Source organism: Idiomarina rhizosphaerae, assembly GCF_024159085.1.
In the GTDB taxonomy this organism is placed as follows: domain Bacteria; phylum Pseudomonadota; class Gammaproteobacteria; order Enterobacterales; family Alteromonadaceae; genus Idiomarina; species Idiomarina rhizosphaerae.
Genome location: NZ_JAMZDE010000001.1, coordinates 1 through 57,671, shown reverse-complemented (window position 1 = coordinate 57,671; position 57,671 = coordinate 1). Strand labels below are relative to the sequence as shown.

The following is a 57,671-nucleotide window of genomic DNA, read 5'->3' as shown; positions in this document are numbered from 1 at the left end:
AGCTACCAATAATTGGTAGCTTTTTGTTTTAGCTGGCTTATTCGGTAATCTAAATTAGAACGAGTAACGGACGCCCAATGCAAATGTACGTGAGTAAATAGCGTTACTAAAGTTGAACAGATTATCGTTACCTTCGCCGTAATAGCTCTGGTAAACGTCATCAAGAATGTTAGTTGCGTCAAATGTAACTACAAAATCATCGGTAACGTCGTAGCTAAATTGGAAATCTAAACTTTGTTCTGGACGATTCCAAAATTGTAATGGGTTAGCAAATATAGCTGCTTCATTACCCGTGTAGAATTCTGAACGCCATACATAGGATAAACGCATGTCGAACGAGTCACGCTCGTAAATACCGACAATACTGTAGGATTCATCTGATACACCAGCCATGTTTGAGTCAATATAATTAGAGATATTACCTTCTTCATCATAATCTGGAGTATCTTGTGACGAATCAAGCAAAGTGAAGCTGGCCTGTACACCTAATCCGTCGAGCATAGATGGTAAGTTCTCAGGGAAGTAAACCGCCCCTAATTCGAAGCCAGATAGCTCACCGTTAGACGCGTTCACAGGTGCACTTAAGACATAAGGGCGGGTTACGCCATCATTACCTTCACGAACAACAGTTTTACGGCCAGGCACTACTAGCCCTTCAATTTCCCGCTTAAAGTAAGCACCATAAATTGAACTGGAATCTGCAAAATACCACTCCAACGATAAATCGTAGTTTTTCGATTCAGTTGGTTCAAGATCAGGGTTGCCGCCGGTACCTTCACCATAAGTAGCACCTTCGGTGAGCGGGTCAGTCCAGTACTGCAGTGCGTTTAAGTCTGCAAAGGCCGGCATACGTAGAGTTTCGGTATAAGCAATACGGCCAACAACATCGTCAGTAATATTCCAGTTTAACATTAAACTAGGCAGTACTTTGCTTGCGTCAGCTTTAGCTGAACTTGACTCAAACACATTAGTATTTGTGCCCGTTTCAGCTGTAAACGCCATATCTTGTTTATATTTAACGTAACGGACGCCAACTTCACCACTGATATTCTCTGTTAAGAAGAAATTTGTCGTAGCGTATAACGCATAAGATTCCTCTTGAATATCAAAGGTTTTATAGACATCTTCGGCTTCGAGCCCATAAATATCGCGTATTACACTGGCATTCTCAAGTAAGTAGCCGCCATCCGAAGTAATAAAGCTGTCGAATACATCGGCGCGACCATCGAGGTAGTCATCAACTTGATACACGACGCCCGAACCATCACCCGACGCGCCCCCCGCTTCCAGCTGTTCAATTAAACTGGCAACCGATGTATTTGCAATTCCACTTTCTTGAGTACGAGTAAACGCTTCAGCTGTGCGGTCTTCATAACGTCCACCAAACGTCACTTTATTGATGTAGGCATTACCAACTAAATACTCGGCATCGAAGGTAAAGGCTAGAGAGTCACCCCGGTTACCGTCGCCGTTATCATAAAGGGTGCCCGCGTTCCAGTTTTCAATCGCCGCCATATCGGCTTCGTTTACAGCAGTATTTGGGTCATCCCAAAATGAGATGCCAGGTATGCCATCATTATCATTGAAATCAACGTCTAGGCCCGGCGCTACACGGTCAAAACGCATAGCAAAAAAGTCACTTTCATATTCACTTTCTTGGTACACAACTTCAGTATTGATAGTCAAATAATCGTTGGGGAGCCACTCGGCACCTAACGCATATAAGTAGCTATCAGTTTTTTCTGCGTTAGAATCACCACTTTGAAAACCTCCCGTGCCAATTGCTTGTTTTTCTTTTACGACGTTAGTGCCATCGAAAATGGTTGGCGCATCAATGGTGCCGTTACCGTTTTCAAAAGTGTTTGAAAACCATAAAGCATTTTGAGAGTTATTTTCATATCCGGTATAAAAACCTTCGGCAGTAATTTCTAGTGTTTCGTCGAGTGCCCATTGCAATGAAACCGAAGCTGCCGGACGTTTTCGTAGACCTGTAAAAGATGTGCCAAATATGGCATCACGTGCGAGTAGATACTCTGTCGGAACGCCATCTACATTGAGTGTTGAACCTGGTGCTGTAGGCAGTCCATCCTCTCGTCCCCCTTGCCAAATGAGATTACCTTGCGAATCTCTATTTGGAATACGTGAGTATGGTGAATAACCTGTTGCGGGTTGATCTGTAAAAAATGGAAAGGCTGCTCCTGCAGTAATCGTGTCATCGCGGTAGTGGGTTTCTGCGTAAGAAACATTAAGCAGTGCCCCGAACTCGCCTACACCATCAATCTCCCAGCGATCACTTACCAGTGCACTGATATTGGGATCGATTTCATCCGGCTGATCTGAATAAATACCTCGAGCCGCTATCACAACTTTTTCGCCATCAAAATCGAATGGGCGGTGAGTTTCTATGTTGATTGAGCCCGCAATACCACGCTCAACGTGAGCGGCTGAACGCGTTTTATAAACGGTAACACCCGATAGTAAGCTGGCAGGAATATCTTGTAGTGATACATCACGCCCCGCACCAGTAAAAATATTACGTCCGTTCACAGTCGTATGCACATCAGTTAAACCGCGGATTGACACAGTGCTAACTTCGCCTGCACCGCGGCCCGTAGTCTGCACACCGGTTACGCGCTGCAATGCTTCAACTACGTTGTTGTCAGGGAATTTACCAATATCTTCAGCAATAATTGCATCGACAATTTGCACACTGCCTCGCTTTTCAGCTAATGCCTTGTTTAAACTGCCGCGGATACCGGATACCTGAATCACTTCCATCGCCTCAGAGGATTCCTCTTGCTGCGCCGTATTTTCGTCTTCAGCTTGTTGCTGAGCTAAAGCCATTCCTGGCATTAATGCCAGCATAATTGACGTTGCTAGTAATTTTTTCTTAAACATGAAAATTTCCCTTCCTATCTTGCCGCTAACTTTTTTTGTTTTAGTCATAGCGGTGTCTGTAATATAAATAAAACCCGAAGGTAACCTTACTGCTATAAGTTATTGTTCTACTGCACTTGTCTTATAAAAAAATGCTGACATAAGGTGTCATTAGCGGGAGCCTGGTTAATGGACATCCCTTCCTTAAGTCCGCAGCTTGCTAAATCGAGCGTTAAGCCTGAATGACGTGAAATAACTTCCATAGCGCCGCTGCTGTGAAGCTGTAATCGCCACTGACCTGCGTCGCTCGCACATTCGCCCGTGGTTACAGTTGCACCGGCGGCCAGTGAGTTATTCTCGATAGCCAGACACTTTTCGTTTGCTGCATTAACGAAGTTCACAAACCCTTGCTCTGCGCCGCGAATATACCAGTGCTGTGAAGCCTCATTTACCCAGTTCTGCTGTACTAATGTGTTGTTTTTCAGGCTGGCTACTTTGCCGCTTTGACGACTCTGCATTACCACTGGCTCATTCGTGCTTAACTGCCACTGGCCCTGCAATGTCTCGTCCGATTCAAGGTTGGTGAAGGACAAGTATCCATTTTCGCCGGTGCTGACTTGCCATTTCTGGCAACTTTTATTTTCCCAGGCACTATTATCAGTGCCGCAGTCAGCAGCCGTCAGAAACTCACCTTCAGCATTAGCCAAGCGAAACTCGCCTTGGCCAATTGGATCTATAACCCATTGGTTATCGTCGGTGCATTCAGCTGTCGAATCGGCATCAGCCAAACATTGGTTATCTGCAGCGTTACGAATAACAAAAGAGGTGCCTTGAGGAGTAACCTTGAATGGACCGTCTTCGCCTGAAGGTACGTTTACGGGTTCTCCTTCCGGTACAGGCTCACCAAAGTTCGGGGTACCATCGTCGTTCCAGGTAAATGGTTGGGCTCGCAATGAACGAGTCGCGCTGCACCCATCCGTTTCTTTGCTATTGCCGTGATAAATGATCCAGTCTTCGGTACCGTCAGGAGAAGAAAAGAAGCCGTTATGTCCGGGACCATACACACCATTGCCGCGTTCAAAAACGGGTTCTGGGTTTTTCTCCCAATGGTTTGGATTAAGAGGGTCGTTCCCGGTTAGCTCGATAAGTCCCAATTTATAGTCAGGTGTGTCGCAGTAACTGGCGGAATAAATAACAAAAGTTCTACCGTCTCTCTGTAAAGTTTCGGCTCCCTCAGTTACGGGGCGACCAGAACGCTCCCAATCGTATTCGGGGCGGGTTAACACTTTACGCTCGCCGGTTATTGTCCATGGGTTTTCCATTTCGGCAATCCAGTTCAACTGAGCTTCGTCTTCCTGACCGGCGTTCACCCATTCAGACCATAGTAAATACAGTTTGTCGTCGTACTGTAGATAGTTTCCGTCAATGTTCCAGCTGTCCGGCATTGGAGAGCCTTTAAGCGTATAAGGGCCCATAGGATCGTCACCGGCACTTTCAAGTACGGTTAGATGCTGCCCGCCAAGGTCTTCCTGACGGCCAGACGTAAACATCATGTACCAACGGTAACCATTGGGGCCTTTTAACCGATGAAACTCGTACGCCCAAAAGTTACAGCAACGCTCAGCACTTGTTTCTGACCAAAGGTAAACTGGCTCGGCGTCGGCCAGACCAGCTAGAGTAGGGGACTTACGCATAACCAGCTGCGAGGTCCATGTGGTCGTTGTCAGGTAATAATTACCATCAAAGTACTCCAGCCAGGGGTCTGCGCCGTTTTCGTAAATTGGGTTTGTAAAAGTGTCTGGTGCACTTTCTTCGGCGTAAGTGCCAAAAGCTGGTAGCAGGAAGCCTGCGATGACCAATGCTTTTAACTTCAATGATGAAAACTTACCTAATACCATATTCTCGTCTGCCTTATTCTTATTCATTAATTAACATTTGGTCAACGAGGTTAACGTTCACGTTAACTGTATTTGTATTACTATAATACGGTTGAGTGTATGACCAGTATTTGACCGTTGCAACCCTAAATGCAAAAAAATGTTGGTTAACGTTTACGTTAACTGATTTTTTGTGGGCAAAAATAAGGGAAGCTTTTTAGGAGTCGATAAACTCTTCAAAACGCTTCCCTCTATAGGATCCTGGGCAGGTTTTAATCCTTTTTAATGAGCTTGCTTTGATATTCTTTCAGTATGGATTCATCGATTTCTGGCCACCCATCCGACCAGTTAACGGGGGCAATTTTTAACTTTTGCAATCCATTATCAGCGGCTTCATAAGCATGAAAAACCAGATAATCAGTGTCGCCAAAGTTGTAAATACTGTTATGGCCAACACCGTACCATTCGTCATTACCCTTGAGCACGATAGAGCCGCCGCCTTTTGCCATGTCGACACCGTCTTTATCGAGGTAAGGGCCTTTTACCTCTTTTGAGCGACCAACCGCCATATGATAGGTGCTGTCTGCTCCCCGGCAGCATTTTCCATAGGAAACGAATAAGTAGTAGTAATCGTTATGCTTGAAAATAAAGGGCGCTTCAATTTCAGCAGGTCCGGCTTCAGCATCTGGTGTAAACGCCGGGCGGTCGAGCTTGGCCAGGGTATACCACTCTTCGGGCTGGGCAATCTCCGTCAGGTTATCTTTCATCTTCACCAGTTTCATACCAGCCCAGAAAGAACCAAAACTCATCCAGGGTGTACCGTCGTCATCAATAATGATGTTCGGATCAATAGCATTCCAGAGATCACGGTTAGGTACTGACTGAACGACAATGCCTTTGTCCTCCCATTCGTACTCAGAAGAGTCCTGGTCTAAGGTTTTATTCACTGTTACGCCAATAGCAGAAGTATTTTCGCCAAATTGTGAAACAGAATAATACAGGTAGTACTGATCATTATGGTGAAAAACATCCGGAGCCCACAAGTGACCACCAAATTCTGGTGCAACCTCTTTAGCCCACTCGGGTTCGCCGGCAAAAACGCGTCCTTCATGTTGCCAGTTTTCCATATCGTCTGAGCTATAAAAGGTAATACCAGGGCCGGTTGAAAAGAGGTAATAGGTATCCCCTTCTTTAGCCATGACCGGATCGTGAATACTCACTTGTTCTGCATTGGCGACGGAACTCAGACTGACAGAAGCTGAGATAGCCAGTGCACTAAGCCACTTAACTGAATTGTTTTTAGGCATAGGTGGAACCCCTTATTTATCTATGTACGTTTTAATTATAAAAAAATTATTTACGTTAACGTAAACTGAATTACCTACTGTCAGGTATCTTGACACCCACTTATAAGTAATACAATATGACCAATCAAAAAATTCGATAACAAATTTATAATGATGTGCCGGACGGGGGATGTGTGAAAACACAAAAATTAACAACGCTGGAGAAGGTTGGTTTTGGCTCTGGGGATATGGCTGTAAACGTCGTCATATCCTCCATGATGCTCATTATAACTTTCTTCTACACCGATATTTTCGGTCTAAGACCTGAAGATGTCGGGCTACTTTTACTTCTAGTCCGGTTTGTAGACGCTTTCACCGACCCGTTGATGGGCGTCATTACGGACAAAGTTGATACTCGCTGGGGACGTTATCGTCCTTATTTTTTATTCTTCTCCGTTCCCTTTGGCATCTCCGTTTTTCTGACATTTACAACTCCGGACTTAGAGTACGCAAGCAAGCTGGTCTGGGCATATTCCACTTATATCTTCATGACTATCATGACGACCGCGGTCACTATCCCTTACATTTCGCTTATTGGAGTGCTGACCAACGACCCTAAAGATCGCTTGTCAGCCAACGGTTACCGTCTGTTTTTTGCGAAAATAGCGGCGTTTCTGGTCACTATTATTGTACCTATTCTGGCGGCGCGCTGGGGCGAAGGACAGGAAGCTCAGGGGTATCAGTTTGCTATGGGGCTAATGGCTTTAATGGCAACAATACTGTTCCTGTTCTGTTTCTTCACGACAACTGAGCGGGTGCGTCATGAAATAAACCCGAAATCTTTGTGGCAGCAGTTCAAAGTCCTGTTAAAAAATGATCAATGGCAAGTTCTGGTCGGAGTTTGCGTAATTGGCACCATTGGCTACGTTATACGGGGTTCGGTAGCTGCCTATTATGCCAAATACTATCTTGGTGGTGACAGCACTCTGTTATCGATGTTCCTTGCAACCGGCGTTATCGGTGCATTGCTTGCAATGATTGCTTCTACCTGGATAACCAAGCGCTTTTGTAAAGTTAAATTGTTCCGCTATAGCCAGGTGGCAGTCGGTGTATTGAGTGTGATGCTGTTCTTCTTTGTCGGACCAAATGACGTTGTCGCAGCCTTTATCTTGTATTTTCTGGTTTCTTTTGTTGTCGACTTACACGCACCGGTATTCTGGTCAGCGATATCTGAATCGGTCGACTACGGTCACCACAAAACCGGCGAGCGAGTTTCTGGCTTAGCTTTCGGTGGTATTTCCTTTGCACAAAAAGCCGGTATGGGTCTGGCGGGCTTTATTGTCGGTTCGCTTTTAACCTTTTTCGGTTATGTTCCCGATCAGGAGCAAACTGAGTTTGCCCTGTTCGGCATAGCGCTTATGCTCAGTGTTATTCCAGGTGTGTTCCACACCTTAATGGGCTTATTGATGTTCAAATACAAAATTACGGATAAATACTTTAAAGCCATGAAAGCTGATGGTTTAGAAGGCGAAGAAGTGGTGATTCCCACGTTAAAGTCTGAGAAGAATTAAAGATTAATAATACCGATAGAGGGCATATGTCAATTTTAAAACCTTTAATAGAACAACGAGCTGATCCGTTTATTTATAAGCATAGCGATGGATTCTATTACTTTACTGCGTCGGTGCCCGCCTACGACAGAATAGAGTTAAGAAGAGCGCGCACTATTGACGGCCTGGCGTCAGCTGAAACGGTTTCGGTTTGGCACAAACCGGATACCGGCCCTTATTCTGAGCTTATCTGGGCGCCTGAAATTCATTTCAATGAAGGCGCCTGGTATGTGTATTTTGCCGCGGCCCCCAGTCGGGAAATCAAAGACGATTTGTTCCAGCATCGTATGTACGCCATTCGCTGCAAAGATGACAACCCGTTAACCGGAGAGTGGGAGTTTATGGGGCAGATAGACACGGGTATTGATACCTTTTGTCTTGATGCAACGACTTTTACTCACAAGGGCCAGCTCTATTACATGTGGGCTCAGAAAGAGGAAGACATTCCCGGCAATTCAAACCTCTTAATTGCGACTATGGAGAACCCATGGACTCTGTCGTCAGAGCCTGTTCGCCTGACCATCCCTGAATTTGAGTGGGAGTGCCGTGGCTTTATGGTGAATGAGGGACCAGCAGTGCTGCAGCGTAACGGTAAAGTATTCGTGACTTACTCTGCCAGTGCTACCGACGAAAACTATGCCATGGGACTACTTTGGGCGGATCAAGACGCCGATTTAATGGATCCGGCCAGCTGGCATAAGTCGGCTAAGCCTGTGTTAGTAAGCGAACCCAAAGACGAAGTTTTCGGGCCAGGGCATAACAGTTTTACTGTCGCCGAAGACGATGAGTCTGTATTGCTGGTTTACCATGCCCGTACTTACACTGAAATTGAAGGTGACCCATTGTGGGATCCAAACCGCCATACTTATGTGAAACATTTGCGGTGGGATGAAGATGGTATGCCCGTTTTTGGTAAAGCCTCCAGAGACGAGTAACAACGAAAACGAGTAGTGTCCCTTGACCCCGCCAAAGCGGGGTCTTTTTTGGAGTTGACTATGAAATACCTTATTCCATTATTGCTTGCCCTTTCTTTCCTTTCCCATGCCCAAAGTCAGTCGGTAGAGACTGTGCCTTTACAGAAGGTTAGTTTGTTACCCAGCCCTTTTAAACACGCTCAGGATACCAACCTAAACTACTTACTGGAGCTGGACGCTGATCGTTTGCTCGCACCTTATCGCCAGCAGGCAGGTATTGAGAGCCCAGAGCCAAGCTACGGTAACTGGGAAGGCGACGGTTTGGGTGGACACATAGGCGGACACTACCTAAGTGGGTTAGCACTTACTTATGCTGCAACCGGCAATGAAGAAATACACCAGCGTTTGCAGTATATGCTGAACTCACTGGCAGAAGTGCAGAAAGCGAATGGTAATGGGTATTTAGGTGGTATTCCAGGCGGTGAAGCCATGTGGGAAGAAATTCAGGCTGGTAATATTGATGCCGATCTTTTTGTGCTGAACGATAAATGGGTTCCCTGGTATAACCTGGATAAAGTGTACGCCGGGCTGCGTGACGTTTATCGCTATACGGATAATGAGAAAGCGCTGGATATGTTGCTGGCTCTGACAGACTGGACAATTGAATTAGTTAGCGAGTTATCTGATGAACAAATTCAGCAAATGCTGGTGAGTGAGCATGGTGGACTGAATATCGTATTTGCTGATTTATATGAAATTACCGGCGAAGAGAAGTATCTACATCTGGCACGGCAGTTTTCCCATCAGCAAATTTTACAGCCTTTAAGTCAGCATAAGGACCAACTGGACGGTTTGCATGCCAATACCCAAATCCCAAAAGTGGTGGGCTTTGAGCGTGTACATGGCGTCGCGGGTGATGAGGCTTATGGTGAGGCCGCCGAGTATTTCTGGCGAAATGTTGTGAAAAAACGCACCGTTGCTATTGGTGGCAACAGTGTGCGTGAGCACTTTCATGACAGCGACGATTTCAGTGACATGATTGAAGACGTGGAAGGGCCGGAAACCTGCAACAGTTACAACATGTTGAAGCTGTCCAGGTTGCTTTACCAGCGCGGTGCTGAAACCCGTTATATTGATTACTATGAGCGCACTCTGTACAACCATATTTTATCTTCGCAGCATCCGCAAAGTGGCGGTTTGGTTTACTTCACGCCTATGCGGCCGAACCACTACCGGGTTTATTCCGCAGTGCATGATGCCATGTGGTGCTGTGTTGGTTCGGGTATTGAGAGTCATGCCAAGTACGGGCGCATGATTTACGCTAGTGACGAGCAGTCGTTATATGTGAATTTGTTTATTCCTTCGCGTCTGCAATGGCAGGAGCGGGGGCTGGATTTAACTATGAACACCCGCTTTCCGGACGACGACTCAGTGACTATCACGTTTAATCAGAAAACCGATGTTGCTCTGAAGCTGCGTTATCCCCGGTGGGTAGAAGGTGGCCAGATTAGCCTTAGTATTAATGGTGAAGCACAGGAAGTAACGGCTTCTCCGGGAGAATACATTGAGCTTCAGCGAGACTGGCAGACGGACGATAAGGTTCAATTACAGCTGCCTATGCAACTTTCTTTAGAGCAAATGCCCGATAAAAGTGACTACTATGCGGTGCTATTCGGGCCTATTGTTCTGGCCGCGAAAACCGACCCAATGCCGGGCGAGCAGCTTAATTTTGTCGCCGACGACAGCCGCATGGGACACATTGCTCAGGGTGAACAATGTCCGCTGGAGTCGGTGCCTATGTTTGTTGCAGATAGCCCGGATTTCCTGGATAAAATAAAGCCGGTACCCGGTGAACCACTGACCTTTGAAGTTAATGACCTGCTGCAACCAGCACAGAATGGCAGTACGCGTTTAATTCCATTCTTTAGACTGCACGATTCGCGCTACATGCTCTACTGGCCTTATAGTCCGGAAGAGAAAGTGGAGCAATTTCGCGCCGCTCAGTCGTCGTTGAGTGAAGAACGCCAACAGTTAGAAGAGTTGACGGTGGACAGCTTAATACCGGGCGAGCAGCAACCTGAGGCGGATCATTACTTCAAAGGTGAAGAGACCCGGGCCGGGGTTAACAATGGCGACCACTGGCGTGACGCCTCTGGCTGGTTCAGTTATGAAATGAAGAACCCGGAAGGGCAGGCCAGAGTATTAAGACTGACCTACTTTGGTGGCGACAGCGATCGCCGATTCGATGTTCTGGTTAACGGTGAGCAATTGACCAGCGTTCATTTAAAGGGAGAGCAGGGGGCTAAGCTGTTTAGCCGCGAGTACGAGTTACCTGAAGAGTTGCACGATGAAAGTACGTTAACAGTACGTTTTGAAGCGCATGAAGGCAGCATTGCTGGCGGTATCTACGGCGTTCGTTTATTACGCCACGCCGTAGAATAACCCGCATAGTTTACTCGAGCTTCAGGTCGGGTTCCTGTTGAGCAAAATCAGGGAACCCGTCGTCGCTCCAGCGCAGTAACCGAACCCGGGTGTTGCGATTTGGATCATGTAAGGAGTTACCCTTAATTTCCCGGTAATTTCGTGCATGATAAATCAACAAATCGCGACCCTTTTCATCAACGGTGAAACTGCTATGGCCGGGTCCGTAACGTTTTCGTTCTGGGTTAGTATAAAATACTGGCTCCTCTGACTTTTGCCAGTTACCGGCATCCAGTAAATCAGCATCGGCGTCAGCCCATAATAACCCGATAGCGTAGTTTTCGTCGGTTGCGCTGGCGGAAAAGCTCAGGAAGATACGGCCATTTCGAATCAACGCCGAAGCCCCTTCATTCACCGAGTATCCTTTCGTTTCCCATTCAAATTCAGGCTCCGAAATTTTGATCTGTGGGCCCACTTTTGTCGGACTGAGCAATTCAGCTATGAAAAGGGCAGAGTTATAATCATACTTAGGATGATGCTGAGCCCAGACAAGATAATTGGTGCCTTTATGACGAAAATGTGTCGCATCCAGATTGAATGTGTCCCAAGCTGTCTGTAACTGTCCAAGTTCCTTCCATTCACCAGTTAGTGGGTCTTCACTTTTGTTTTCTAAAACGTAGGTTCTTATATTGAAAGGAGCGTCAGCTCGGCCTGCAGCAAAATAAATGTACCAGGCACCATCAATGCGGTGTATTTCCGGAGCCCAGATATTGGCGCTCATATCCCCTTGTTCGTGTTGCTGCCATATGGTTTTAACGTCAGCTTCGGCTAAACCTGCTACCGACTCGGCACGTCGCAATTCAATGCGGTTAAACTCTGGCACTGAAGCGGTAAAATAGTAGTTATTGTCAACTTTGAGCACCCAGGGGTCGGCACGCTGTGGAATTAAGGCGTCGGCTGCAGCGAATAAAGGGAAGCAAAGCAAACTGAGTAAAGCCAGATAGTTAGTCATAATAATTTACTTTAGGTTCTGGCAGGCCGCGGGAACCTGTCTGGTAGATAAGAACAGAGCCGGCTAAAGGCTCTCTGGTTTTTTGCTCTGGCGTAAGTCCTTCGGTGGCAGAGGTCACAAAGAGTATGTCCATATTGGGACCGCCGAGAGCAACACAAGTCGGCTGGGACACGGGCAGTTCGAGAATGCCATCGAGTTTCCCGTTTGAACTGAAGCGCGCTACGCCATTACCACCCCAAAGAGCAACCCACAGACAGCCTTGCGCATCGACAATTGCCCCATCGGGCTCGCCCTGTGGAACCGAAGCAAATACTTGAGAGTTTGAAGGAACCCCGTTTAATGGATCAAAGTCATACTGACGAATAGTTCCGGTCGGCGTATCCGCATGATACATACGTGTACCCTCCGGGTTCCAACACAGTGCGTTAGGAATTTGGAAACCTCCAAGCACCGCATGGCAGCCGGTTGCATCTACTCGGTAGAGGCTGCCTTTTCTGCCTTCGTCCTGTTCCACCATGGTGGCTGACCAGAAGCGGCCCTGGCGATCCGCACGACCGTCGTTAAAACGGTGCCCGTTAAGCTCTTGTTCTGGTCGGGCTATCCATTCAACCCGCTGCGTTTCGGGTTCGTAAATGGCAAAACCAGAAGCGAAGCTCACCATCATTTTTACTGGCTCTGTGCCAATGATAGAAAACGCAGTCAGGCGTTCCGGTGTGCTCCAGGTTTCCAGCTTTTCGCTGTGCCAGTGATAACAATGCAGCTGGCAACCGTGAATGTCTGTCCACCACAGGGTATTGGTTAATGAATGCCAGACAATGCCTTCACCAAGTCGGTTAGCCACATCAATGCTGGTTATAAAATCACAATTATCCACGTTGAGAACTCCGGTTCAGAACTTTCTGCAAGGCAATGAAAACGAACAATAGTAAGCCTATAGCAATGCGCGCCCACCAGCTATTTAACGAGCCTTCAAAGATAATATAGGTATGGATAATGCCCATAAGCATCACCCCTAATAATGTCCCTAAAATGTACCCACTACCGCCAGTTAACAGCGTACCACCAATAACCACCGCGGCGATGGCGTCGAGCTCCATGCCAATACCGGTTAAGGCATAACCGGAGAAGGTATAAAAGGTATAAAGAATACCGGCAAAAGCAGCCAGGAAACTGGACATGGCGTAAATACCAATAGTACTGCGCGCTATAGGAACGCCCATTAGTGCCGCCGACTGACTGTTTCCGCCTATGGCATAAACGTAGCCGCCAAAGCGACTGTAATGGGTGAGCAAAAAGAGTCCGGCTAATACCGCAAGAACAATAATGGCGTAACTCGGCAGCCAGGCATTGCCGGGAAGTGCAATGCCGGAGTCAGCAACGGCGTAATACAAAGGGTGCTCAATGCCAACGGACTCTTCGCTAATGGTGGTTGCCAGACCACGCGCAAAAAACATACCTGCAAGAGTCACAATAAAAGGCTGTAGCTTGTAAAAGTAAATGAGGCTACCCATCAGGGTTCCAAACAGAGTACCGATTACCAGCACCAGAGGAAACACCAGCAGCGGAGGCCATTGGTATTCGCTGATAAGCACGGCACAGAGCACGCCACTTAATGCGACCACCGCACCAACAGATAAATCAATGCCGCCGGAGAGAATAACCAGCGTCATGCCTAAGGCTACGACTAATAAAAACGCATTATCAGTCAGTAAGTTAGTAACGACCTGAAAACTGGCGAAACCTTCAAACTGAAAGCCGCCAATAATAAACATGACCACCAATAAAGAGAATGTGGCGAGCAGGGGAACAAATCGACGTGCAATCATGAGTGTCTCCATTTGCCGGCCAGTCCGCTAATTTGCTTGCGGAAAATATCGGACTGCAGTAGCAATACCAGTACCACTGCCAGTGCTTTTATCAATAAATTAAGTTTAGAGGGCATACCGCTGACCATAATGGTTGTGTTCAGGGTTTGAATAATGAGTACGCCAAGCAGCGACAAGGGAATAGAAAAGCGCCCGCCACTTAATGCGGCACCACCGAGCACCACCGCCAGGATGGCATCGAGTTCAAGCCATAAACCGACATTGTTAGCGTCTGAGCCGTTGATATCGGCGGCACTGATAATTCCAGCTAAAGCTGCGCAAAAGCCAGTTAACAGGTAGGCCATCAGCTTCACGGTGCGGTCATTAATTCCTAGATAGCGGCTGGCGCTTGAATTGCAGCCAACGGCTTCGACGAAAAGCCCTAGTGCGGTGCGCCGCAGCATTAACTGGCTGATGATAAAAACCAGCAGCACCAGCCATATAGTGACGGGAATGCCAAGCAGAGTGCCGCTTCCCAACCAGCTGAAGCCGGCATGCTGAAAGGTAACTATCTGACCGTCGTTCAGGAGCTGAGCAATGCCACGCCCAGTCACCATTAACAGCAGAGTCGCTATAATAGGCTGAATGCCCATATAACTGACCAGAGCGCCGTTGATCAAACCGCATAACAGACCGCTGGCGATACCGGCTACGAGTACCGTGAACAGACTGACATCGGTAGCTACCAGTAAATTGGCACAAACTGCACCGGCAATAGCCATGACGGCACCTACCGACAGGTCAATTCCGCCGGTGGCAATTACAACTGTCATGCCAATGGCTAATAGTGCGACCGGGGCACTGCGGTGGAGAATATCAATGGGGTTACCGTAGAAACGACCGTTATCAAAATGAATGTCTAAGAATGAGGCGTCCAGCAGCAAATTAAATATTAACATTAACAGCAGGGCGGCCAGGGGCCAGATATAGCGTGATTTAAGCAGCCGCTCTGCAAAAGAATGTGATGTTTCTGTGTTCATTGATTTACACCTCGGCTATCGAATGCATGATGGATTGAGAGCTTAATTCCGCGCCTTGTAGTTCCGCGACTTTGCGGTGGTCACGCATAACGACAACACGGTTAGCAAAGGCGACCAGCTCTTCCAGTTCGGATGACGCCACTAATAACGACATGCCTTCATCGCACAGAGATTTAATTAACTTAATGATCTCGGCGTGTGCACCAATATCGATACCGCGAGTGGGTTCGTCTAAAATCAATAGCTGCGGGCTAATAGCCAGCCAGCGGGCAAGAATGACTTTTTGCTGGTTTCCGCCGCTGAGTTCTTCAATCGGCTTTTCTGAGTCGGGCGTGGCGATGTGAAAAGATTCAATGTACTGATTGGCCAGAGTTCTTTGTTTTTCCGGCGATATATAGCGCCACCAGCCAGCCTGCACCTGAAGGGCCAGAGCGATATTCTCGCGGATGGAAAGCGGGCCAATAATACCGTCAGTTTTACGATCTTCAGGGCAGAGTGCAATGCCTTGCTGCATAGCGTCTGCCGGCTGGTTCAGGGTAACGGGCTGTTGGCGTATTTTGATTTCTCCACTTTTCAGTGTGTCGATGCCAAATAACGCGCGGCATACTTCAGTACGTCCCGAGCCCAGTAAGCCTGCCATACCCACAGCCTCTCCTTTATTGACTGTCAGTGATACATCATCGACCGAGTGCGGCACAGTGGCGTTTGACACCGTCAGTAAAGGTTCACGTTTTGCCGGCTCGGTGGCCTCTGTTTGTTCTCCGGTAACCTGCTGTAGTTCCTGACCCAGCATGGCTTCAATTAATTTGCCGCGAGGCAGGTCGGTAATAGGGTATTCACCTATTAACTTGCCGGAACGTAAAACGGTGATGCGATCAGAAATTTGATAGACCTGTTCCAGAAAGTGAGTAATAAACAAAATGGCGATGCCTTCACTTTTCAGCTGACGCAGAATATCAAAAAGAGTGTCTACTTCGCTGCTATCGAGGCTGGCGGTGGGCTCGTCCAGTACCAGAACTTTAGCGTTCATGGCAACGCCACGGGCAATAGCAACTAATTGTTGTATGGCCACGGAGTAGTGAGATAAAGACTCTGTGACATCAATATTCAGTTTGAAACGCTTTAATAACTGGCGGGCGTCTTCCGCCATTTGTTGCCAGCGAATGCAACCAAAACGCGTAGGCTCGCGGCCAAGGAACAAGTTATGGGCAACGCTTAAGTTCGGCAGTAAATTCACTTCCTGATACACAGGCGCTATTCCCAGCTTCTGGGCTTCTGCGGTATTGGACGGGCTTATTTCTTGTTGCTGCAGCTGAATGCTTCCGCTGTCTTTTGGTAATACGCCGGTCATTATTTTTACCAACGTTGATTTACCTGCGCCATTTTCCCCCAGCAGCGCGTGAACTTCGCCCGGGAATAATCGGAAATTAACGGCATCCAGAGCTTTTACTCCAGGAAATTGCTTACTGATATTACTGAGTTCAAACAGTGCTTTTTCTGATTGTTCTTGTTGCATAATTTTCTCCCAACGACAAAGGCGGCCTATTGGCTTCGTTTTTGATATTCCTCAGCCGCAGTGGCCTGAGTGTAAACATCGCCGGTGGTGCGGATCAGTTTTGGTATGTCCGTATCGCCCTTCAAATAGCGTTGAATAACATCGTAAGTGGGGGCTCCCAGGTGAGGGTCTAACTCAACGGTGACATTCGCCAGGCCATTCGCCATAGCCAGGAAGTAGTCGGGAATGCCGTCTACGGAAATCACTTTGATATCTTCTCCGGGAGCAAGGCCGGACTCTTTAATTGCCTGAATCGCGCCTAACGCCATCTCATCGTTATGTGCCCAAAGGGCACAGATGCTGTTTGGGTCTTCTGCTCTGAGAAAGCTTTCCATTACTTCTTTACCACGGTTGCGGGTGAATTCCGCGGTCTGACTCCGTACTATGGTAATGTTGTCGTGTTTATCGATAACGCGGTTGAAGCCCGTTCCCCGGTCAATAGCCGCTGTGGAACCAACGGTCCCCTGCAACTCAACCACACGGCATTCGTCCTGCTCGTTTTCAACTAGCCATTGAGCCGCTTTCACTCCCTCCTCAACAAAGTCCGAGGCAATGCGGGTAAGGTATAGGTCTTCGTCCGCCCGAATGTTGCGATCGAGAATAATTACAGGAATGTCTGAGCGTTGCGCCTGACGAAGAATGGGTGTCCAGCCAGTTTCCACTACCGGGGCGATGACAATGGCGTCTACTCGCATGGCAATAAAGGTACGTACCGCCCGAATTTGATTCGCTTGTTGCTGTTGAGAGTCTGCAAATTTCAGCGTGATGCCGCGTCGTTTGGCTTCTTCTCGCATGTCGTTACTAAAGTTGGTTCGCCAGCCGCTTTCTGAGCCAACCTGAGCAAAACCTACCACAATTTCAGCCATTGCGTTCTGACTGAGCAGGAGTAACGACATCATTGCTAATGTCTTTATGTTCATGTTTTTCGCCTTTATCTTATTGTTTACTTATTATTTTTGGGCAAATTCATGTTGCTGTGTTTTCAGCAGCCGGTTAGCTGCTGGAAAACTTATAGAGACTGCTTTGTTGATACCTCTGCCCCGGGGACAGAATGACCGAAGGGAATGAGGATTGATTTACCGCATCGGGGTGAATATGAGGTTCGAGGCAAAGTCCTCCATATTGTGGTAACGGTTTACCAGAAGCTCCGGGTATTGAAGAGTCCAGAAAGTTGCCACTGTAAAATTGAACGCCTGGCTCTGTGCTGAACAGCTCCAGTGTACGTCCGGAAACCGGATCTCGTAATTTAGCCAGTTTTTGCAAGGTACGGCTTTTCTCGTCTCGCGCTACCCAAAAATGGTCATAGCCCTGTTCGGTTTTCGCAATATCCTGCCTTATGGTTTTGGCCCGTTGGAAATCCATAGGCGAATCTGCTGTATCAATTAAGCGACCGGTAGGAATGAGTTCTTCGTCAACTTCTACGTAGCGGTCGGAGTGAAGAGTCAGTTCATGATCGAGAATGGACCCCGTGCCTGCCAGATTAAAATACATATGACTGGTCATATTGACCGGACATGCTTTATCTGTGGTGGCCTGGTAGTCGATAAGTAGCTCGTTTTCATCATTCAGTGAATAAGTTACCGAGGCTTTGAAATTACCAGGGTAGCCCTGATCACCATCTGCGCTAAAAATATGGAATGTGACACTCACTGTGTCAGCTGTTTCCTTGCTCTCTGTGTCCCAGAAGCGAAAAGACAAGCCTTCCGGGCCGCCGTGCAGTTGATTTTTGCCTTCATTATTGACCAGACGAATGTTCTGATCATCGACTGAAAACTGACTCTGGCCTATACGGTTAGCGCAACGGCCAACAATAACGCCAAAGTAGTAAGGGTTTTTCAACCACAGAGTCGGATCCTGGTAATTAAGGGTAACTTCCTGAACGCCTTGGTTACAGGGGACTTTTAATGAACGGACGCTGGCGCCAAAGTTAGCCAGAGTAACTTGCATACCCTGGCTGTTATGTAACGTAAAAAAGCGCAGAGGCTGGCTAAAGCCAGCGTGCACTTCTTTACTTTCTGTAATGAACAAAGCCATGGCTTAGTTCTCAACAGCCTTGTTAGTGCGCTCGCCATTTATCCAACGGCTGATGCCCCATGGGTTTTCGTTCTTCAGAGCGTCCGGCAGTAAGTCATGCGGATAGTTCTGGAAGCAAATAGGGCGTACAAAACGGTCAATTGCTTTGGTACCAACAGAGGTAAAGCGGCTGTCTGTTGATGCCGGAGAAGGACCACCGTGCATCATCGCGTCACAAACTTCTACGCCAGTAGGGAAGTTATTAACAACCATACGACCCACTTTATCCTGTAACAGGCTTAGTAATTCAGAGTAGTTTTTCAGTTCGCCTTCTGTTGCCTGCAGCGTGCCGGTTAACTGGCCGCCTAAATGGCTGACAACAGTATTCAGTTCTTCAGCATTTTTACATTTAATGACTAAAGAGCTGGGGCCGAAGTTTTCTGCCTGAAGCTCCGGGTTTTTGACGAAGTCAGATGCAGAAACCGTAAATAATTCAGCTTGCCCACAGAAGCCTTTTTCACCTTCTTTCACTGGCTGGCCTGTTGCAACCGATTTAACACCTGGCTGGCCTGACAGTTTTTGACGGCCTGACTGGTAAGTTTCGGCAATGCCCTGATTCAGCATAACGCCAGCGTTTACATCAGCTAATGCTTTGGCAGTAGAATCAATAAAGGTATCCAGCTCGTCGCCTTCAATACCTAATACCAAGCCTGGGTTTACACAGAACTGACCCACACCCAGTGTCAAAGAGCCGACAAAGCCTTCAGCAATGCTTTGTGCTGAGTTTTTTAATGCTTCTGGTAAGACAACAATGGGGTTAATGCTGCCCATTTCGGCAAATACCGGAATTGGGTTTTTACGTTCGCTGGCCAGTTTGTATAGTGCCATACCGCCAGAGTGAGAGCCGGTAAAGCCAACCGCTTTAACTTGTTCCGCTTTGACTAATGCCGCGCCGACATCTTTGCCAGGGCCGGTTACGTAAGAGAACGTACCTTTAGGCATTTGGCATTTGTCTGCCGCTTTTTGTAATGCCTGAGCAACTAACTCAGCCGAGCCAGCGTGAGAGTTGTGACCTTTAACAATAACCGGGCAACCTGCTGCTAAAGCGGAAGCTGTGTCACCGCCTGCGGTAGAGAACGCCATTGGAAAGTTAGAAGCGCCAAATACAACAACCGGACCAAGCGCTTGTTTGTAAAAGCGAATGTCTGCGCGTGGCATAGGCTGACGATCTGGCATTGCTTTATCAATACGTGCATCCAGGAACTCACCACTTTGAATGGTATTAGCGAAGAGTTTTAACTGGTTGCACGTACGACCGCGCTCGCCTTCAACACGAGCCTGCGGGTAGCCGGTTTCAGCTTTTAAGCGGTCGAGTAATTCGTCGCCTAAGGCCATAATTTCATCGGCACAGGCTTGTAAAAACTCGCCGCGTTGCTTCAGTGTCGTTGCTGCATAAACAGGAGCTGCTTTAGCTGCGCCTTCAACCGCTGCGTCAACCTGGCTGCCGTCAGCATGGTTTATTGTTGGCTCCAGCGTTTCACCTGTAGCTGGGTTAACCGCCTGGTAAGAGGCACCTTTGCCTGCTTGCCATTCGCCTTGAATAAGTTGTTTACCTGTAATAGTCATAATAAATCCTGTTACTTAGAGGTACTCTGCCGCGCGTCGCGCGACCCGAAATATCCTGTTACACCCACCCGGCATCGACAATAAAGTCTTGAGCAGTACACATGCTGCTATCATCTGACGCTAAAAATAACGCCATTGCGGCGATGCTTTCGGGCATTAGTGGTGCGTTAATGCATTGGTTCTTAGCAATGTCTTTTTTGGTTTCTTCCGTAACCCACAAGGACAGTTGACGCTCCGTCATAACCCACCCCGGGGTTAGCGTATTGACCCGGATATTATCCTCGCCCATATCACGAGCCAGGCCACGAGTCAGGCCTAGTACGGCCGACTTTGCGCTGGTATACCCAGGCATATTGCCCTGGCTTTCGTGCCAGCTCATTGAGCCAAAGTTAATGATGGAACCACCACCCAGCTCTTTCATTTGCGAATACACTGCCTGCGCTGCAAAGAACTGAGGACGCAGATTAATATGCATGCGCTCATCCCAATATTCCGGGGTCACATCACGGAAGTCGTGACGAGTATCACTGGCAGCGTTGTTTATCAGTACGCTAATGGCACCAAGTTCACTTTTTACTTGCTCAACAACTTTGCGTAAGTGCTCAATATCAACCAGGTTACAAGGGTAAAAATGTGCCTGACCTGAGCCAGAATGTTCATTAACTTTCTCGACCAGCGCTTTTGATTCATCTTCCAGAATGTCGACGAAAGCCACCTGGCTTCCCTGCGCGACAAAGGCTTCTACTAATGCCGCGCCAATACCAGAGCCGCCGCCGGTAATAAATACCGTACGGCCTTTGAGGCTAGGATATTGGTTCGTTAATGTCTTTTGCTCTGCCATTGAACACCTGCTTAATGTGAATGTTTTGGTACGGCGGCACCGCGGCAACCCACCAGAAAGTCCAGATCACAGCCTTCATCGGCTTGTAAAACCCGTTCCCGGTAAATTTCTAAATAACCACCAGATTTTACGATTACCTGGGTTGCTTTGAGTTTCTCCAGACGCGCTTTCAACTCTTCGTCGCTGACCTCTAATTGAAGCACTCCAGCGTCGGCATCCAATTGAATGTAATCGCCTTCCTCGACCGCAGCCAGAGGACCAAGTTCCATCGCCTCGGGAGCAACGTGCAGGACAACGGTACCAAATGCTGTGCCGCTCATGCGGGCATCAGAGATGCGAACCATGTCTTTTACCCCTTTCTTCAGAACTTTAGGAGGTAAGCCCATATTGCCGACTTCTGCCATTCCCGGGTAACCTTTCGGACCACAGTTTTTGAGCACCATGACGCTGTTTTCATCAATATCCAGATCTGGATCGGCAATACGTGCTTTATAGTCTTCGAAGCTCTCAAAGACCACTGCTCGACCCCGGTGTTTCATTAAATGAGGGCTGGCCGCTGACGGCTTAAGTACCGCGCCGCGTGGCGCCAGGTTGCCGCGCAATACGCATATTCCGCCATGTTTTAACAATGGCTCATCAAAGGTGCGGATGACATCATCGTTGTAGCAAGGCGCATCTTCCACGTTTTTCCCGATAGTCTGCCCATTCACTGTTAAAGCGTCTTTAGCGAGGATGCCTTGCTCGCCTAAACGGCGCAGCACAACCGGCAATCCTCCAGAATAGTAGAAATCCTCCATCAGGTAGCGACCCGAGGGCTGCAAGTTAACAATGGTCGGAACTTCTTTGCCTTCCAGCCAGTCATCCAGATCCAGATCGACGCCCATACGGCCGGCAATGGCCTTAAGGTGAATCACCGCATTGGTTGAACCGCCGATTGCGGCATTGGTTTTAATCGCATTTAAGAATGCGTCACGGGTGAGTACTTTAGACAGTTTCAGATCTTCATGAACCATTTCCACAGCGCGCATGCCCGACATATGAGCCAAGACATATCGACGCGAATCCACCGCTGGAATAGCGGCGTTATGTGGCAGGCTCACGCCCAGTGATTCTGCCATAGAAGCCATGGTAGAAGCCGTGCCCATAGTGTTACAGGTACCGGCCGAACGAGACATGCTGGCTTCTGCATCCATAAATTCCTGTAGAGAAATATTGCCAGCTTTATATTCTTCGTGCATTTTCCATACAAGGGTGCCGGAGCCGACATCTTTACCGTGATGCTTACCGTTAAGCATTGGGCCGCCGCTGACAACGATCGTTGGGAGGTCGCAACTCGCTGCACCCATTAACAAGGCTGGTGTTGTTTTGTCGCAGCCTACCATTAGAACCACTCCGTCAATGGGGTTGCCGCGAATCGCTTCCTCTGTGTCCATGGCCGCCAGGTTACGGGTTAACATAGCCGTTGGTCGTAGGTTTGACTCACCGTTAGAAAACACGGGGAATTCCACCGGAATACCACCAGCTTCGCGAATGCCGTTTTTAACACGATCGGCTAAGTCGCGAAAATGAGCGTTACAAGGGGTCAGTTCCGACCATGTGTTACAAATTCCAATAACCGGTTTGTTGTCAAAGTGATGATCAGGAATTCCCTGGTTTTTCATCCAGCTACGATACATAAAACCGTTTTTGTCTGCGGTCCCAAACCACTGGGCGGAGCGCAGTTTAGATTTATTTTTGTCGTCGTTGTTCAAGGCTACACCTGCTAATTAGTAATACAATACTACGTTATGGTCGCGATTCTTCCCGCGAATGTCAATCGCTGACTCAATTCTGTACAGGATTAACAAAAATTTATAGCGGGCTCGATCATTGCCCAAGCTTAAAAGGTAATATAGTATTACTTTTTAAATTTTATAGTATAAATTCATAGCAGGAGCCTATCTAATGCGTCTGATTCAATACGTCACAGAGGCTGGCAAGCAACAGGCCGGTGTCGTTAACGGTGAGCATATTCACCCTTTAAAGGAAGTTGTCAGTGTTTATGAGCTTGCGGAAAAAGCTCTGCAGGAGAAAACCGGTTTAGAGTCGTTAATAGAAAAGCTGCAAAGCGATGAGCAAATTTCTTACGCTGAATTAATTAATGAGAACCGCTTACTCAGCCCGTTTAGTCATGAGGACCCGGCGCATCTGTTCGTAACTGGCACAGGTCTGACGCATCTTGGTAGTGCTGACACGCGCGCAAATATGCATGCACAAGGCTCGGACAGTTCAAACGCCGAACTGACAGACTCTATGAAAATGTTTAAAGCCGGAGTACAAAACGGCAAGCCGAAATCTGGTGAGCAGGGCGCTCAGCCAGAATGGTTCTATAAAGGCGATGGCAGTATCGTTGTTGCACCCGGAAAAGCTCTGAGCTCTCCGCATTTTGCTCTGGACGCCGGCGAAGAACCAGAAATTGCAGGTTTATATATCAATGATAAAGACGGTCAGCCGCATCGCATTGGTTTTGCATTAGGTAACGAATTTTCTGACCATATTACGGAAAAAGAAAACTACCTGTTATTAGCCCACTCTAAATTGCGACAGTGTTCAATTGGCCCTGAAATTCTAGTCGGTGATTTACCGGCGAATATCAAAGGCTATTCGCGCATTATCCGCGACAACGAAGTATTGTGGGAAAAAGAGTTTTTAAGTGGTGAAGAGAATATGTCTCACACTATTGAGAACCTGGAGAACCACCACTTTAAGTATCCTATTTTCCGCCAGCCAGGTGACGCGCATATACATTTTTATGGCACGGCGACCTTAAGTTTTGGTGACGGCATTCGCACTCAGGCGGGTGATATTTTCGAAATTGCGGCGGATACCTTTGGTAAACCGTTGCGCAATAAATTGCAGATAGAAAAAGAAAGCCCGGTTCAAAAGGTTACTAAGCTGTAACTTTAAACCTGTGTTTTGTGTAGCTCCGCCAGCGTATGCTCCAGAGCATGCCTGGCGTTGACTAAAAGCGTCTGCATTTCTTCCCGGGCGGCTACCGGATTCTGTTCTTTAATGGCCATGAACACTGCTTTATGGCCGGGTAGTGAATCGACATATTCTTCCGCTATAGCACTGCTTAAACGAAATGAATTTTCCAGAGCAGTTTCAATGGTTACACCTAACGACGCCATAAATTCGTTATTGGTCGCTTCCAGCAAAGCTAAGTGAAACTCCAAGTCGCTTTTGTAGACAGCGTCAGTACCAATTTGAGCTTCTTCCATTGCCTGATAAGCTTCAGTTAATGCGGCTAACTGCTCGTCAGTACGGTGCATAGCTGCCAGACTGGCTGCATTAGGCTCAATAATTTCCCGCATTTCATACAGCGACATGTAAAACTTCGTGTCCGGGTTGCTGCTAAAACACCAGCGCAAAACTTCCGCGTCAAACATATTCCAGTTTTTACGCGGACGGACTCTTGTGCCCAGTTTCGGGCGGGATTCGATTAACCCTTTAGCGGTTAACAGCTTAAAAGCTTCACGCAGCGCCGTGCGCGATACGCCCAGCTCTGCACCAATGTCATTTTCATTAGGGATATACTGACCAGGCAAATAGACGCCACCCACGATTCGAGAACCCAGTTCCTGAGCAACCCAGGAGTGGATACTTTGTGGTCTGTTTCGGGTTGCGCTTTTCATGTGTCTTCCCTTGCATGTAGTGATGGTGCGATTTTGTTCATATTAGCGTTTTTTCTCTGTAAGCGTAACCCGCGTGAAATCAATAATGTCTTTGTTTCCTGTTCGGGAGCCAGAGTATAAAGTATCTTTATTGTCATATTTGTAGCATGTTTTCTGTTTTTTTGACTTATGCTGAGCCCTGTTTGGAACATATGCTTGTTCACCTTACGATGTTTATTGGAGAAACTTCATGAGTCCAAGGACTGTAGGGCTGGTTGATGGAATAGCCTTTTTCGTTATTTGGTCTTTGATTGGTTTAGCCCAGCCGTCATTACGGGGGGAAGCTGTAACAGTAGTTTTGGTTTTATTGCTCATGGCTTCTGCCTTGGTGTTGTGGCGGGGGGCGGTGTTAGCGAGTTTATTTGTTGAAGACAGAACCTCGCTACTGGGGCATGTTTTAGATGGTGCAAAATGGGGCGCGATTGCTGGCTTGGGAATTTTGATTTGGGGTGTTTCATCGCAAGTTCTTGCGGCAGGAGGGCTTTTGGATAACGCCAGTTTCTTTAGTGCTGAGACCGCTATCTACTTATTGTTTATGGGAGCTTATTTGAGTGCAACCGGTGCCGTTGTAGGCGGGGTTCATGGTGCTGTACTTTTCTATTTTAACCGCTGGTTTTTAAGACGCGGGTAAGCCAAACCATATACCGATTAAGAGGACTGAGTACGCCAACGCGCGGTACTCGCATTAAGCAGAGGTATTATGATTGCATCGACAGATAATGAGAGCTGGCTGATTGATTGCGGAGATGAAATCGTTCAGAAAAAGGCGGAATGTGGACTCAGTGGGCTCTCTGACTGGGAGCGGTTGGTTTATTGTTTATGGGTAGCCGACTATAGCATCCGTAATGCCGGTGATCTTGGCGCTGCAGAAGACCTATACGAAGACTACCGCAAAGACCTTTTATTTTTCTCCCGCGAGTTAGAGCTCACTAAAACGTCAGAATTTTTTGCTTTGGCTACAGAATTCCTGCCCGAGAAATACGAACAAAGGTTCGAAGACATTTGCAGAGAAGTTCGAAAAGCTAAACCCAATGTTTAGTAAAGTGCTCGTTGCCTGATCGGGCCGAGCTTCCTGGGCAATATTTTGCCAGAAATGTAAATAAGTGTAATTTTTGTGTCTAAAGCTGGTGTGATGCATGCAAGTTAGTCTAAATATTCTAAGCTTTATCTAAAAAATGACTAACGGGCGTGTGCGCCCACTTAAAGGAGAAAATTATGTCACGGCTTTTATTATCAGGCATGCTGCTTTTAGCCTGCTCTTCCTCGGTTTTGGCTAATGATCTGAAACCGGGTTTATGGGAGGTCACTTCTTCCATGGAAGGAGAGGGAATTCCTAAGCAGCTTACGCAAGAAAAAAATTCGCGGGAGTGCCTTACTGCCGAGGAGGGCAATGACATGGTCGCTACAATGCGCAAACGCTGGAATGAAATAGGATGTCAGGATATGGATATCTCCCGGGATGGCGATAAAATTGAAGTTGCGGCGTCGTGCGAAGCGGGTGGACGAACAACGGACGTCGATGCGCTGATTACGGTGCACAGCAACGAACATTATTCCAGTGAGGTTACAACCACTAACGATAGCTCGGTAACGACCTATCGCGAGGCTTCCTGGGTATCGTCGGAGTGCGAGGAATAAGAGGATGCAATGACTCCCGCAATTGATGTAGCCAGAAAGAATAAGGTTTCTTTTAAAGTACACGAGTATTCCCATGACCCGGCCAGTGAATCTTATGGTGGCGAAGCTGCCGAGAAGTTGGGCGTTCCGCAGGAACAAGTATTCAAAACCTTAGTTGTCAGTCTTGATGGTAAAGAATTGGCTGTAGGCATTATTCCGGTTTCGTCACGGTTAAGCCTAAAGTTGATAGCAAAAGCTTTGGGCGCAAAGAAGGCTGCAATGGCGACTCAGAGCGAAGTCGAACGTGCTACGGGTTATGTTCTGGGAGGCGTTAGTCCGCTTGGCCAGAAAAAGCGGCTCAGAACCATAATTGATGCCTCTGCAATTTGTAACTCCACCGTATTTATAAGCGCCGGGCGCAGGGGGGTAGATATGGAATTAGACCCTGAAGATCTAAAAACACTGGTGAGCGGTGAGTTTGTTAATATTACTTAGTGGAAAGCATGTTTAATAGGCTCCAGCAGCAAAGTCATCAGGTGGGCGATACGCAAATATTGGTATCTTATGATCGCCTGACCAGCCAGTTTCAAATCTCTAATGGAAACGATGTGATATACAGCCGCTCTCTGCTGCTGTTGCCAGTTATCCGTTCAAATATAGTTATTTCCAACAGCACATATTCTTTAAAGGTGATTTCTTGTATTTTTTGGCACGCAAAGTTAGAGCAAAGCGGAAACGTCGTTATTTCTGAGTTACTCCGGCCCCGACGCGCCAAATCCATAGCTTCTATTGCGTACAGCGCGTTAATGAGTGTATTACGGTTTTTTGCAGGTTAAGTCACTTGCTTGGCAGCGTTAAAATTCAGTAAAAATGGATGAGGCTTCATATATTTCGGTACACTTGAAAAAACGTTGGTGGTTAGGGAGCAATAAGCGGATGAAAAGCATAGGCATGAAGGGAGTCGGTGTCGCCGTAGTGTTAGCAACATTGCTGTGGCACATGGATGCGAAACCAAAGGAAAAGGTATCTATGCAGCAACAGATAGAGCAGCGAAAACAACTCAATATCGCACGCTACAAGCAACTCCGTACTCTTGATGACAAAGCATTGGCTAAGTTCTTATGGATGGAAGAAGAGTCTAATTATTATGGAGTGATGGAATCACTCTCATTAGATATGAAGCCTTACGAAATTGAATATTCGACTTCTGTGCTGGCGCGTCTGAACGACTACGACGATAGTCAGACAATGAGTGATGCCTTCCTGAGCAGTCTCCTGGCAGTGAAACGTACGGATTTAATGGAGTGTAGGAGATACTCCAATGGGCACGGCTTTGCTTTGCGTAAAGGCTTTTCCTTTCCTTTTGCTCACGAACTGACGTTTGATGCGCTGGTACTGGATAATGGCGAAAAGCTCCGTATTCCGGACTTTACTAAAGGGGAAATGGAAACTAGAGACATTGTCCGCCGGGGTGACGCCTATTGTGTGCCGGCTCTGGATAATAAGAGTGCATCGCAGCCAACAGCGATTAAGGGAGAGTTCTCTACTGAGTTACCGGAGAAGCTGATTCAGTTTGAGTTAACCGCAGATGATGTTGGAAAAACTCAAGATAAAGACGGTTACAGAATCACCCTAGTTGAAATGAATGACTATTCTTATGTCATTGAAGTCGACGTTAAAACGCCCCCTCAAACGACTTTGCGTAAACAGGATATTATCGGCGAAGCGAAAGCTAAGAACGGACGATATATCCGAAACCGCATTACCGACAGAATTCCGGTGAAAAATTATGAGCGCGTGGAGTCTCTGTTAGGCAAGCTTATTAATAAGGCTGCAAACGGTAATCTCAATAAATCCGAGGCACAGAAAGCTCTTAATGATTTAAATAAGCGTATGGCCGAAGATGAAAGCTCGACGCTTTATAGTGCGTTTGCATTTCATGGTCCGTTTGAGACTGCCGAAGTAACGATATTAGCCGGTGGTGAGTCAGGAAAAGACGTTAAGCAGGCACTTGAATTACCCGTATATTCGTTTGCACAAAAAGCTCCAGCGAAGCAGATTGATTTCGATGCATTACCGACGGTTAAGGCAACATTGCCGATATACAACGGTGGTTCTGAGGTGAATGCCAGCTATGTGGATTTGAGCGCAGAAGCAATGCATAACGAGATTGAAATTCGTCAGCGCAATATTACACATGACCCGGGAATAAAGCATCCGAAACAAGTGTTTTTGCATTATCCGACAGTGCAAAGCGACTTATTTATCCATATCTTTGATCGCTACGATATAGCGGACAGTAGCGACGTTCAGTTTTTTGATGCCGACGGTAAACCGGTAACGGTAATTGATGACAAGAACAGCGCCTTTCGCTTCACCGTTAGTCGGCTGGAATATGATCCTGAGCTTTTCACTGCGCCGCCAACGCGCGTGAGAGCAAACATATCGGTGTTAACCGCGCCCAATATCATTAAAGACAACTACGCAAAAAATGACCTGCCAGCAGGCGTCAGTCTTGAAGAGAATAAGCTGACCATTGATTACGCGGAGTTTACACCGAGAGAAATTGAAGACGCTGACTCGCGGCGGGTACAGCGTCGTAATCATGTTTTTGTAAAAGATTCCCAAGGTTACCTAGCTGAAATAAGTACATTAAGTTTACCGCGACAAGATGGCAAGCCAGTAGATGTCTATTACTTTTACGGGCAGCCCGAAAGCTTTGAAATCTGGTATAAGGGTGAAACTGAAACAGTAGATTTTGAATTGGATGTTGAGCTTTAATTTAATGCTTTTCAGATTCTAGTTCAGGTACTATAGCTAATTGGCTTGAGCGACTAGGTAGCCATTCTTCCAGACCTTTAGTGGCGCTAATATGGTTTTCAGATCCTTATAAGGCGATTCTTGAAGCAGTAAAAAGTCAGCTTTCATTCCTTCTCGAATGCGACCACGATCCGCTAGCGAAAAAGCATCCGCGGGTATCGATGTAGCCGACTTTAAAATGGCTTCAGTTGGCATGCCTGTCTCCTGGAAAAGAAGCAGTTCAACTAATAATGACCAGCCATGGGCAGTATTAGGATTGGGAGCATCGCTACCAGCCAAAATAGGAATACCAGCTTCGTGCATGTGTTTTGTGTTGGTCAGTAGGTTGGTATAGAAATGCGCGGGAAATCGTCCGCTGTTAGGGAAATTCCGGATGAGCGTCGATTTTGCGCTGGCGCCTATTTCCAGTGACTCGTTATTCAGTAGAATTTCATCATTGATGGAGCCACGCAGCATCCCCTCATAAACTGTCATTGTTGGAATTACAAACACACCGTTGATTTTTAGAAGGGTGAGCAGTTCGTCAGAAACAGGCTTGTCAAAAAAGCTGTGTACCAAACCGTCGGCTCCGGCCTTAACGGCGTCGAGCGCGGAACCATGATCAGCAATATGAACAACGGCTAAATAGTCCTGTTCATGTGCAGCCTTAATCGTTGCCTGCAGACCCTGCTCTGAGATAGATGGCGCATGTGCGTATTCTGCGCCGCTGCGGGTATACACTATCTTGATGAAATCTGAACCTGCATTAATACGCTGCTCTATCAGCTTTTCGGCCTCTTGTGGTTCAGAAAGCGTTGATACCTCAATACCATACTGTGTCCCGTGCCCATCCGGTGCCGTTATTAATAATCCGGCTCCAAAAATATCAGCCTTACGGCTAAACTCTGTCGTTGCTCTCCGGGCTCGATGTTGTTGAAGAAAATCTGGATGACCAAACATATCGACAACGGTGGTTACGCCTCGTTCCAGGCTTTGTTCTAACGCATCGCCCCAGGCATGCACGTGTGCATCGATGAGTCCGGGAACCAGCCAACGGTTTTGTCCATCTATTTTCCGTAATTGATTGTCCGGTCGCTCCATGTGCAAGCCTTTGATATACCCATCGATTACTTCAACATAAGCAGCTTTTGATATGGTTTCTCCGTCAAAAATCTTAACCGGACCGAGAAGAAAACTGTTACTGGTTTTGGTGCTTTCTTCCCGGGGTGTTGGCAGCGAAAGAATGGTCAAAGCAATAACGGCTATAGAGAGTACTACGATAATTTTAACCTTCATTTGTCTAAACCTTTTAACGAGAGAGTCGCTGATAACGCCAATAAATTACGGCGATTAATACGCCACAAAAAGCGACAAGATAAAGCCCGTGTAGCCATAAGTTATGGCCCTGATTTGTACCGATAACGGCATGTGCCAGTTGAGAGTAGTGATACGATGGAAGTCCATAAGCGATGTAGCGAACGGTGTCTGGTAAGAACTGAATCGGCACCCACAGACCGGACAAAAACGCCATGGGTAAATAAACTAAGTTGACGACGGCTGGGGCCGCTTTGTCAGACAGGCACAGACCCATGAGTAGCCCAATTAAGGCAAATGGCAGGGTTCCTAATAACAGAACGATGAACAGTATACTCCACTGCCATAGCCATAATTGCACGTCGGCAAAAAGTGCTGCTGTAACAAACAAAAGCAAGGCAATGCAGGCGGCAAAAACGAAACTACTAAAGAACTTAGCGACCAAATACGCTGAAAGAGGCATGGGGGAAATGCGTTTCAGCGTAAGCCAGCCTTGTGTTCTGTCACTAGCAACAGCGGTTGCGTAGTTAAATAGCGCTGGTCCCATCATGCCAAAACAGGCGTATGAAACCAGCATGTACTCGCCTTGTGCCGCACTAAAGTTAAAGACAATACCGAAGAACACGTAAAACACGAGTGGAAATAGCATGGCAGGTAAAAAGAATGCGGGTGTGCGCCATAAGCTGAGTAAGTCGTAGTGGCTTTCTTTTAAATACGGCGTTGAATTAAGCATGAGTGGGTTTCCGAATAAGTTTTAAATAGGCTGACTCCAGAGAATCGTGGTCAGCAATAACCTCGTTGACTGTTCCCTGTGCAATAATGTGCCCGTCCCGCAAGACAGCAATACGATCGGCAAGTCGCTCTGCCTCTTCAATGTAATGAGTGGTTAGTACTAAAGCGCAGCCCTGCTGCCGACGTTTCTTAATTTGCTGCCAGAGCAAGTGGCGCGCTTCAACATCCATACCCACAGTAGGCTCATCAAGAAAAAGTAGGTCGGGATCTCCGGCCACTGCGATTGCAAACAGAACTTGCTGGCGCTGGCCGCCTGATAACTTTCCGAAGCGTTGCTTAGCAATGCCGGTTAAATCAAACTCCTCCAGTAAAAATTCCGGAGTGGCGCCGGATGGATAATAGCTACAAAATAAATCCAGTTGTTCGGCGACGGTCAAGTTGGCGTTTAAGGTACCAAGCTGCATCATAACCCCAACACGCTGACGGATGGTTAACGGCCTATGCTGACTATTGAGCTGAGTCCCCAGAACCTCTAAATGCTGAGCCTCATAATTATGCATGCCAAGTATGCTGTTAATTAAGGTTGTTTTGCCGGCTCCGTTTTTTCCAAGTACGGCAATGACTTCTCCGGCATAAGCAGTAAGGCTGACATCAGTAAGCGCCGCTTTTGCGTCATAGTGTTTACTAAGCGATTGTACTTTAAGGTTTATCTGATTCATTGGCGACCTTTGTGAGTTATCTGTTGTTGATCAGTCTATCCAGTCAGCCTTTGAGCCGGTAGTTGCGTATGTCACCAATTAGGAATGACATTTGTCACTGGTGTGCTTGCTTTGTAGCGGCCATAATAAAAGTGAGGAACAGCAAAGAGCGGCGGTATGTCAGATAAGCAGCGGACACGCGAACAAAAGCAGGCGTGGATTTACCTTTTTAACCTCGGTTTTTACATTTTACCGATGGTGCTTTTTCCGTATCAGATATGGGAAATTGCTGTCATGGTGGCGGCGATGCTGGTTTTTATTGGCCTTTATTACTGTTGTTATTCGGTGCCGCGGGAGCAAATGCTGTGGCCAATTCTTGGCATGTACATTATTGCTTGCGCAGTGACACCGCTAAATCCGGGGTCTATTGCTCTTTTTAGTTACGCGGGCTTTTTTGTCGGCTTTGCCTATAGCTGGCGAGTTGCGCTTGCAGCTGTTATCGGCATTATTCTTACCTTAGCCGCATTCCATTTTGGCCCTGGAACCAGTTGGGATCTCTTTTTGCCCTATGGCATCGTCATTGTCGTTACTGTCTCTATTTTTGGCCGGGTTGAACGACTGAGGCAGCAATATGCTGAAGAGCAACAACGCGATGCCGAAGAGATTGAGCGTTTAGCAACCAGTGTCGAACGGGAGAGAATCGCGCGGGATTTGCATGATATTTTGGGACACACACTTTCCAGTATTATTTTGAAGTCTGATCTTGCTAAAGCACAACTTTCTAAGCGGCGTTATGATGAAGCTTCTGAGCAGTTAGCCGAGCTTAGTGAGATTGCCCGCGAAACACTTTCGCAGGTGCGGCAAAGTGTTTCGGGTTATAAGCATGGCGGGTTATCGCTTGAGCTGAGACGACTTGAGCAGCGTTTGACTGACGGAGGCTTCAGTACTCAGATAACCGGTACACCACCGATAATAGACGAGCAACGGGAAACGGCACTGGTGTTAGCGATAACCGAATTGGTAACCAATATTATTCGTCATAGCGATGGTCAACAATGCTTGATTCATTTTGACGAAACAGCAAACACCTACTGTATTACAGTTGTGGATAATGGTCGTTGTCATGACGTGAGTGTGGGCAACGGTTTGAGCGGCGTCGAGCTGAGAATACAAGAGCTTGGCGGCTCCATGTCCATCTCAACAAACGAAGGGTGCGAGGTGGCTCTCTTCTTACCAAAACTCGCAGAACAACAGCCATGAAAATTCTTTTAGCTGAAGATCAAACCATGGTGAGAACTGCGCTGGCAAGTTTGTTGCGACTGGAGTCTGATTACCACGTCGATGAAGCCGTGGATGGCGTTGATGCTCAGAAAAAATTACAAGAATCTGATTACGATGTGTTGTTGAGCGATATTGAAATGCCTAACCTTTCCGGTCTTGAGCTTGTCCAGTGGGCGCAGCAGCAACAACCAAACCTTCGTTCGGTTATTATCACCACCTTTAACCGTGCCGGTTATATTAAGCGAGCTATTGACTCAGGTGTTCGTGGTTTTCTACTAAAAGATGCGCCCATTAATGAACTGATCGCGTCGTTGCAACGGGTTTGTCTGGGTGAGCAAGTGATAAGTAATGAGCTTCTTCTTCAGGCTCTTGGAGAGCGCGATCCGTTGACAGAAAAAGAGCGTAAAGCACTGCGTCTGGCAAGTCAGGGGTTAAGCACTCAAGCCATCGCAGAACAGTTATTCATTGCTCCAGGTACGGCTCGAAATTACCTTTCTGAGGCAATCAATAAACTGCATGCGAGCAACCGGACTGAGGCTGCTCGCATTGCTCATCAAAAAGGCTGGCTGTAATCAGCTATACGTGTTCTTTCAATGGTTTACAGCTTCACAATCAACTTACCTTTATTGTCGCCGGTAAAGAACATGTTCAGTCCTTCAATGGCTGATTCCAGCCCTTCAAGAATATGCGAACGATGTTTTATTTTGCCGGACATGACGTAAGGCGTTAGTTGTTGCAGCAAGCTTGGAATTTGGTCGAAGTGATCTGGCATGGTAAAACCCTGAATCGTCAGACGCTTTTTAATAACCGGCACCCAGCTTGGCCCTGGGCTCGGCACTTCTTTATCGTAGTCGGCTATCATGCCGCAAACCACTACACGACCATGCGCGTTCATACGTTCAACCACCAGATTCTGAATGGGGCCGCCGGTGTTTTCAAAGTATAAATCTACACCATCAGGAGTCAGTTTGGTCAGTTGGTCGCGCAAGTCATCGGTTTTATAATTAATTGCGCCGTCAAAGCCAAGTTCGTTGACTATCCAGTTGGCTTTTTCGTCGCTGCCGACAACGCCTATCACTTTAAGACCTTCGGCTTTCGCTATCTGACCAACAATTGAGCCTACCGAACCTGCAGCGCCTGTTACTACAAGGGTCTCTCCATTTTTAGGTTTGCCTACATTAAGTAGCCCTTGAGTAGCGGTTAACCCCGGTAAGGCGAATACTGAGAGTACGGTCTCGTCAGGTACGTCGGCCTGAACCTTGTTAATGCCCTTACCATCGCTCAGTGCATATTCCTGCCAGCCCATCATGCCCATAACCCGGTCGCCGACTTCAAAGTCAGGATGGTTACTCTCGACAACCTCGCCAACACCCGAGCTGCGCATTACCGTGTTTAATTCAACCGGCGGTATGTAGCTCTCGGTATCGGGGCTCATCCAGCCAAACATGGCAGGATCAAGCGACATTTGTCGTTGTTTTATTAATATTTCACCGGAACCTGCTTTCGGGAGCTCCTTTTCTGTTACTTCAAAAATGTCTGCGGAGACTGGGCCCGGCTCCGGGCGCTTAATCAGTTTTATGGCTTTATAAGTCGTCATCGAGTTCCCTCTTTACTAGTTTGCGTTTAGATCTATATGGTTACTACAGTCGGTTAATGAAAGGTCAACGCTGTGAGATTTATCACATTCTTTTGTAAACAGTAGTTGCCGGATATTGTTAACTGTAACTAAGTCGATTAACATCAATCAGATAGTTGTTGTTCTGAAAGGGATATCAGGCATTGCGTAAACTCTGTCGGCTTATTCTTTTCTTACTATAAAAACTGTTTACGCCTATATAACAAGGAGATAAAAATGAAAGACGTTCTATTTTTTAACAATATGCTGACGCCGAAGATCATTACCTTCGTATACTGGATTCTACTTTTGGCCGCGGTCATTGGTGGCATAAGTACTATGTTTGCCGGATACGAAGGTTTTACCTTTGGTAGCTTTATTATGGGGTTACTTGCTGCTGCTGGTGGGGCACTTGGTGCCAGAATTTGGTGTGAGCTGCTTATTGTTCTATTTAAAATGAACGAAGCTCTGCAGGATCTCCGTAAGAAGTAAGTGATAAAAATAAAAAGATGCAACGCTTCTTAGTGAAGCTCTTCCATATTTTGTGAGGCCCTCCTGTTGGAGGGCCTTTTATTTTAGGTCTTTTCTCATGACTCAAATGAGCCTATTCTAGGGTTATACAACTCACTAACATCAGGTGGTCACCCTCTTGCGAAACCTTCTTGCTATTGCTTTGTTGCTACTTGCTTCGGGGGCAATGGCTCAGGACGTAACATTGAAAGTGGGGGTTTACGACAACCCGCCTAAAATCATGTTCGACGAATACGGCCAGTTAAGCGGTATTCATGGCCAGCTTCTTATGGCTATTGCTCAGCGCCACAACTGGCAACTGGTTCCGGTAGAATGCGACTGGGATCAATGCTTAAAGCTTTTGCGCGAAGGGCGAATTGATATTTTCCCTGATGTCGTGAAGAACGATGAAAGGGAGGCTTGGGCTAGTTTTCATAATGAACCTGCTTTATTGAGTTGGTCACAGCTTTATGCGCCGAAAGAAGAGAAGATTACCAACCTTTTAGATTTGAACAACAAACGTGTGGCGGTGCTACGAGGTTCTGTTCAGGAAGAGTATCTAAAACAATTAATTGAGAATTTTGATTTAAACAGTACGCTTTATCCGGTGCAAAGCCTTGCTGAGGGGTTTGACGCGGTTGTTGCGGGAAAGGTCAACGCCACTTCGGCAGATCAGCTTTTTGGCGATAAGCAGGTGGCAGAATATGACATTGAAATGACCCCCATCATGTTTCTTCCGAATGAGGTTTTCTTTGCTGTTCCTAAAGGCTCTCATCAAGATGTTCTAACCACTTTAGATAGAGAATTAAAACGTTTAAAAGCGGATGAAGACTCTGCTTATTACGAAATTATTGAACGCTGGAGTTCAGGCCAAAGTCACTTAACAATTCCTGTTTACGTTTGGTTGTTAATTGCGGTACTGGGTTTGCTGTTTTTGACTGTTATTGGGTTTAATCTACTTTTGCGTCGCAAGGTTGCTGAAAAAACAAAAGCGCTGGCCGAAAGCAAGTACCGTTTGAATACTATTTTAGACAGTGTTGAAGCTTATATTTTTATTAAAGATAAAGACCTGAAATATCAGTACGCGAACCAACAGGTTTTAAAACTGTTTAAGTTAAGCCTTAATAGTGTCATTGGCAGAACCGACTACGATTTATTTGATAAAAACACCGCCGATACGCTTAAAGCTTGTGACAACAAAGTAATAAAAAGCGGTAAACGGGCGGCTCAGGGGGAAGTTAATACTCTACCGGGTGAAAAGCAGCCTCTTCATTTTTGGTCTGTAAAAGTACCGTTATATGATGCCAATAGGAAGGTTATTGGTTTATGCGGAATTTCGACAGATATTTCAGAATATCAGAGTATGAAAGAGGAAATTCAGTCTCTTGCGTACTTCGATCCTTTAACCGGCCTGGCGAATCGCCGGTTTATGCTGGAACGTCTAAATGATGAGTTTTATCGTTACCAAAGTGGTGGTGGCGATGGTGTGCTGGCAATGCTGGATATTGACCAGTTCAAGAAAGTTAATGACAGTGTAAGCCATGACGCAGGAGACGAGCTGCTGGTGCTGTTTGGCCAGAGGCTGGAGTCTGAGCTGCTTCAGTCTGAAATTGCCGGACGTCTGGGTGCAGATGAATTTATGGTGCTGTTAAAGAGTAAAAACGGTACTAATTTGCTGGAAGACAAGAATTTGCGTCAGCGCCTTCAGGTGCTGGTAGAGCGTTTAAGTGAGCCCTATCAATTAGGTGAAAAAACGGAGTCGGTATCGGTCAGTATGGGCGTCACTTTGTTTTCTGATGCGCAAAGCACCGGAGATCTACTTCAGGGAGCCGACCTGGCACTGTTGCAGGCAAAAGAGACCAATGCATCAAAGCTGCAATTTTTTAATACGGGCATACAACGCGAATTTAATTATCGGCAACAGATGATAGCCGGGTTACGACAGGCAATAACGACGGAATCACTGGAGGTTTATTTACAACCTCAGTACCAACAGCTAACGGATGAAGCCAGCCAACGTTGTTTGGGGTTTGAAGCTTTACTCCGTTGGCACGACAAAGAACTTGGCTGGGTGTCTCCTGCAGAGTTTATTCCATTAGCCGAAAGTCAGGGGCTCATGCCCGACCTGCATCGGTTGGTGCTGAATCAGGTACTGGCAGCCATTCCCCAATTGCCACACGGTTTAAGCGATAAAGGTGCCCGTATTGCAATAAACGTCAGTGCCAGCCAGTTTAAATACCCCGGGTTTGTAGAAGATATTGAAGCCCGGTTAACGGCGGCCGGTATTCCGGGAGAGTTGCTTGAGCTGGAAGTAACCGAGAGTTTACTCATTGATGATATTGAAAACACGGCTGCGAATATGGAAAGGCTAAAGCGCTTGGGAGTGACCTTTGCACTTGATGACTTTGGTACCGGTTACGCCTCTTTGGGTTATTTGAAGCGTTTGCCCTTAAATTCGTTAAAGATAGATCAATCTTTTGTGCGAGACATGAAAAACGGTAACAGCGATGAAGCTATAGTAAGAACCGTTATAGCACTGGGCAAAAGTCTTGATTTAGCCATTATCGCAGAAGGCGTCGAAACGGAGGAGCACTTGCATAAACTACAGGAAATGGGGTGTTTTTGTTTTCAGGGTTATTATTTTGCCAGACCAGAGCCTAGCCATTTTTGGATGTCTGATGAGCGAGTTTAAGCAATGCTAATTTCCTTTATCTGTAACTCGATTATTGTCGGCTTAGCCGTTATTTTCCACTACGAAGCGCTTAACCGAATAGGCTGGCTGATCACTCACATGAGAATGTTCAGTCAAATTCGGCTGATGTTTGGGGTTATGCTAGCAATCATCGCGCATACCGTTGAAGTCGCTATTTTTGCGCTTGCCTATTACTTTATGCATCACGAAGAGGGGTTTGGCACCTTAGTCGGTAATTTCGATGGAAGTTTTTTGGATGCTTTATACTTTTCTTTCACGGTTTTTAGTACGGTTGGTTTTGGCGATATAGAGCCTTCCGGAGCACTCCGGTTTTTAACTGGTGTAGAGAGCTTAACCGGGTTAGTTTTAATTACCTGGACGGCTTCGTTTTTATACGTTGAAATGCAGCGTTACTGGCACCGTTAACTGAAACATTTGCTAACAGAAGCCTGCTTCTATAAAGCTGTCAGGCGGTGTATCTTTATGGCTGAGGCATACCAGCTTGGAAAACAAAACTGATGATGCAGGAAACATTAAAAATTTTAGTGGTAGATGATGACGCGCGGCTTCGAAGTTTGCTTGAGCGTTATCTTACTGAGCAAAATTTTCAGGTACGGGTGGCGCAGGATTCTGAACAAATGGACCGCTTGCTGACCCGGGAAAATTTTAATTTATTAGTACTGGATTTAATGCTGCCGGGCGAGGACGGACTCTCCATTTGTAAGCGTTTGCGTAGCCAGGGAAACAATCTGCCCGTCATTATGCTGACCGCAAAAGGCGACGAAGTTGACCGCATTATTGGCCTGGAACTCGGTGCTGATGACTATCTGGCTAAGCCTTTTAACCCTCGAGAACTGCTGGCGCGGGTGAGAGCGGTGCTGCGTCGGCGGGGCACCGAAGCTCCGGGTGCTCCTTCGCAGGAAGATCAGGAAATAACTTTCGGCGAATTCCGGTTAAACCTGGGTACTCGCGAAATGTTCCGTGGCGACACTCCTATGCCGCTAACCAGTGGTGAATTTGCGGTACTCAAAGCTCTTGTCAATAATGCACGGCAGCCACTTTCGCGCGACAAGTTAATGCACCTGGCTCGTGGTCGTGACTACAGTGCGCTAGAGCGCTCTATTGACGTTCAGGTGTCGCGTTTAAGACGTATGCTGGAAGTCGACCCGACTAAACCCCGATATATTCAGACGGTGTGGGGTCTGGGCTACGTGTTTGTGCCGGATGGTCAACTGAAGTCCTGATGAAACTTTTTCCTAAGTCAGCGTTTGCCCGCACGGTTGCGCTGCTGGCTCTGGTGTTGCTTATCAACCAGCTCGTTTCTTACGTGATGGTAAGCAATTATGTTGTCAGACCTTCCATAGAACAAATTAATGAACTGGTTGCTAAACACATCCGTACCATGTTTATCCCCCGTCAGCATTTGGCTGAAACCGAGCGCGAGCTCATGACCAGTTATACTGAAGCTACCGGCATTGAAGTCTTTAATGATGAAGCCGCTGAGAAGCAGGGGTTAGGTAACTCAACCTATTATGGTTATTTGTCGGATGACATGAGCGATATGTTGGGCGGCGAAGCGCAAGTACGGGTAGCTCAGGGCAATAAATTCTATTTGTGGGTTAAGCCTCCGCGCGCGCCTGACTTCTGGATACGCGTGCCGCTGGACAGTATGCAGCAGGGACGCTTTTCTCCATTGGTGATGTACTTGGTACTCATTGGTTTGCTGAGCGTGTTCGGCGGTATGCTATTTGCCAACTGGTTAAACAGGCCGTTAAAAGCTCTGGAAGACTCTGCCCGAAGAGTTGGACGGGGAGAATTCCCTGAGCAGTTGTCTGAAAAAGGTGCCACAGAAATAGTGGCGGTGACTCGCGCTTTTAATCAAATGTCGCGCGGTATCCGCGAACTGGAAAATGACCGTAACCTTTTGATGGCCGGTGTTTCTCACGACTTAAGAACCCCACTGACTCGCATTCGTCTGGCTGCGGAAATGATGCCGCAGGGCGAAGACTGTCTGGCTCAGGGCATTATTGAAGATATAGACGACATGAACGACATTATTGATCAGTTTATCGATTATGTCCGTCTTGACCAGCAGGAGTCCAGCAGCAGAGAGTCGCTGAATGAGCTGATAGAGCAAACGGTAGCGAATGTTCCGGATAACTGGCAAAAGCAGTTTGAGCTGGATTTAGGCAAGTTGCCCAGAGTCTGGTTACGCCCCTTGTCTATGAAGCGAGTTATTATTAATTTGCTGGAAAACGCCGAACGTTACGGTAAAAATCAGGTGGTGGTCAGTTCCGGGCACGATAAGAAGCAAAAACGTGTTTGGTTTAGAGTAACAGATGACGGCCCGGGCATTCCCGAAGAGCAGCAGGCCACATTATTTGAGCCTTTTACTCAGGGCGATAAAGCGCGTGGCGGCGTTGGTTCCGGTCTGGGGCTGGCTATTATTAAGCGCATTGTCGACCGGCACGACGGCAGTATAAAACTGCAAAACCGCCCGGAAGGCGGCTTGTGCGTACGTATTGAACTGCCGCTGAATCAGCAACGGCAGTAATATTGACTATAGCAACAGGCGGTTAATACCGTTAAGTGCCGCAACCCGGTAGGCTTCCGCCATGGTCGGGTAGTTAAAGGTGGTGTTGACGAAGTAGTCGATGGTGTTTCCACCGTTTTTCTGCTCCATAATAGCCTGACCAATGTGAATAATTTCTGAAGCTCGCTCGCCAAAACAGTGCAGCCCCAGCAGTTCGCGCGTTTCACGGTGGAATAACAACTTCAGGCAGCCCACATCGGCACCGGAAATTTGTGCCCGTGCAAGGTGCTTAAACTGCGCACGACCGACCTCATAAGGCACTTTCATTTCAGTCAGTTCTTCTTCGGTTTTACCAACCGAGCTAATTTCCGGAATGGTATAAATGCCGGTAGGAATATCGCTGATAAGTGCTTTGTCGCAATTACCGTTAATAATAGCGGAAGCACAGATCCGCCCCTGATCGTATGCTGCGCTGGCTAAACTGGGGTAACCGATAATGTCGCCGACCGCATAGATATTGTCGACACTGGTCTGGTAGTTTTCATTGACCTCCAGCTGGCCGCGATAGTTGGGTTCCAGCCCCACCGCCTGGCAGTCTAGCTGTTCAATGTTGCCGGAACGACCATTAGCAAAAAGCAGACAGTCGGCAGCCATAGTCTTACCGGACTTGGTTTTCAGCACCACTTTGTCGTCATGTCCGGTAATGCTTTCGTATTCTTCATTGTGACGAATGACAACGCCACTGTTGCGTAAGTGATAACTCAACGCATCTGAAATTTCAGCGTCCAGAAAAGAAAGCAGCCGTTCACGTTGGTTTATCAAGTCTACTTTTACGCCCATACCCCGGAAGATACTGGCGTATTCACTGCCTACCACACCTGCACCGTATATCAGAATGGTTTTGGGCTCGTGAGACAAGGACAATACTTTGTCTGAGTCATAAATTCGCGGATGCGAAAAGTCGACGTCTTCTGGGTTATATGGACGAGAACCGGTGGCAATAACCACATGTTTTGTGATCAAGTCATCGACCGAGCCGTCCAGTTTAGTGACTCTAATACGGTTTTTGTCTAAAAAAGAAGCCGTACCGTGCACCACAGTAACGTCGTTACGGTCGTAAAACGAACTGCGTAATTTCACCTGTTTACGAATAACCGATTCTGCATAGTGCAAAATGTGGCTGAAAGTCATACCGCTCTGCCAGCCTGGCCCTGAAAACAATGGATTATTATTGTATTCAATTAGACGGCTGACGGAGTGCCGCAAGGCTTTGGATGGAATGGTTCCCCAATGTGTGCAACCGCCGCCAAGGGCTTTATGCTTTTCTACTATGGCAACGTTGTAGCCGCTTTTGGCTAATTGCATGGCAGCGCCTTCGCCGCCCGGGCCAGTACCGATGACGACGACATCGTATTCAGTTTCGGTTTCGGGCTTTATTGCAGTCATATTACTCGCTTCACTACCGGTGTACGGGCTTTAGATAGTAGCACTGTATAAGAAAAGCGTAAATTGACACTGTTTTCTGTGCGCAGAGTCGTTATAGTAAAGAGAGACAATGACTTGGAACCGTTGTATGAGTAAAGAAAAACAAGTCCCGCAAATTCTGGCTCGTCGTGTCGTAGCGCAAAGCCGCTTAATACGTATTGAGGCCGTCGATCTTAAATTTAGCAATGGTGAGCAGCGTCAGTTTGAGCGCATGAAAGGCAGTGGTCGTGGCGCGGTTATGATTGTTCCCTGCCTGGATGAAAAAACCTTGTTACTGATTCGGGAATACGCAGCAGGCCTTCATGATTATCAATTAGGTTTTCCCAAAGGCCTGATTGACCCGGGTGAAACCCCGGAAGAAGCCGCTCAGCGTGAATTAAAAGAAGAAGTTGGTTACGGCAGCCGTCAACTTGAATTCTTAATGGAAGTGTCTCTCGCTCCTCAGTTTTTTTCTGCCAAAATGAGTGTTTTCGTGGCTCGCGACTTATACCCCGAAAGCTTGCCGGGCGACGAACCTGAGCCGCTGGAAAAAGTGACCTGGCCATTAGACGATATTGACAACCTGCTGGCCCAGCCCGACTTTTCTGAAGCGCGCAGTGTTGCGGCGCTGTTAATGCTTTTGCGTAATCTGAGTGAGGCACAGTAGTGGCAGAAACAATGCTGGAGAAACTGAAGGAAATAGCATTCGAGGCAGGTGGTGTTATTCTGTCGATGTACGACCGGCGTGACTATAAAACGGCTGAGAAAAAAGACGACTCTCCAGTGACTACCGCAGATCTTGTTGCCAGCGAACTAATAGAAGATCGACTCAAGCAGTCATTCCCTGATATTCCGGTTATTTCTGAAGAAAGCGAGCATCAGGACTACAATGAGCGCCGTCAATGGAAGGCCTACTTTATTATCGACCCGATAGATGGTACTCAGGAGTTTATTTCCCGCTCCGGGGACTTTGCAGTCAACATTGCTTACGTAGAAAACAACGAGCCTGTCATTGGCGTTATTTTCTGGCCGGTCGGGGAAACGCTTTACTATGCACGCAAAGGAGCGGGCGCCTTTAAACAAAAAGAGAACGAAAAGCAGTCGATAAGCGTGCGCAAGTTTAGTGACCCTCAGGCTGACCCTATTATTATTGCAATAAGTCGCCAGCAGGCACGAGAGCCTGTGTTTAATCGTTTGCAGACGAAACGTGATATTCAGCCATTACCAACGGGTAGCTGTTCGCTAAAAGCCTGTTTTATTGCTGAAGGCAAAGCCGATTGTTTTCTGCGGCTGGGACCTACCGGCGAATGGGATACCGCCGCATCGCAAGTCATTGTTGGAGAAGCTGGCGGTCGTATAGTGAATGAGAATTTTGAACCCATTACCTACAACCGTACGGTTAGCTTGCTGAACCCCAACTTTTTAGTTCTGGGTGACCAAAGTGTACCCTGGGAAGAAGTCTTTATTGCCCGTCAGGCTCGTTTCCGGTAACGCTGTCTTTGTTGACCACATCGACACTTTCGTGCAGTTCAGAGTAAACAATAACGGCTTCGCCGGACTTCAGACGTTGCTTCAGTTGCTCGACTTTCGTTTCAAAGCTGAGCTCCTGACTGCCGTAATCGGTCCCTTCGCGCAGTACAATAGATTCCATTAAATTGTTCAGTGTTTCCTGATCAATTTCCTGCCACGGAATAATCATTTATCCTCCACTTGCTGCAACTCTTCGGTTAATTCTGCCAGTTCTTCTTCTGCTGTCATCCAGAGGTTTTCTTGTTGTTGCAGGTCTTTTTGCGCCTGCGCCTGCTGGTCTAAAAGTTTTTGTAATTTGGCTTTATTGGCATCGTCATACAGACTGCTGTCACTCAGTTGCTCGTGAATATCGGCTAACTTCTGTTCCAGTGTGTGAATGTTCTTTTCTGCCTTTTCAATTTGCTGGCGTAAAGGCTTGGTTTTTTGTCGCGCCTCGGCTTCCTTACGTTTTTGCTGCTTGCGATCGTCACGTTGACGAGTAGCGGGTTGCTCGCTGCGTTTGTCATTGGCGGCTTGTTGCTGTAGCCAGTCGTGGTAAGCATCTAAATCGCCGTCAAAGGTTTCTGCTTTGCCGTCGGCAACCAGGCAAAATTCATCTACCGTGGTACGTAGCAAATGTCTGTCGTGCGAAACCACAATCAACGCGCCTTCATATTCCTGCAAAGCCGCAACCAGTGCATCGCGCAAGCCGAGATCCAGGTGGTTAGTCGGCTCATCTAGCAGTAACAGGTTAGGGCGCTGATAAATAATGAGTGCTAACGCCAGCCGCGCTTTTTCACCACCGGACATGGGTTCAACCGACCGTGTGGCCTGATCACCGGAAAAACCAAAGTTACCTAAAAAATCACGTAGCTTTTGTTCAGTCGCCTGTTTATCAATACGCTGCAAGTGCAATAGCGCAGAGGCTGCTAAGTCCAGGGTTTCCAGTTGGTGCTGAGCAAAATAACCAATGCTGAGGCCCGGATTAACTAGTCTTTCACCCGCCATCGGTTCAAGTTCGCCTGCCAATAGCTTGATCAGGGTTGATTTACCGGCACCGTTACGGCCCAGCAAGCCCAGTCGGGTACCGGGCACCAAATTCAGCTTAATCTGTTCAAGAATAGTGGTGTCACCATAACCGGCCTTGGTGTCACGGAGCGTCAGCAGCGGATTAGGGAGCTTTTCTGGTGTTAAAAAGTGAAAGTCGATACCACTTTCGGCGCGCAGTGGCGCTTGGTTAGGCAGCTTCTCAATAGCTTTTAAACGGCTCTGTGCCTGTTTTGCTTTGCTGGCTTTATAGCGAAAACGGTCAACGTAAGCCTGTAAGTGCTGACGCATAACCTGAGCTTTTTCGTACTCACTTTGTTGCTGAGCCATGTGTTCTGCGCGCTGTCTTTCGAACTGCGAGTAGTTACCGCGGTAGCTGTTCAGTTTTTTATGCTCAATATGCGTAATATCGGTGGTAACTGAGTCCAGAAAGTCACGATCGTGCGATATCAACAAAAGCGTTCCGTCGTACTGTTTCAGCCAGCTTTCCAGCCAGAAAATGGCATCAACATCCAGATGGTTAGTCGGCTCATCCAACAGCATCAAATCGGCGCGGGCTATGAGTACCTGTGCTAAGTTAAGTCGCATACGCCAACCACCGGAAAAGGCTTTTACCGGCTGTTGCAGTTGCTCTTGGGTAAAACCAAGGCCAGCCATTAAACTGGCGGTTCTGGGTTGAATATCATAAGCCCCGATGGAAGCCAACTTGTCGTGACAGTGCGCAATGGCTTCGCCATTGTTATCGCTCTCTGCTTGTGCGAGCTGCGCTTCCAGTTGGCGAAACTCGGTGTCACCGTCCATCACGTAGTCGATAGCGGACTTGTCCAGGGCAGGAGTATCCTGTGCTACGCTGGCAATGCGCCAGTCTGCCGGTAGGTGAATATTACCGCTGTCGGCACTGAGTTCACCACGTAACAGGGCAAACAGCGACGACTTGCCACAGCCATTGCGACCGACTAAGCCAACGCGATGTCCCGGGAATACTTGTAAGTCACTGTCTTCAAATAAAACATCACCGCCACGCAGTAAGGTGATAGCTTCAGCACGGATCATAAACTACTCTTCATTTTGTACAGCTGTTCAGCTGCGGTATCATAGACGTGTTCTGCTCACAATTCTAACACAGGAGCTGTTGTGGCTAGAGAAAAGAAGCGATTTATTGCCGGGGCCGTTTGCCCCAAATGCGATGCCATGGACACGCTCATGCTCTTTATCGAAAACGATACCGAACAAGTTGAGTGCGTGCAATGTAAGCACCGGTTTAGTGAACCTAAAGAGCAGGGTGGTGGTAGCCAGCGTCAGTTTGATCAGGTCATTGGGGTATTTAAACCAGACTAAACAAATTGTAGGGAGCCATTATGACAGACACCGACGGCAGCCGTTTTATCAACTGTCTTTATCGCGTTGAGCAAGTACAGCAGGGCGAACAGAAAGCGGCTGAAGCTTGCTCGATGAATATGACGCAACTGATGTCGGCGGCCGGGAAAGCGGTTTTTCATCAGCTACAGTCTTACTTTCCGGCACCGGCACGCATTGCGGTTTGTTGTGGCGAAGGGAATAACGGTGGTGATGGCTATATTGTCGCCCGGTTGGCTCAGAAAGCGGGCTACCAGGTGCAAGTTTTTGCGCTCAAACCCAACGTTGAATTGCCGGAGCCAATGGAGTCTGACGCGCATAAAGCCCGCGCTGCGTGGCGTGAACAAGGCGGGAGTGAAAAGCCCTTGCTGGATTGCTCGCCTGAACAGTTTGATGTTTTGGTTGATGCCTTATTTGGTGTGGGTTTGAATCGTGCGCTTGAAGGCGACCCGGTAAGCTGGGTTCAGCGAGTGAATGGCAGCACGACGCCGGTGGTGTCAGTGGATGTGCCGTCAGGGTTGAATGCTGATACAGGTCATGTTCCCGGTGCAGCGGTTCGTGCTCATCTTACCGTCTGTCTGGTGGCCTTAAAGCGAGGCTTGCTTACCGGAAAGGCTCAAGAGCACACTGGTGAGTTAAAACTTGAAGATTTAGGTATTGGCAGCACGTTTAAACAGCAAAACGAAGTCGATTGGTTCAGAGTTAATGCAGGCCGGGTTGGCGGCTGGCTAGCACCGCGTTCACGCTGCACTCATAAAGGTGAACAGGGACATGTGCTAATTGTGGGAGGCCAGCCGGGCATGTCCGGAGCAGTGATACTGGCAATGCAGTCGGCGCTCCGTGCGGGAGCGGGCAAAGTCTCAGTGGCTTGTCATCCGCAGGTGCAGGCAATTGTTGCAGCAGCGCAGCCGGAAGCTATGGTGCATGGCATAAAAGAAACCGATGCTCTTAAGCCCCTGCTGCGAGAAGCTTCTGCTGTTGCTCTGGGGCCCGGGCTGGGGCAAAGCTCCTGGAGTCAGGAGGTTTTTTCGCAGGTGATGGAAACCGATGTGCTGAAAGTTATTGATGCCGATGGTTTAAACCTGTTAGCGAGTAACCCCGTTCATTCGCCTAAATTATTAATGACGCCGCACCCCGGTGAAGCTGCACGGCTACTGCAAATTACGACCGATGAAATAGCGTCGGACCGTTTTGCTGCGGCGACAAAGCTGCGCGAAAAATATGGTGCACAGGTATTATTGAAAGGCGCGGGGTCTTTGCTGGTAACCGACAGAGGTAGATGTTTGATTGATCGCGGTTCACCGGCAATGGCTTCCGGTGGTATGGGTGACCTGTTAACCGGGTTAATCGTGGGCTTATTAGCGCAACGAATGGCCCCGGCACATGCGCTTATTGCGGGGAGCCTATGGCATGCTATAGCGGGTGAAGAGGCAGGAAAAGATGGTGAGAGGGGAACCTTAGCTTCGGATCTGTTGCCTTATATACGACAATTGGTGAATGGATATGGAAGGGATGATGACTGAGGTACACCAATGTGAATTGGCTGACGAAGAGGAAACGTTAGCGCTTGCGAAGAAATTTTCACAAGTTTTACAGACCCCTTTAGTGGTTTATCTGAGAGGCGAGTTAGGTGCCGGAAAAACGGCGTTTTGTCGTGGTGTTATTCAGGCTATGGGACATTCAGGGGCGGTGAAAAGTCCGACCTACACTCTTGTCGAGCCCTACCAGTTGCAAGGCTGGCGTATTCATCATTTCGATTTATATCGGCTGGCAGATCCGGAAGAGCTCGAATATATGGGAATTCGCGATTATTTTTCTGAAGATACGTTAAACTTTATAGAGTGGCCCGACAAAGGCTATGGTTGGCTTCCCGGTGCGGACATTGAGATAAGAATCGAGTATGCTGGCACGGGACGTAAACTAACTTTCAGTGCGCTAACTGAAGCCGGACAAAAAATAATTAAAACATTATGATGAAGCGATTTTGGGTGTTTTTGTTTGCTTGTGCTCCTTTGTGGGTCTGGGCCGACAACAGTATAGACAGTGTGCGTGTGTGGCCATCTCCGGATAAAACGCGGGTGGTTTTCGACTTGTCGGACACTCCCGACTATTCTTACTTTACTCTATATCAGCAAAAACCTTACCGACTGGTTATTGATTTTAACAATACTTCGTTAAAAACTGGTTTGGAGAACTTGGGCGAAGAATCACTGCTGGTCGATAAAATTCGCACAAGCTCACCTAAAAACGCTAACAGTACCCGTATTGTTATTGAACTGGAATCCAAAAGCGACGCCAACCTTTTTACCTTGCCGGCTAATGAGTCATATAAAGATCGTCTGGTGGTCGACTTACCCGGTAAATCCAAAGAGCTGAGCGGGCCGGCAAAATCGGTTTCAGAGCTGAAAGACAGGCGCGTAACCATAGCAATTGATGCCGGGCATGGTGGTGATGACCCCGGCTCTATTGGTCCGCGCGGAACTTACGAAAAACACGTCGTTATTCGTATTGCGCGTGCATTAGCCAAACTCATTAATGATGATCCGGGCATGCAGGCTTATTTGATTCGGACCGGGGACTACTATGTTGGCCTTAACGAGCGACCGCAAAAAGCCTGGGACGCTAAAGCCGACTTTTTTGTCTCGATTCATGCAGACGCTTTTCGAACACCACAGCCCAGCGGTGGATCGGTTTGGGTTTTATCAAAACGCCGGGCAGAATCGGAAGTTGGTCGCTGGTTAGAAAATCGGGAGCAGCAATCTGAGTTATTGGGTGGCGTTACTGATATTTTGAGGAAGAACGGGCACGAACCCTATTTGGCAGAGACTCTGTTGGATATGTCGATGGACAGTTCCATTGCCGGAGCATACAGTGCCGCGAAACATATTATCGACGAGATGTCTGCGGTGACAGAAATGCATAAGCATGCTCCACAGGCAGCCAGCCTTGCTGTGCTCAAATCACCGGATAAACCGTCATTGTTGGTGGAAACTGGCTTTTTATCAAATCCAAGAGAAGAGCAGCTGCTAACCAGTAACGCGCACCAACAAAGGTTGGCGCGTGCAATTTATAACGGAATTCGGCGTTATTTTGTTAGTAACCCAATAGACAATACCTACTTAGCTAATCAAAGTAGTTTTACTTATACCGTTAAGTCCGGAGATTCCTTGTCGGTATTGGCACAGAAGTATAATACTACCGTCAAAGCCATTAAAACCGAGAATAACCTGACCACCAGCAGCTTGAAAATTGGTCAAAAACTGACAATTCCGAGTCGCTAATGGCCATTCAACAATTACCGATAGAGCTCGCTAACCAAATTGCCGCGGGCGAAGTGGTTGAGCGCCCTTCGTCAGTGGTGAAAGAGCTGGTCGAGAACGCTTTAGACGCTGGGGCAACGCAATTAATTCTGGATATTGAGCAGGGCGGTAGCAAGCGTATCCGAATTCGTGATAACGGCGGTGGTATTGTTAAGCAGGAACTGACACTGGCATTGAGCCGTCACGCCACCAGTAAAATTCAGAGTCTGGACGATTTGGAGCATATTGGTAGCCTGGGGTTTCGGGGGGAAGCTCTGGCCAGTATCAGTTCAGTGTCGCGATTACGCTTAATATCCAAGCCGCCAGAGCAGGAAGAAGCCTGGCAGGCATGGGCCGAAGGCCGGGATATGCAAGTGACCGTTGAACCGGCGGCGCATCCCGACGGAACAACAGTCGATATACAGGATCTCTTCTTTAATACGCCGGCCAGGCGTAAGTTTTTACGCACGGAAAAAACTGAATTCAGCCACATAGATGAAGTGATAAAACGGATTGCGCTTAGCCGTTTTGAAGTTGGATTCCAGCTTAATCATAACGGCAAATCGGTAAGAGCGTTTCCTCCTGCTCAGACTGAAAAACAGCAGTTACAACGGTTGGCGAAAATTTGCGGCGGTGGATTTGCTGAGCAGGCTTCAGCAATTGACGCTGTTGATGGTGACTTCCATTTAAGTGGCTGGTTAGTCCCGCCGGAGCATTGCCGGCATCAGGGGGATATTCAGCACTTTTTTGTCAACGGCCGAATGATGCGCGATAAATTGTTATCGCATGCGGTACGTCAGGCCTACGAAAAATATTTGCCGAACGAGCGGGTACCGACTTTTGTACTTTACTTTGAACTTCCCGCAGAAGAAGTCGATGTGAATGTGCATCCGGCAAAGCATGAAGTTCGTTTTCATCGCCAGCGACAAGTGCATGACTTTATTCTGACCCGCATTGAACAGGCTTTAAAACAGCTGGTTGCCACAGAAAACGAACAACCTGCGATGAGTCATCAGCATTCTTACAGCTCTCAAGAACGATCCCCTGGGGCCGCGTCGGACTTCTATCGGGGGGCGTCAGGTGGGAGCTTTCTAGGCGAGAGAAAAGCATCGGGGTCGTTGTTGCCAAATGCCGCCCAGGTTCATCATAGTAATACTGGCACGAAGCTAAACACGGAGCCAGAGGCAAAGTTAAAAGTGGAACAAAACTGGCGTGTATTGTCTGTGTTTAATGGTGTTTATGCTCTTATTCGCAATGAGTACAGTCTGGCCTGGCTTAATCTGGCTAAAGTTCACACTGAATGTGTTAGCAGAAAACTTACTCGGCAATTGCAGGACGGACTGAACGGGCAGCCGTTACTGGTTCCTGTGGCAGTCAGTTTGGCGAACCTGCCTGAGCCTGCAAGCCAGTGGCCGCAGCAGCAATTAAACCAGTGCGGTGTGGTGTATAAAATTCAGCGTGAGCAGGCAATTATTGAGCAAATGCCGGAAATGTTACGTCAGGGCAATGTGGTGAGCGGTTTTACGGATTTATTAACATTACTGAGTGAAGGTGCCGAACCTGACCAACTGGGTCGTTGGTTAGCACAATTTGCTGGTCTTGAGTCGTACAGTCTGACTCAGGCGGAGCACTGGCTTATTCAGTGGCGTTCGCAATTGGCTGAAAGCACCGATGCGTTGCAGAGGTTGCCGTTACCCGGAGAGAATAATGCGTAGCAAGGATGCCGTTATTGCCATTTATGGGCCTACAGCTTCAGGGAAAACCGCGTTATCGCTGGCGCTTTGTGAGCAACTGGATTGTGAGATTATTTCCGTCGATTCCGCGTTAATTTATCGGGGAATGGATATTGGTACTGCGAAACCCAGCGCCGAAGAGCAAAACTTAGTTCCTCATCACTTGCTGGATATTCGCGACCCTGCCGAAACTTATTCGGCGGCCGATTTCCAAAAAGACGCTTTGGCTTTAATTGATGATATTCAGCAACGTGGCAAGGTGCCTTTGTTGGTTGGCGGCACCATGTTGTACTTTAAGGCGTTGCTTGAAGGGCTCTCCCATTTGCCCGAGTCGGATACCAGTGTGCGTGAGAAACTGACCGCCGAACTGCATGAGAAAGGTTTAACCGAATTGCACAATCGGCTGCAAAAGGTCGACCCCACAAGCGCTAAACGTATTCATCCTAACGATCCTCAGCGAATTCTGCGAGCTTTGGAGGTTTATGAAATTTCGGGCAAACCTTTGACGGAACTCACCAAAGAGCGTCATGGTCAGTTAACTAAGCCCATTTATCAGTTTGCGGTAGCGCCGGTTGAACGAGACGTTTTACACCAGCGTATCGAGCAGCGTTTTGACCAAATGCTGGCACAACCTTTTAAAGAAGAAGTTGAGACCTTGTTTGCCAGATCCGATTTGCATCCGGATCTTCCGTCCATTCGCAGTGTAGGGTATCGGCAAATGTGGCAGCACCTCGCCGGAGAGTTAAGCTACGATGAAATGCGGGAGCGCGGAATTATAGCCACTCGACAGCTGGCGAAAAGACAAATGACGTGGCTGCGGGGCTGGCCGGGAGTGCACTGGCTGGAGACCGGTGACCTCAATATGCAGGCGAAAGTCATGACGGCAATGCAGCAATCCGCAGAGATTTTTAGTATTAAGGATTGAAATTAGACGACCAAGGCCGCAGATCCAATTCTGAACTAAATGAGTAATTCTTAACGTTTTTCTTATTGCAAAAATTCTTTACTGGTCTAGTGTGTCTTTACAGGGAACTGCAAATTGGCAGTGCTGTAGCTTACTATTTACACATTGGATATTAATAACGATAAAAAGGAATCCAAGATGGCTAAGGGGCAAACTTTACAAGACCCATTCTTAAATGCGTTACGTCGTGAGCGCATACCAGTATCTATTTACTTAGTTAATGGCATTAAATTGCAGGGACAAATTGAGTCTTTTGATCAATTTGTTGTCTTATTAAAGAATACGGTTAGCCAAATGGTGTATAAGCATGCAATTTCGACAGTTGTACCTGCGCGTATTCCTCAAAACTATTTGCCGCAACAAGCTGGCGAAGATATGGCTGAAATAGAAGATTAATGATGAAAGAGAGGTCTGAACAACTTGTTCGATAGGTATGAAGGTGGCGACTACGCAATATTGGTTCATGTGGATTTACCCGCAGAAGTTGACCGAGAAGATCTCTCCGAATTACAACTTTTAGCTGATTCTTCGGGCGTGAAAACTATGGGAGTGATGACTACAAGTCGTAACTCCCCAACCCCCAGGTACTTTGTTGGTAGTGGTAAGGCAGAAGAAATTGCGGAGCAGGTAAAACTGCTGGACGCTAACATTGTTATCTTTAATCACGCGTTATCACCAACGCAAGAGCGAAATCTGGAAGCCATTTGCAAGTGCAGGGTGTTAGACCGTACGGGTCTTATTCTGGATATTTTTGCGCAGCGGGCACGAACCCACGAAGGTAAGTTGCAGGTTGAATTAGCACAGCTGCGTCATATATCGACACGACTAGTGCGCGGCTGGACTCACCTTGAAAGACAAAAAGGCGGTATTGGCTTACGCGGCCCGGGTGAAACCCAGCTTGAGACCGACAGACGCTTAATTCGCGGACGTATTAAAAATATCTTAAAGCGCCTGGAAAAAGTCCAGAAGCAGCGGGAGCAGGGGCGCCGGGCTCGTAAAAAAGCGGACATTCCTACAGTGTCGCTGGTAGGTTATACCAACGCCGGGAAATCGACCTTATTCAATCGTTTAACTGAAGCTGGAGTTTATGCGGCGGATCAGCTGTTTGCGACACTGGACCCTACATTGCGAAAGCTTGCGGTAGAAGATATTGGCGAAGTGATTCTGGCCGATACCGTTGGTTTTATTCGTCACTTACCTCATGACCTGGTCGCAGCTTTTAAAGCGACGCTTCAGGAAACTCAGGAAGCCGATTTATTGTTACATGTGGTTGATGTCAGCGACGAACAGCAGCAAAATAATATTGATCAGGTTGCTGAAGTTTTGGAAGAAATTGATGCTGGCGATGTACCACAGTTAATTATTTGTAATAAAATAGATCAAGTGGAGGGTGCTGAACCCCGAATTGACTACGATGATAACCAAAAGCCAATAAGGGTCTGGGTTTCAGCGCAGCAAGACCTTGGCATTGAAGAAGTGCTGGAGGCTTTACGCCAGATACTTGGCCCGCAAATGGTCGAGCTGACTCTGAAAATCCCCCACTCAATGGGTAAATTACGTGGTACATTATACCGTTGGAATAGCGTGACATCGGAAGATGTTAACGAAAACGGCGAACTTGCGTTGCAAGTGCGTATGTCATCGGTAGACTGGCAGCGTTTACATAAGACTTATGGCGATCAACTGGACGACTTAGTCGTGCAGCAATAGAATTTTTTATAGCAACAGTTTTCTTAAAAACTTGGAGCACTCAATGGCTTGGAATCAACCGGGGAACGGTAATAACAACGACCGTGACCCATGGAAAAATCAAGGTGGCAAAGATCAAGGGCCGCCTGATCTCGACGAAGCAGTTCGCAAACTGTTTTCCAAATTCGGTTTTGGTGGAAAGAAAGGCGGCGGCTCGGGCGGTAGTTCAGGGATCCCGGCAAAAGGTGTCGGCATTATCGCAATAATTGCGTTAATTGTTTGGTTTATCGCTGGCTTTTATACGGTTAAAGAAGCTGATCGTGGTGTTGTACTGCGTTTTGGTCAGTTCCATACCTTGGTTGAGTCAGGACTTCACTGGCGCCCCGTGTTTATTGATTCGGTAGAACATGTCGACGTCAACAATATTCGTTCAGACAGAACCGAAGGTTATATGTTGACTCAGGATGAGAACGTGGTTCGTGTCGAGCTGGATGTTCAGTATCGCGTTGTTGATCCTCGCTCGTACTTATTCAATGTACAAAACGCTGACGGTGTACTTTCACGTGCCACAGACAGCGCGTTACGCTACGTGGTTGGTCACACAACCATGGATGAAGTGTTAACTCGTGGACGTGAAGAAGTCAGAGCGAATACGCTGGAAATGCTTGAACAAACGATGAACCCTTACTCTGTTGGTCTGCAGGTTGTTGATCTTAACTTGCTGCCAGCGCGACCACCCGAAGCGGTTAAAGACGCTTTCGATGACGCCATCTCAGCACAGGAAGATGAAGAGCGTTTCATTCGTGAAGCTGAAGCTTATGCCCGCGAAGTAGAACCGTTGGCACGAGGCCAGGTACGTCGTATGTTGCAGGAAGCGCAAGCTTATCGTGAGCAAATTATTCTTGAAGCTCAGGGTGAAGTTGCTCGCTTTGAAGAGCTGCTGCCTCAATACCAAAACGCACCTGAAGTCACACGTCAGCGTATCTACCTTGATACTCTGCAGGAGCTTTATGCGAAAACGCCTAAAGTACTGGTTGACGTTGAAGGTGGTAACAACATGATGTACTTACCACTAGAGAAACTTCTTGAGAAGCAAGGTCGTAATACAAATTCATTCTCTCCGACGCGTATTCCTGAAGATGTTTCAGGCGGTTCCTCAAGTACTGGAACAGAGACACAAAATACGCGCAGCAGTAACCGCAGCGGAGGTCGAAACTAATGAAAAACCTAATCGCAATAATTGTTGTGGTCCTGGTCGTTCTGGGTCTTTCCTCCGTTTACGTGGTTAAGGAAGGCGAACGCGCCATCTTAATTCAGTTCGGTAAGGTTGAGCGCAACGCAGAAACCGGTGAAGCTATGGTTTTCGAACCTGGTTTACACTTTAAAATTCCTTTTATCGAACAAGTGAAAAGACTGGATGCCCGCCTGCAAACATTAGACGGAGATCCTGACCGCTTTGTCACCAGTGAGAAAAAGGATTTGATTGTTGATACCTACGTTATGTGGCGTATTAATGACTTCTCTACTTTTTATCTGAGTACTAACGGCGGTAACATTCTTCAGGCTGAAGCCTTGCTAACTCGTCGTATTAACAGCGGTTTGCGTAGTGAATTTGGTAACCGTACCATTTCTGATATTGTTTCCGGTGAGCGTGATGAGTTAATGCGTGAAGCGTTAATACAAGGTTCAGAAAGTGCTTCCGACTTAGGTGTTGAAGTGCTGGATGTCCGCGTTATGCAAATTAATTTACCGGATGAAGTCAGTCAGTCTATTTACCAGCGTATGCGTGCTGAACGTCAGGCTGTTGCCACAGAACACCGTTCTGAAGGTCGTGAGCAGGCTGAGTTTATCCGTGCCGATGTTGACGCGCGTGTAACGGTAATGCTGGCAGATGCGAAACGTCAGTCACGTGAACTACGTGGTGAAGGTGACGCACAGGCAGCGAAAATCTACGCTGATGCTTATCAGAAAGACGCCGAGTTCTTTGCCTTTATTCGTAGTATGGAAGCTTATGGTGAATCATTCGGTTCCGGTAATGACATGTTAGTGCTTGATGCAAACAGTGACTTTTTCCGTTATTTACAAAATATGATGGGAAAAACTGAAGAGTAATCATGAATGAGCGTCTGATGTTTCCATCAGGCGCTCACCTCCGATGTACAAACCCTCCGATTAAAGGTAAGATCGCTCCGATTTTTTTTACGCGGGGCAATCATGAGTCAGAACGTTGTAATTCTAGGCACCCAATGGGGTGACGAAGGCAAAGGTAAAATTGTTGACCTGTTAACCGATAAAGCCACTATGGTTGTGCGGTATCAGGGCGGACATAATGCTGGGCACACATTGGTTATTGACGGTGAAAAAACCGTTCTGCATTTAATTCCTTCAGGTATTCTACGCAAAAATGTTCAATGCGTTATTGGCAACGGCGTGGTTTTATCACCCGAAGCACTGATGGAAGAAATGGCAATGCTGGAAGCACGAAATGTTCCAGTTACTGACCGTTTGCGTATCAGCAAAGCTTGTCCATTAATTCTGCCATTCCATGTAGCTCTTGACCAGGCACGTGAACGTGCGCGCGGTAAAGAAGCCATTGGTACAACGGGGCGTGGCATTGGTCCTGCGTATGAAGACAAAGTTGCCCGTCGCGGTCTACGCGTTGGTGACTTATTTGATATGAAGCGCTTTGGCGAAAAACTAAAAGAGCTGGTGGATTATCACAACTTTTCTTTAGTTGAATACTACAAAGCCGACGCAATTGATTTCGATACCGTACTTAAGCAATGTGAAGAGTTCGCCGAAGTATTGAAACCTATGGTGATTGATGTACCTGCTTTACTTGATAAAGCACGTAAAAACGGCGAGTCAATCATGTTTGAAGGTGCGCAGGGCACGTTGCTGGATATCGATCACGGTACATACCCTTATGTGACCTCTTCCAATACAACGGCTGGTGGTGTTGCGACAGGAGCCGGCTTTGGTCCTCGTTATATTGATTACGTGCTGGGCATTGTTAAAGCCTACACTACTCGCGTAGGCAGCGGTCCCTTTCCGACCGAACTTGACTGTGAAGTGGGTCAGCACTTAGGTGAGAAAGGTCATGAGTTTGGTGCAACAACCGGGCGTAAACGTCGTACCGGCTGGATAGACGCCGTAGCAATGCGACGGGCAGTACAAATCAATTCTATCAGTGGCTTTTGCTTAACTAAGCTAGACGTATTAGACGGCCTTGAAGAATTAAAGATTTGTATTGGTTATCAGCTTTCCGATGGCAGTGTGACAGAGCATCCTCCGCTGTCTGCAGAAGACTATGAAGTGGTAGAACCCATTTACGAAACAATGCCGGGCTGGCAGCAAAGCACGGTTGGCATAACTGAACATAAAGAGTTACCGCCAGAAGCTTTAGCTTATATTGCCCGTATCGAAGCGTTAACCGGTGTACCGGTAGATATTATTTCAACCGGTCCGGATCGTAAAGAAACCATTGTCTTACGGCACCCGTTTGGGTAGTAAGAAAAAGTAGTGTATGTTACTAAAAGACGGTCAGTTTTCATCCGATGTAGATAAAAACTGACCAGTCAGAACAAAAAACTTAAAAAAATTACGCGCACCTATTGCACTATCAAATCTAGTACCATAGAATGCGCTCCACCTAACCGGTGGTGCCGGCATAGCTCAGTTGGTAGAGCAACTGACTTGTAATCAGTAGGTCCCGAGTTCGACTCTTGGTGCCGGCACCAATTTAAATTGCAAGATACGGGAGGGGTTCCCGAGTGGCCAAAGGGATCAGACTGTAAATCTGACGGCTCAGCCTTCGCAGGTTCGAATCCTGCCCCCTCCACCACGCAATTTCCTTGGTTTTGAAGTGGCCTCATAAAATTGTGAATTTGCGGGTGTCGTATAGTGGCTATTACCTCAGCCTTCCAAGCTGATGACGCGGGTTCGATTCCCGCCACCCGCTCCACATTCCGTCAGTGCTGATATAGCTCAGTTGGTAGAGCGCACCCTTGGTAAGGGTGAGGTCGGCGGTTCGAATCCGCCTATCAGCACCATTTCAATTTAGGCCCCTAATAAACCTCGGTCATGCTTTTTAGCTTAGGTAACACACCGAAGAATTTTGTTAGAGAGGCTGCAATGTCTAAAGAAAAATTTGAACGTTCGAAGCCGCACGTAAACGTCGGCACCATCGGTCACGTTGACCACGGTAAAACAACACTAACTGCTGCTAT

51 protein-coding genes and 4 tRNA genes are annotated in these 57,671 nt (G+C 47.4%); 34 read left to right on the top strand and 21 right to left on the bottom strand.

Annotated elements, in window-relative coordinates; genetic code table 11:
• Nucleotides 1-54 precede the first annotated feature (54 nt).
• From NJR55_RS00275 to NJR55_RS00265, 3 genes are all read right to left on the bottom strand, one after another.
• A complete protein-coding gene (locus NJR55_RS00275; RefSeq protein ID WP_253616778.1) occupies nt 55-2,898 on the bottom strand; it encodes a TonB-dependent receptor in 2,844 nt (947 codons plus the stop codon).
• Between the two features lie 107 nt (nt 2,899-3,005).
• Nucleotides 3,006-4,802 (bottom strand): family 43 glycosylhydrolase, encoded by a 1,797-nt coding sequence (locus tag NJR55_RS00270; protein WP_253616776.1) that lies wholly within the window; start codon nt 4,800-4,802, stop codon nt 3,006-3,008.
• Nucleotides 4,803-5,026: 224 nt separating this feature from the next.
• Nucleotides 5,027-6,061 (bottom strand): arabinan endo-1,5-alpha-L-arabinosidase, encoded by a 1,035-nt coding sequence (locus tag NJR55_RS00265; protein ID WP_253616774.1) that lies wholly within the window; start codon nt 6,059-6,061, stop codon nt 5,027-5,029.
• 227 nt (nt 6,062-6,288) lie between these two features.
• Here NJR55_RS00265 and NJR55_RS00260 point away from each other — a divergent pair, with 227 nt between their 5' ends.
• Genes NJR55_RS00260 through NJR55_RS00250 form a run of 3 tightly spaced genes read left to right on the top strand, consistent with a single transcriptional unit; the run spans nt 6,289 to nt 11,006 of the window.
• The gene (locus NJR55_RS00260) at nt 6,289-7,611 is read left to right on the top strand and encodes an MFS transporter (RefSeq protein ID WP_420844447.1); all 1,323 of its coding nucleotides are present in this window, start codon (nt 6,289-6,291) and stop codon (nt 7,609-7,611) included.
• Nucleotides 7,612-7,637: 26 nt separating this feature from the next.
• A complete protein-coding gene (locus tag NJR55_RS00255; protein WP_253616771.1) occupies nt 7,638-8,585 on the top strand; it encodes a glycoside hydrolase family 43 protein in 948 nt (315 codons plus the stop codon).
• A gap of 60 nt (nt 8,586-8,645) precedes the next feature.
• A complete protein-coding gene (locus tag NJR55_RS00250) occupies nt 8,646-11,006 on the top strand; it encodes a glycoside hydrolase family 127 protein (RefSeq protein WP_253616769.1) in 2,361 nt (786 codons plus the stop codon).
• A gap of 10 nt (nt 11,007-11,016) precedes the next feature.
• Here the strand turns inward: NJR55_RS00250 and NJR55_RS00245 are convergent, their stop codons facing one another.
• The 10 genes from NJR55_RS00245 to NJR55_RS00200 all read right to left on the bottom strand — a co-directional run bounded on the left by NJR55_RS00245 (nt 11,017) and on the right by NJR55_RS00200 (nt 22,628).
• Complete coding sequence (locus tag NJR55_RS00245) at nt 11,017-11,997, bottom strand: glycoside hydrolase family 43 protein (protein WP_253616768.1); 981 nt, start codon at nt 11,995-11,997, stop codon at nt 11,017-11,019.
• Nucleotides 11,990-12,871 (bottom strand): SMP-30/gluconolactonase/LRE family protein, encoded by an 882-nt coding sequence (locus NJR55_RS00240; protein ID WP_253616766.1) that lies wholly within the window; start codon nt 12,869-12,871, stop codon nt 11,990-11,992. Before NJR55_RS00240 ends, NJR55_RS00245 begins: the two co-directional genes overlap by 8 nt.
• Entirely contained in the window at nt 12,864-13,823 is a 960-nt protein-coding gene (yjfF, locus tag NJR55_RS00235) for a galactofuranose ABC transporter, permease protein YjfF (protein WP_253616765.1), read from the bottom strand. Before yjfF ends, NJR55_RS00240 begins: the two co-directional genes overlap by 8 nt.
• Nucleotides 13,820-14,842 carry an ABC transporter permease gene (locus tag NJR55_RS00230; protein ID WP_253616763.1) on the bottom strand — a complete coding sequence of 341 codons (1,023 nt, stop codon included), beginning with the start codon at nt 14,840-14,842 and terminating at the stop codon, nt 13,820-13,822. The genes yjfF and NJR55_RS00230 overlap by 4 nt, the downstream gene beginning before the upstream one ends.
• Nucleotides 14,843-14,846: 4 nt before the next feature.
• Nucleotides 14,847-16,358 (bottom strand): sugar ABC transporter ATP-binding protein, encoded by a 1,512-nt coding sequence (locus tag NJR55_RS00225; RefSeq protein WP_253616762.1) that lies wholly within the window; start codon nt 16,356-16,358, stop codon nt 14,847-14,849.
• Between the two features lie 26 nt (nt 16,359-16,384).
• Nucleotides 16,385-17,317 (bottom strand): ABC transporter substrate-binding protein, encoded by a 933-nt coding sequence (locus NJR55_RS00220; protein ID WP_253616761.1) that lies wholly within the window; start codon nt 17,315-17,317, stop codon nt 16,385-16,387.
• A 73-nt stretch (nt 17,318-17,390) separates the two neighbouring features.
• The gene (locus NJR55_RS00215) at nt 17,391-18,431 is read right to left on the bottom strand and encodes an aldose epimerase family protein (RefSeq protein ID WP_253616760.1); all 1,041 of its coding nucleotides are present in this window, start codon (nt 18,429-18,431) and stop codon (nt 17,391-17,393) included.
• Nucleotides 18,432-18,434: 3 nt separating this feature from the next.
• Nucleotides 18,435-20,036: an aldehyde dehydrogenase (NADP(+)) gene (locus tag NJR55_RS00210; RefSeq protein ID WP_253616759.1), complete on the bottom strand. Its 1,602-nt coding sequence runs from the start codon at nt 20,034-20,036 to the stop codon at nt 18,435-18,437.
• Nucleotides 20,037-20,094: 58 nt separating this feature from the next.
• Complete coding sequence (locus tag NJR55_RS00205) at nt 20,095-20,877, bottom strand: SDR family NAD(P)-dependent oxidoreductase (RefSeq protein ID WP_253616758.1); 783 nt, start codon at nt 20,875-20,877, stop codon at nt 20,095-20,097.
• A gap of 11 nt (nt 20,878-20,888) precedes the next feature.
• Nucleotides 20,889-22,628, bottom strand: coding sequence for an IlvD/Edd family dehydratase (locus tag NJR55_RS00200; protein ID WP_253616757.1), 1,740 nt, complete (start codon nt 22,626-22,628; stop codon nt 20,889-20,891).
• A 193-nt stretch (nt 22,629-22,821) separates the two neighbouring features.
• Between NJR55_RS00200 and araD1 the strand changes: the two genes are divergently transcribed.
• Nucleotides 22,822-23,817, top strand: coding sequence for an AraD1 family protein (gene araD1, locus NJR55_RS00195; protein WP_253616755.1), 996 nt, complete (start codon nt 22,822-22,824; stop codon nt 23,815-23,817).
• A 2-nt stretch (nt 23,818-23,819) separates the two neighbouring features.
• On the opposite strand, the gene NJR55_RS00190 is transcribed toward araD1, so the two are convergent.
• Nucleotides 23,820-24,551, bottom strand: a complete 732-nt coding sequence (locus NJR55_RS00190; protein ID WP_253616753.1) for a FadR/GntR family transcriptional regulator — start codon at nt 24,549-24,551, stop codon at nt 23,820-23,822.
• Between the two features lie 229 nt (nt 24,552-24,780).
• On the opposite strand from NJR55_RS00190, the gene NJR55_RS00185 reads away from it, so the two are divergent.
• From NJR55_RS00185 to NJR55_RS00165, 5 genes are all read left to right on the top strand, one after another.
• A complete protein-coding gene (locus NJR55_RS00185) occupies nt 24,781-25,221 on the top strand; it encodes a hypothetical protein (protein ID WP_253616751.1) in 441 nt (146 codons plus the stop codon).
• A gap of 69 nt (nt 25,222-25,290) precedes the next feature.
• A complete protein-coding gene (locus tag NJR55_RS00180) occupies nt 25,291-25,629 on the top strand; it encodes a hypothetical protein (RefSeq protein ID WP_253616749.1) in 339 nt (112 codons plus the stop codon).
• Between the two features lie 176 nt (nt 25,630-25,805).
• Entirely contained in the window at nt 25,806-26,228 is a 423-nt protein-coding gene (locus tag NJR55_RS00175; RefSeq protein ID WP_253616747.1) for a DUF3617 domain-containing protein, read from the top strand.
• A gap of 9 nt (nt 26,229-26,237) precedes the next feature.
• Nucleotides 26,238-26,702, top strand: a complete 465-nt coding sequence (gene ybaK / locus NJR55_RS00170; RefSeq protein WP_253616745.1) for a Cys-tRNA(Pro) deacylase — start codon at nt 26,238-26,240, stop codon at nt 26,700-26,702.
• 441 nt (nt 26,703-27,143) lie between these two features.
• The gene (locus NJR55_RS00165) at nt 27,144-28,988 is read left to right on the top strand and encodes a hypothetical protein (RefSeq protein ID WP_253616743.1); all 1,845 of its coding nucleotides are present in this window, start codon (nt 27,144-27,146) and stop codon (nt 28,986-28,988) included.
• Nucleotides 28,989-29,024: 36 nt separating this feature from the next.
• Here the strand turns inward: NJR55_RS00165 and NJR55_RS00160 are convergent, their stop codons facing one another.
• The 3 genes from NJR55_RS00160 to NJR55_RS00150 are packed head-to-tail and all read right to left on the bottom strand — an operon-like array spanning nt 29,025 to nt 31,771.
• Nucleotides 29,025-30,302: an amidohydrolase family protein gene (locus NJR55_RS00160; protein ID WP_253616741.1), complete on the bottom strand. Its 1,278-nt coding sequence runs from the start codon at nt 30,300-30,302 to the stop codon at nt 29,025-29,027.
• A 13-nt stretch (nt 30,303-30,315) separates the two neighbouring features.
• Complete coding sequence (locus NJR55_RS00155) at nt 30,316-31,053, bottom strand: ABC transporter permease (RefSeq protein WP_253616739.1); 738 nt, start codon at nt 31,051-31,053, stop codon at nt 30,316-30,318.
• The gene (locus NJR55_RS00150; protein WP_253616738.1) at nt 31,046-31,771 is read right to left on the bottom strand and encodes an ABC transporter ATP-binding protein; all 726 of its coding nucleotides are present in this window, start codon (nt 31,769-31,771) and stop codon (nt 31,046-31,048) included. Before NJR55_RS00150 ends, NJR55_RS00155 begins: the two co-directional genes overlap by 8 nt.
• A 156-nt stretch (nt 31,772-31,927) precedes the next feature.
• Between NJR55_RS00150 and NJR55_RS00145 the strand changes: the two genes are divergently transcribed.
• The gene (locus NJR55_RS00145) at nt 31,928-33,010 is read left to right on the top strand and encodes a sensor histidine kinase (RefSeq protein ID WP_253616736.1); all 1,083 of its coding nucleotides are present in this window, start codon (nt 31,928-31,930) and stop codon (nt 33,008-33,010) included.
• Nucleotides 33,007-33,603 carry a response regulator transcription factor gene (locus NJR55_RS00140; protein WP_253616734.1) on the top strand — a complete coding sequence of 199 codons (597 nt, stop codon included), beginning with the start codon at nt 33,007-33,009 and terminating at the stop codon, nt 33,601-33,603. The genes NJR55_RS00145 and NJR55_RS00140 overlap by 4 nt, the downstream gene beginning before the upstream one ends.
• Before the next feature lie 26 nt (nt 33,604-33,629).
• On the opposite strand, the gene NJR55_RS00135 is transcribed toward NJR55_RS00140, so the two are convergent.
• A complete protein-coding gene (locus tag NJR55_RS00135; protein WP_253616732.1) occupies nt 33,630-34,628 on the bottom strand; it encodes an NADP-dependent oxidoreductase in 999 nt (332 codons plus the stop codon).
• Nucleotides 34,629-34,883: 255 nt separating this feature from the next.
• Between NJR55_RS00135 and NJR55_RS00130 the strand changes: the two genes are divergently transcribed.
• The 5 genes from NJR55_RS00130 (at nt 34,884) to envZ (ending at nt 40,402) form a co-directional block, all read left to right on the top strand.
• Complete coding sequence (locus NJR55_RS00130) at nt 34,884-35,138, top strand: DUF4282 domain-containing protein (RefSeq protein WP_110014165.1); 255 nt, start codon at nt 34,884-34,886, stop codon at nt 35,136-35,138.
• Between the two features lie 157 nt (nt 35,139-35,295).
• Nucleotides 35,296-37,848 carry an EAL domain-containing protein gene (locus tag NJR55_RS00125; RefSeq protein WP_253616731.1) on the top strand — a complete coding sequence of 851 codons (2,553 nt, stop codon included), beginning with the start codon at nt 35,296-35,298 and terminating at the stop codon, nt 37,846-37,848.
• A gap of 3 nt (nt 37,849-37,851) precedes the next feature.
• Nucleotides 37,852-38,274, top strand: coding sequence for a potassium channel family protein (locus NJR55_RS00120; protein WP_253616729.1), 423 nt, complete (start codon nt 37,852-37,854; stop codon nt 38,272-38,274).
• A 92-nt stretch (nt 38,275-38,366) separates the two neighbouring features.
• A complete protein-coding gene (gene ompR, locus NJR55_RS00115) occupies nt 38,367-39,092 on the top strand; it encodes an osmolarity response regulator transcription factor OmpR (RefSeq protein ID WP_011233582.1) in 726 nt (241 codons plus the stop codon).
• Nucleotides 39,092-40,402 (top strand): two-component system sensor histidine kinase EnvZ, encoded by a 1,311-nt coding sequence (gene envZ, locus NJR55_RS00110; RefSeq protein ID WP_253616727.1) that lies wholly within the window; start codon nt 39,092-39,094, stop codon nt 40,400-40,402. Before ompR ends, envZ begins: the two co-directional genes overlap by 1 nt.
• A gap of 6 nt (nt 40,403-40,408) precedes the next feature.
• Here the strand turns inward: envZ and sthA are convergent, their stop codons facing one another.
• Nucleotides 40,409-41,827, bottom strand: coding sequence for a Si-specific NAD(P)(+) transhydrogenase (gene sthA / locus NJR55_RS00105; protein ID WP_253616725.1), 1,419 nt, complete (start codon nt 41,825-41,827; stop codon nt 40,409-40,411).
• A gap of 127 nt (nt 41,828-41,954) precedes the next feature.
• Between sthA and nudE the strand changes: the two genes are divergently transcribed.
• On the top strand, nt 41,955-42,512 hold the full coding sequence (nudE, locus tag NJR55_RS00100; protein WP_253616723.1) for an ADP compounds hydrolase NudE: 558 nt from the start codon (nt 41,955-41,957) through the stop codon (nt 42,510-42,512).
• Between the two features lie 11 nt (nt 42,513-42,523).
• A complete protein-coding gene (gene cysQ, locus NJR55_RS00095; RefSeq protein ID WP_253617517.1) occupies nt 42,524-43,336 on the top strand; it encodes a 3'(2'),5'-bisphosphate nucleotidase CysQ in 813 nt (270 codons plus the stop codon).
• Here cysQ and NJR55_RS00090 read toward each other — a convergent pair.
• Together NJR55_RS00090 and abc-f are read right to left on the bottom strand one after the other, a co-directional pair.
• The gene (locus NJR55_RS00090; RefSeq protein WP_011233587.1) at nt 43,308-43,544 is read right to left on the bottom strand and encodes a YheU family protein; all 237 of its coding nucleotides are present in this window, start codon (nt 43,542-43,544) and stop codon (nt 43,308-43,310) included. The two genes, cysQ and NJR55_RS00090, sit on opposite strands and share 29 nt — an antisense overlap.
• Nucleotides 43,541-45,454, bottom strand: a complete 1,914-nt coding sequence (abc-f, locus tag NJR55_RS00085) for a ribosomal protection-like ABC-F family protein (protein ID WP_253616721.1) — start codon at nt 45,452-45,454, stop codon at nt 43,541-43,543. Before abc-f ends, NJR55_RS00090 begins: the two co-directional genes overlap by 4 nt.
• An 81-nt stretch (nt 45,455-45,535) precedes the next feature.
• On the opposite strand from abc-f, the gene NJR55_RS00080 reads away from it, so the two are divergent.
• The 16 genes from NJR55_RS00080 to NJR55_RS00005 form a co-directional block, all read left to right on the top strand.
• Nucleotides 45,536-45,739: a YheV family putative zinc ribbon protein gene (locus tag NJR55_RS00080; protein WP_011233589.1), complete on the top strand. Its 204-nt coding sequence runs from the start codon at nt 45,536-45,538 to the stop codon at nt 45,737-45,739.
• A 20-nt stretch (nt 45,740-45,759) separates the two neighbouring features.
• A complete protein-coding gene (locus NJR55_RS00075; RefSeq protein ID WP_253616720.1) occupies nt 45,760-47,280 on the top strand; it encodes an NAD(P)H-hydrate dehydratase in 1,521 nt (506 codons plus the stop codon).
• Nucleotides 47,273-47,731 (top strand): tRNA (adenosine(37)-N6)-threonylcarbamoyltransferase complex ATPase subunit type 1 TsaE, encoded by a 459-nt coding sequence (gene tsaE, locus NJR55_RS00070; RefSeq protein ID WP_253617515.1) that lies wholly within the window; start codon nt 47,273-47,275, stop codon nt 47,729-47,731. Before NJR55_RS00075 ends, tsaE begins: the two co-directional genes overlap by 8 nt.
• Nucleotides 47,728-49,038 (top strand): N-acetylmuramoyl-L-alanine amidase, encoded by a 1,311-nt coding sequence (locus tag NJR55_RS00065; protein WP_253616718.1) that lies wholly within the window; start codon nt 47,728-47,730, stop codon nt 49,036-49,038. The genes tsaE and NJR55_RS00065 overlap by 4 nt, the downstream gene beginning before the upstream one ends.
• Nucleotides 49,038-50,771 (top strand): DNA mismatch repair endonuclease MutL, encoded by a 1,734-nt coding sequence (gene mutL / locus NJR55_RS00060; RefSeq protein ID WP_253616716.1) that lies wholly within the window; start codon nt 49,038-49,040, stop codon nt 50,769-50,771. The genes NJR55_RS00065 and mutL overlap by 1 nt, the downstream gene beginning before the upstream one ends.
• Nucleotides 50,764-51,714: a tRNA (adenosine(37)-N6)-dimethylallyltransferase MiaA gene (miaA, locus tag NJR55_RS00055; protein ID WP_253616715.1), complete on the top strand. Its 951-nt coding sequence runs from the start codon at nt 50,764-50,766 to the stop codon at nt 51,712-51,714. Before mutL ends, miaA begins: the two co-directional genes overlap by 8 nt.
• Before the next feature lie 177 nt (nt 51,715-51,891).
• Nucleotides 51,892-52,149 (top strand): RNA chaperone Hfq, encoded by a 258-nt coding sequence (hfq, locus tag NJR55_RS00050; protein WP_011233595.1) that lies wholly within the window; start codon nt 51,892-51,894, stop codon nt 52,147-52,149.
• 24 nt (nt 52,150-52,173) lie between these two features.
• A complete protein-coding gene (hflX, locus tag NJR55_RS00045; RefSeq protein WP_253616712.1) occupies nt 52,174-53,463 on the top strand; it encodes a ribosome rescue GTPase HflX in 1,290 nt (429 codons plus the stop codon).
• A 43-nt stretch (nt 53,464-53,506) separates the two neighbouring features.
• Nucleotides 53,507-54,661 carry an FtsH protease activity modulator HflK gene (gene hflK / locus NJR55_RS00040; protein ID WP_253616710.1) on the top strand — a complete coding sequence of 385 codons (1,155 nt, stop codon included), beginning with the start codon at nt 53,507-53,509 and terminating at the stop codon, nt 54,659-54,661.
• Nucleotides 54,661-55,554: a protease modulator HflC gene (gene hflC / locus NJR55_RS00035; RefSeq protein WP_253616708.1), complete on the top strand. Its 894-nt coding sequence runs from the start codon at nt 54,661-54,663 to the stop codon at nt 55,552-55,554. Before hflK ends, hflC begins: the two co-directional genes overlap by 1 nt.
• Nucleotides 55,555-55,656: 102 nt before the next feature.
• Nucleotides 55,657-56,952 carry an adenylosuccinate synthase gene (locus NJR55_RS00030; RefSeq protein WP_253616706.1) on the top strand — a complete coding sequence of 432 codons (1,296 nt, stop codon included), beginning with the start codon at nt 55,657-55,659 and terminating at the stop codon, nt 56,950-56,952.
• Between the two features lie 154 nt (nt 56,953-57,106).
• Nucleotides 57,107-57,182 (top strand) — tRNA-Thr (locus tag NJR55_RS00025).
• A gap of 19 nt (nt 57,183-57,201) precedes the next feature.
• Nucleotides 57,202-57,286 (top strand) — tRNA-Tyr (locus tag NJR55_RS00020).
• Between the two features lie 45 nt (nt 57,287-57,331).
• Nucleotides 57,332-57,406, top strand: a tRNA-Gly gene (locus NJR55_RS00015).
• Between the two features lie 12 nt (nt 57,407-57,418).
• Nucleotides 57,419-57,494, top strand: a tRNA-Thr gene (locus tag NJR55_RS00010).
• Between the two features lie 82 nt (nt 57,495-57,576).
• On the top strand, nt 57,577-57,671 hold a 95-nt coding region (locus NJR55_RS00005; RefSeq protein WP_208107646.1), incomplete at its 3' end, for a GTP-binding protein.

Coding starts and splice junctions, on each gene's coding strand:
- NJR55_RS00275 (WP_253616778.1), bottom strand. CDS start 2,898: ATGTTTAAGAAAAAATTACTAGCAACGTCAATTATGCTGGCATTAATG.
- NJR55_RS00270 (WP_253616776.1), bottom strand. CDS start 4,802: ATGAATAAGAATAAGGCAGACGAGAATATGGTATTAGGTAAGTTTTCA.
- NJR55_RS00265 (WP_253616774.1), bottom strand. CDS start 6,061: ATGCCTAAAAACAATTCAGTTAAGTGGCTTAGTGCACTGGCTATCTCA.
- NJR55_RS00260 (WP_420844447.1), top strand. CDS start 6,289: ATGGCTGTAAACGTCGTCATATCCTCCATGATGCTCATTATAACTTTC.
- NJR55_RS00255 (WP_253616771.1), top strand. CDS start 7,638: ATGTCAATTTTAAAACCTTTAATAGAACAACGAGCTGATCCGTTTATT.
- NJR55_RS00250 (WP_253616769.1), top strand. CDS start 8,646: ATGAAATACCTTATTCCATTATTGCTTGCCCTTTCTTTCCTTTCCCAT.
- NJR55_RS00245 (WP_253616768.1), bottom strand. CDS start 11,997: ATGACTAACTATCTGGCTTTACTCAGTTTGCTTTGCTTCCCTTTATTC.
- yjfF (WP_253616765.1), bottom strand. CDS start 13,823: ATGATTGCACGTCGATTTGTTCCCCTGCTCGCCACATTCTCTTTATTG.
- NJR55_RS00230 (WP_253616763.1), bottom strand. CDS start 14,842: ATGAACACAGAAACATCACATTCTTTTGCAGAGCGGCTGCTTAAATCA.
- NJR55_RS00225 (WP_253616762.1), bottom strand. CDS start 16,358: ATGCAACAAGAACAATCAGAAAAAGCACTGTTTGAACTCAGTAATATC.
- NJR55_RS00220 (WP_253616761.1), bottom strand. CDS start 17,317: ATGAACATAAAGACATTAGCAATGATGTCGTTACTCCTGCTCAGTCAG.
- NJR55_RS00215 (WP_253616760.1), bottom strand. CDS start 18,431: ATGGCTTTGTTCATTACAGAAAGTAAAGAAGTGCACGCTGGCTTTAGC.
- NJR55_RS00210 (WP_253616759.1), bottom strand. CDS start 20,036: ATGACTATTACAGGTAAACAACTTATTCAAGGCGAATGGCAAGCAGGC.
- NJR55_RS00205 (WP_253616758.1), bottom strand. CDS start 20,877: ATGGCAGAGCAAAAGACATTAACGAACCAATATCCTAGCCTCAAAGGC.
- araD1 (WP_253616755.1), top strand. CDS start 22,822: ATGCGTCTGATTCAATACGTCACAGAGGCTGGCAAGCAACAGGCCGGT.
- NJR55_RS00190 (WP_253616753.1), bottom strand. CDS start 24,551: ATGAAAAGCGCAACCCGAAACAGACCACAAAGTATCCACTCCTGGGTT.
- NJR55_RS00185 (WP_253616751.1), top strand. CDS start 24,781: ATGAGTCCAAGGACTGTAGGGCTGGTTGATGGAATAGCCTTTTTCGTT.
- NJR55_RS00180 (WP_253616749.1), top strand. CDS start 25,291: ATGATTGCATCGACAGATAATGAGAGCTGGCTGATTGATTGCGGAGAT.
- NJR55_RS00175 (WP_253616747.1), top strand. CDS start 25,806: ATGTCACGGCTTTTATTATCAGGCATGCTGCTTTTAGCCTGCTCTTCC.
- ybaK (WP_253616745.1), top strand. CDS start 26,238: ATGACTCCCGCAATTGATGTAGCCAGAAAGAATAAGGTTTCTTTTAAA.
- NJR55_RS00165 (WP_253616743.1), top strand. CDS start 27,144: ATGAAAAGCATAGGCATGAAGGGAGTCGGTGTCGCCGTAGTGTTAGCA.
- NJR55_RS00160 (WP_253616741.1), bottom strand. CDS start 30,302: ATGAAGGTTAAAATTATCGTAGTACTCTCTATAGCCGTTATTGCTTTG.
- NJR55_RS00155 (WP_253616739.1), bottom strand. CDS start 31,053: ATGCTTAATTCAACGCCGTATTTAAAAGAAAGCCACTACGACTTACTC.
- NJR55_RS00150 (WP_253616738.1), bottom strand. CDS start 31,771: ATGAATCAGATAAACCTTAAAGTACAATCGCTTAGTAAACACTATGAC.
- NJR55_RS00145 (WP_253616736.1), top strand. CDS start 31,928: ATGTCAGATAAGCAGCGGACACGCGAACAAAAGCAGGCGTGGATTTAC.
- NJR55_RS00140 (WP_253616734.1), top strand. CDS start 33,007: ATGAAAATTCTTTTAGCTGAAGATCAAACCATGGTGAGAACTGCGCTG.
- NJR55_RS00135 (WP_253616732.1), bottom strand. CDS start 34,628: ATGACGACTTATAAAGCCATAAAACTGATTAAGCGCCCGGAGCCGGGC.
- NJR55_RS00130 (WP_110014165.1), top strand. CDS start 34,884: ATGAAAGACGTTCTATTTTTTAACAATATGCTGACGCCGAAGATCATT.
- NJR55_RS00120 (WP_253616729.1), top strand. CDS start 37,852: ATGCTAATTTCCTTTATCTGTAACTCGATTATTGTCGGCTTAGCCGTT.
- ompR (WP_011233582.1), top strand. CDS start 38,367: ATGATGCAGGAAACATTAAAAATTTTAGTGGTAGATGATGACGCGCGG.
- envZ (WP_253616727.1), top strand. CDS start 39,092: ATGAAACTTTTTCCTAAGTCAGCGTTTGCCCGCACGGTTGCGCTGCTG.
- sthA (WP_253616725.1), bottom strand. CDS start 41,827: ATGACTGCAATAAAGCCCGAAACCGAAACTGAATACGATGTCGTCGTC.
- nudE (WP_253616723.1), top strand. CDS start 41,955: ATGAGTAAAGAAAAACAAGTCCCGCAAATTCTGGCTCGTCGTGTCGTA.
- cysQ (WP_253617517.1), top strand. CDS start 42,524: ATGCTGGAGAAACTGAAGGAAATAGCATTCGAGGCAGGTGGTGTTATT.
- NJR55_RS00090 (WP_011233587.1), bottom strand. CDS start 43,544: ATGATTATTCCGTGGCAGGAAATTGATCAGGAAACACTGAACAATTTA.
- abc-f (WP_253616721.1), bottom strand. CDS start 45,454: ATGATCCGTGCTGAAGCTATCACCTTACTGCGTGGCGGTGATGTTTTA.
- NJR55_RS00075 (WP_253616720.1), top strand. CDS start 45,760: ATGACAGACACCGACGGCAGCCGTTTTATCAACTGTCTTTATCGCGTT.
- tsaE (WP_253617515.1), top strand. CDS start 47,273: ATGACTGAGGTACACCAATGTGAATTGGCTGACGAAGAGGAAACGTTA.
- NJR55_RS00065 (WP_253616718.1), top strand. CDS start 47,728: ATGATGAAGCGATTTTGGGTGTTTTTGTTTGCTTGTGCTCCTTTGTGG.
- mutL (WP_253616716.1), top strand. CDS start 49,038: ATGGCCATTCAACAATTACCGATAGAGCTCGCTAACCAAATTGCCGCG.
- miaA (WP_253616715.1), top strand. CDS start 50,764: ATGCGTAGCAAGGATGCCGTTATTGCCATTTATGGGCCTACAGCTTCA.
- hfq (WP_011233595.1), top strand. CDS start 51,892: ATGGCTAAGGGGCAAACTTTACAAGACCCATTCTTAAATGCGTTACGT.
- hflK (WP_253616710.1), top strand. CDS start 53,507: ATGGCTTGGAATCAACCGGGGAACGGTAATAACAACGACCGTGACCCA.
- hflC (WP_253616708.1), top strand. CDS start 54,661: ATGAAAAACCTAATCGCAATAATTGTTGTGGTCCTGGTCGTTCTGGGT.
- NJR55_RS00030 (WP_253616706.1), top strand. CDS start 55,657: ATGAGTCAGAACGTTGTAATTCTAGGCACCCAATGGGGTGACGAAGGC.